This window comes from Albidovulum marisflavi, assembly GCF_025751435.1.
Classification (GTDB): Bacteria; Pseudomonadota; Alphaproteobacteria; order Rhodobacterales; family Rhodobacteraceae; genus Albidovulum; species Albidovulum marisflavi.
Window position 1 is genome coordinate 338,403 of record NZ_JAOWKY010000002.1, and the last position, 54,475, is coordinate 392,877.

58 protein-coding genes (2 of these 58 only partly in view) are annotated in these 54,475 nt (G+C 63.9%); 35 read left to right on the forward strand and 23 right to left on the reverse strand.

Going from position 1 to position 54,475, the window contains the following annotated elements:
- The 4 genes in view from OEW28_RS10490 to OEW28_RS10505 are tightly spaced (at most 8 nt apart) and all read left to right on the forward strand, a layout consistent with a single transcriptional unit that may run on beyond the window.
- Positions 1-440: the final stretch of a monovalent cation/H+ antiporter subunit D gene (locus tag OEW28_RS10490; protein ID WP_263734709.1), read on the forward strand. It extends 1,105 nt beyond the left edge of the window; the window shows 440 of its 1,545 coding nt (coding positions 1,106-1,545); the start codon falls outside the window, past its left edge; the stop codon is at positions 438-440.
- Position 441: 1 nt separating this feature from the next.
- A complete protein-coding gene (locus OEW28_RS10495; protein ID WP_263734710.1) occupies positions 442-933 on the forward strand; it encodes a Na+/H+ antiporter subunit E in 492 nt (163 codons plus the stop codon).
- Positions 930-1,199 carry a K+/H+ antiporter subunit F gene (locus tag OEW28_RS10500; protein WP_263734711.1) on the forward strand — a complete coding sequence of 90 codons (270 nt, stop codon included), beginning with the start codon at positions 930-932 and terminating at the stop codon, positions 1,197-1,199. The genes OEW28_RS10495 and OEW28_RS10500 overlap by 4 nt, the downstream gene beginning before the upstream one ends.
- 8 nt (positions 1,200-1,207) lie before the next feature.
- Complete coding sequence (locus OEW28_RS10505; RefSeq protein WP_263734712.1) at positions 1,208-1,609, forward strand: Na+/H+ antiporter subunit G; 402 nt, start codon at positions 1,208-1,210, stop codon at positions 1,607-1,609.
- A 164-nt stretch (positions 1,610-1,773) separates the two neighbouring features.
- Here the strand turns inward: OEW28_RS10505 and OEW28_RS10510 are convergent, their stop codons facing one another.
- The 10 genes from OEW28_RS10510 to OEW28_RS10555 all read right to left on the reverse strand — a co-directional run bounded on the left by OEW28_RS10510 (position 1,774) and on the right by OEW28_RS10555 (position 11,433).
- A complete protein-coding gene (locus tag OEW28_RS10510) occupies positions 1,774-3,147 on the reverse strand; it encodes an aspartate aminotransferase family protein (protein ID WP_263734713.1) in 1,374 nt (457 codons plus the stop codon).
- Between the two features lie 14 nt (positions 3,148-3,161).
- Positions 3,162-4,637, reverse strand: a complete 1,476-nt coding sequence (locus tag OEW28_RS10515; RefSeq protein WP_263734714.1) for an NAD-dependent succinate-semialdehyde dehydrogenase — start codon at positions 4,635-4,637, stop codon at positions 3,162-3,164.
- A 115-nt stretch (positions 4,638-4,752) separates the two neighbouring features.
- Complete coding sequence (locus tag OEW28_RS10520; RefSeq protein ID WP_263734715.1) at positions 4,753-5,232, reverse strand: Lrp/AsnC family transcriptional regulator; 480 nt, start codon at positions 5,230-5,232, stop codon at positions 4,753-4,755.
- Between the two features lie 3 nt (positions 5,233-5,235).
- A complete protein-coding gene (locus OEW28_RS10525) occupies positions 5,236-6,381 on the reverse strand; it encodes a M24 family metallopeptidase (protein WP_263734716.1) in 1,146 nt (381 codons plus the stop codon).
- Positions 6,382-6,384: 3 nt separating this feature from the next.
- Entirely contained in the window at positions 6,385-7,371 is a 987-nt protein-coding gene (locus tag OEW28_RS10530; RefSeq protein ID WP_263734717.1) for a cyclodeaminase, read from the reverse strand.
- Positions 7,361-8,365 (reverse strand): hydroxyectoine utilization dehydratase EutB, encoded by a 1,005-nt coding sequence (eutB, locus tag OEW28_RS10535; protein ID WP_263734718.1) that lies wholly within the window; start codon positions 8,363-8,365, stop codon positions 7,361-7,363. The genes OEW28_RS10530 and eutB overlap by 11 nt, the downstream gene beginning before the upstream one ends.
- Positions 8,366-9,181 (reverse strand): ectoine/hydroxyectoine ABC transporter ATP-binding protein EhuA, encoded by an 816-nt coding sequence (gene ehuA, locus OEW28_RS10540; protein ID WP_318527526.1) that lies wholly within the window; start codon positions 9,179-9,181, stop codon positions 8,366-8,368. It abuts the gene before it with no gap.
- Positions 9,181-9,846 (reverse strand): ectoine/hydroxyectoine ABC transporter permease subunit EhuD, encoded by a 666-nt coding sequence (gene ehuD, locus OEW28_RS10545; protein ID WP_263734719.1) that lies wholly within the window; start codon positions 9,844-9,846, stop codon positions 9,181-9,183. The genes ehuA and ehuD overlap by 1 nt, the downstream gene beginning before the upstream one ends.
- A gap of 3 nt (positions 9,847-9,849) precedes the next feature.
- The gene (gene ehuC / locus OEW28_RS10550) at positions 9,850-10,515 is read right to left on the reverse strand and encodes an ectoine/hydroxyectoine ABC transporter permease subunit EhuC (protein ID WP_263734720.1); all 666 of its coding nucleotides are present in this window, start codon (positions 10,513-10,515) and stop codon (positions 9,850-9,852) included.
- Positions 10,516-10,587: 72 nt separating this feature from the next.
- Positions 10,588-11,433 carry a transporter substrate-binding domain-containing protein gene (locus OEW28_RS10555; protein WP_263734721.1) on the reverse strand — a complete coding sequence of 282 codons (846 nt, stop codon included), beginning with the start codon at positions 11,431-11,433 and terminating at the stop codon, positions 10,588-10,590.
- A 193-nt stretch (positions 11,434-11,626) separates the two neighbouring features.
- On the opposite strand from OEW28_RS10555, the gene OEW28_RS10560 reads away from it, so the two are divergent.
- From OEW28_RS10560 to OEW28_RS10575, 4 genes are all read left to right on the forward strand, one after another.
- Complete coding sequence (locus OEW28_RS10560) at positions 11,627-12,811, forward strand: M24 family metallopeptidase (protein ID WP_263734722.1); 1,185 nt, start codon at positions 11,627-11,629, stop codon at positions 12,809-12,811.
- 5 nt (positions 12,812-12,816) lie between these two features.
- Complete coding sequence (gene argE / locus OEW28_RS10565) at positions 12,817-13,977, forward strand: acetylornithine deacetylase (protein ID WP_263734723.1); 1,161 nt, start codon at positions 12,817-12,819, stop codon at positions 13,975-13,977.
- 7 nt (positions 13,978-13,984) lie between these two features.
- Positions 13,985-14,884: a DMT family transporter gene (locus tag OEW28_RS10570; protein ID WP_263734724.1), complete on the forward strand. Its 900-nt coding sequence runs from the start codon at positions 13,985-13,987 to the stop codon at positions 14,882-14,884.
- Between the two features lie 66 nt (positions 14,885-14,950).
- On the forward strand, positions 14,951-15,583 hold the full coding sequence (locus tag OEW28_RS10575; RefSeq protein ID WP_263734725.1) for a GntR family transcriptional regulator: 633 nt from the start codon (positions 14,951-14,953) through the stop codon (positions 15,581-15,583).
- Positions 15,584-15,636: 53 nt separating this feature from the next.
- On the opposite strand, the gene OEW28_RS10580 is transcribed toward OEW28_RS10575, so the two are convergent.
- Positions 15,637-16,332 (reverse strand): helix-turn-helix domain-containing protein, encoded by a 696-nt coding sequence (locus OEW28_RS10580; RefSeq protein ID WP_263734726.1) that lies wholly within the window; start codon positions 16,330-16,332, stop codon positions 15,637-15,639.
- Positions 16,333-16,585: 253 nt separating this feature from the next.
- Here OEW28_RS10580 and OEW28_RS10585 point away from each other — a divergent pair, with 253 nt between their 5' ends.
- Genes OEW28_RS10585 through OEW28_RS10620 form a run of 8 tightly spaced genes read left to right on the forward strand, consistent with a single transcriptional unit; the run spans position 16,586 to position 27,921 of the window.
- Positions 16,586-19,312, forward strand: coding sequence for a nitrate/nitrite transporter (locus OEW28_RS10585; RefSeq protein WP_318527527.1), 2,727 nt, complete (start codon positions 16,586-16,588; stop codon positions 19,310-19,312).
- A 17-nt stretch (positions 19,313-19,329) separates the two neighbouring features.
- On the forward strand, positions 19,330-23,073 hold the full coding sequence (locus tag OEW28_RS10590; protein ID WP_263734727.1) for a nitrate reductase subunit alpha: 3,744 nt from the start codon (positions 19,330-19,332) through the stop codon (positions 23,071-23,073).
- Positions 23,070-24,590 (forward strand): nitrate reductase subunit beta, encoded by a 1,521-nt coding sequence (narH, locus tag OEW28_RS10595; RefSeq protein WP_263734728.1) that lies wholly within the window; start codon positions 23,070-23,072, stop codon positions 24,588-24,590. The genes OEW28_RS10590 and narH overlap by 4 nt, the downstream gene beginning before the upstream one ends.
- Positions 24,587-25,288 (forward strand): nitrate reductase molybdenum cofactor assembly chaperone, encoded by a 702-nt coding sequence (narJ, locus tag OEW28_RS10600; RefSeq protein ID WP_263734729.1) that lies wholly within the window; start codon positions 24,587-24,589, stop codon positions 25,286-25,288. The genes narH and narJ overlap by 4 nt, the downstream gene beginning before the upstream one ends.
- A gap of 13 nt (positions 25,289-25,301) precedes the next feature.
- The gene (narI, locus tag OEW28_RS10605; RefSeq protein ID WP_263734730.1) at positions 25,302-25,985 is read left to right on the forward strand and encodes a respiratory nitrate reductase subunit gamma; all 684 of its coding nucleotides are present in this window, start codon (positions 25,302-25,304) and stop codon (positions 25,983-25,985) included.
- 1 nt (position 25,986) lies between these two features.
- A complete protein-coding gene (locus OEW28_RS10610) occupies positions 25,987-26,778 on the forward strand; it encodes a peptidylprolyl isomerase (protein ID WP_263734731.1) in 792 nt (263 codons plus the stop codon).
- Between the two features lies 1 nt (position 26,779).
- Entirely contained in the window at positions 26,780-27,394 is a 615-nt protein-coding gene (locus OEW28_RS10615; protein ID WP_263734732.1) for a carbonic anhydrase, read from the forward strand.
- An 11-nt stretch (positions 27,395-27,405) separates the two neighbouring features.
- Entirely contained in the window at positions 27,406-27,921 is a 516-nt protein-coding gene (locus OEW28_RS10620; protein ID WP_263734733.1) for a DUF2478 domain-containing protein, read from the forward strand.
- Positions 27,922-28,015: 94 nt separating this feature from the next.
- Here OEW28_RS10620 and OEW28_RS10625 read toward each other — a convergent pair whose 3' ends face one another.
- Together OEW28_RS10625 and OEW28_RS10630 are read right to left on the reverse strand one after the other, a co-directional pair.
- A complete protein-coding gene (locus tag OEW28_RS10625) occupies positions 28,016-28,309 on the reverse strand; it encodes a DUF1330 domain-containing protein (protein ID WP_263734734.1) in 294 nt (97 codons plus the stop codon).
- Positions 28,306-28,983 (reverse strand): GntR family transcriptional regulator, encoded by a 678-nt coding sequence (locus tag OEW28_RS10630; protein ID WP_263734735.1) that lies wholly within the window; start codon positions 28,981-28,983, stop codon positions 28,306-28,308. Before OEW28_RS10630 ends, OEW28_RS10625 begins: the two co-directional genes overlap by 4 nt.
- Before the next feature lie 95 nt (positions 28,984-29,078).
- Between OEW28_RS10630 and OEW28_RS10635 the strand changes: the two genes are divergently transcribed.
- The 7 genes from OEW28_RS10635 to OEW28_RS10665 all read left to right on the forward strand — a co-directional run bounded on the left by OEW28_RS10635 (position 29,079) and on the right by OEW28_RS10665 (position 37,174).
- Positions 29,079-29,681, forward strand: coding sequence for an amino acid synthesis family protein (locus OEW28_RS10635; RefSeq protein WP_263734736.1), 603 nt, complete (start codon positions 29,079-29,081; stop codon positions 29,679-29,681).
- The gene (locus OEW28_RS10640; protein WP_318527528.1) at positions 29,656-30,447 is read left to right on the forward strand and encodes an alpha/beta fold hydrolase; all 792 of its coding nucleotides are present in this window, start codon (positions 29,656-29,658) and stop codon (positions 30,445-30,447) included. The genes OEW28_RS10635 and OEW28_RS10640 overlap by 26 nt, the downstream gene beginning before the upstream one ends.
- Entirely contained in the window at positions 30,444-31,382 is a 939-nt protein-coding gene (locus OEW28_RS10645) for a flavin reductase family protein (RefSeq protein WP_263734738.1), read from the forward strand. Before OEW28_RS10640 ends, OEW28_RS10645 begins: the two co-directional genes overlap by 4 nt.
- Positions 31,379-32,416 carry an LLM class flavin-dependent oxidoreductase gene (locus tag OEW28_RS10650; protein WP_263734739.1) on the forward strand — a complete coding sequence of 346 codons (1,038 nt, stop codon included), beginning with the start codon at positions 31,379-31,381 and terminating at the stop codon, positions 32,414-32,416. Before OEW28_RS10645 ends, OEW28_RS10650 begins: the two co-directional genes overlap by 4 nt.
- Before the next feature lie 11 nt (positions 32,417-32,427).
- Positions 32,428-33,891 (forward strand): aldehyde dehydrogenase, encoded by a 1,464-nt coding sequence (locus OEW28_RS10655; RefSeq protein WP_263734740.1) that lies wholly within the window; start codon positions 32,428-32,430, stop codon positions 33,889-33,891.
- Positions 33,892-34,180: 289 nt separating this feature from the next.
- Positions 34,181-36,472: an arginine/lysine/ornithine decarboxylase gene (locus OEW28_RS10660; RefSeq protein ID WP_263734741.1), complete on the forward strand. Its 2,292-nt coding sequence runs from the start codon at positions 34,181-34,183 to the stop codon at positions 36,470-36,472.
- A gap of 138 nt (positions 36,473-36,610) precedes the next feature.
- Positions 36,611-37,174 carry an NADPH-dependent FMN reductase gene (locus OEW28_RS10665; protein ID WP_263734742.1) on the forward strand — a complete coding sequence of 188 codons (564 nt, stop codon included), beginning with the start codon at positions 36,611-36,613 and terminating at the stop codon, positions 37,172-37,174.
- 80 nt (positions 37,175-37,254) lie between these two features.
- Here the strand turns inward: OEW28_RS10665 and OEW28_RS10670 are convergent, their stop codons facing one another.
- Both OEW28_RS10670 and OEW28_RS10675 read right to left on the reverse strand, forming a co-directional pair.
- Positions 37,255-37,527 carry a hypothetical protein gene (locus tag OEW28_RS10670; RefSeq protein ID WP_263734743.1) on the reverse strand — a complete coding sequence of 91 codons (273 nt, stop codon included), beginning with the start codon at positions 37,525-37,527 and terminating at the stop codon, positions 37,255-37,257.
- Positions 37,528-37,648: 121 nt separating this feature from the next.
- Positions 37,649-40,114 carry an NAD-dependent epimerase/dehydratase family protein gene (locus tag OEW28_RS10675; protein ID WP_263734744.1) on the reverse strand — a complete coding sequence of 822 codons (2,466 nt, stop codon included), beginning with the start codon at positions 40,112-40,114 and terminating at the stop codon, positions 37,649-37,651.
- A 140-nt stretch (positions 40,115-40,254) separates the two neighbouring features.
- Between OEW28_RS10675 and OEW28_RS10680 the strand changes: the two genes are divergently transcribed.
- A complete protein-coding gene (locus OEW28_RS10680; protein WP_263734745.1) occupies positions 40,255-40,524 on the forward strand; it encodes a hypothetical protein in 270 nt (89 codons plus the stop codon).
- A 17-nt stretch (positions 40,525-40,541) separates the two neighbouring features.
- Here the strand turns inward: OEW28_RS10680 and OEW28_RS10685 are convergent, their stop codons facing one another.
- Entirely contained in the window at positions 40,542-41,039 is a 498-nt protein-coding gene (locus tag OEW28_RS10685) for a YciE/YciF ferroxidase family protein (protein ID WP_263734746.1), read from the reverse strand.
- A 244-nt stretch (positions 41,040-41,283) separates the two neighbouring features.
- Between OEW28_RS10685 and OEW28_RS10690 the strand changes: the two genes are divergently transcribed.
- The 6 genes from OEW28_RS10690 (at position 41,284) to OEW28_RS10715 (ending at position 45,855) form a co-directional block, all read left to right on the forward strand.
- Positions 41,284-41,898, forward strand: coding sequence for a BON domain-containing protein (locus OEW28_RS10690; protein ID WP_263734747.1), 615 nt, complete (start codon positions 41,284-41,286; stop codon positions 41,896-41,898).
- 174 nt (positions 41,899-42,072) lie between these two features.
- A complete protein-coding gene (locus tag OEW28_RS10695) occupies positions 42,073-42,678 on the forward strand; it encodes a BON domain-containing protein (protein ID WP_263734748.1) in 606 nt (201 codons plus the stop codon).
- 141 nt (positions 42,679-42,819) lie between these two features.
- Positions 42,820-43,308, forward strand: a complete 489-nt coding sequence (locus OEW28_RS10700) for an MgtC/SapB family protein (RefSeq protein WP_263734749.1) — start codon at positions 42,820-42,822, stop codon at positions 43,306-43,308.
- Between the two features lie 79 nt (positions 43,309-43,387).
- The gene (locus tag OEW28_RS10705) at positions 43,388-43,561 is read left to right on the forward strand and encodes a DUF1328 domain-containing protein (RefSeq protein ID WP_263734750.1); all 174 of its coding nucleotides are present in this window, start codon (positions 43,388-43,390) and stop codon (positions 43,559-43,561) included.
- 128 nt (positions 43,562-43,689) lie between these two features.
- The gene (locus tag OEW28_RS10710; RefSeq protein ID WP_263734751.1) at positions 43,690-44,898 is read left to right on the forward strand and encodes a DUF2254 domain-containing protein; all 1,209 of its coding nucleotides are present in this window, start codon (positions 43,690-43,692) and stop codon (positions 44,896-44,898) included.
- A 123-nt stretch (positions 44,899-45,021) separates the two neighbouring features.
- Positions 45,022-45,855: a PRC-barrel domain-containing protein gene (locus tag OEW28_RS10715; RefSeq protein WP_263734752.1), complete on the forward strand. Its 834-nt coding sequence runs from the start codon at positions 45,022-45,024 to the stop codon at positions 45,853-45,855.
- An 81-nt stretch (positions 45,856-45,936) separates the two neighbouring features.
- Here OEW28_RS10715 and OEW28_RS10720 read toward each other — a convergent pair whose 3' ends face one another.
- Positions 45,937-47,415, reverse strand: coding sequence for a sensor histidine kinase (locus OEW28_RS10720; protein ID WP_263734753.1), 1,479 nt, complete (start codon positions 47,413-47,415; stop codon positions 45,937-45,939).
- Here OEW28_RS10720 and OEW28_RS10725 point away from each other — a divergent pair.
- The 3 genes from OEW28_RS10725 (at position 47,408) to OEW28_RS10735 (ending at position 48,504) form a co-directional block, all read left to right on the forward strand.
- Positions 47,408-47,668, forward strand: coding sequence for a hypothetical protein (locus OEW28_RS10725; RefSeq protein WP_263734754.1), 261 nt, complete (start codon positions 47,408-47,410; stop codon positions 47,666-47,668). The two genes, OEW28_RS10720 and OEW28_RS10725, sit on opposite strands and share 8 nt — an antisense overlap.
- A gap of 162 nt (positions 47,669-47,830) precedes the next feature.
- Positions 47,831-48,058, forward strand: coding sequence for a hypothetical protein (locus OEW28_RS10730; RefSeq protein ID WP_263734755.1), 228 nt, complete (start codon positions 47,831-47,833; stop codon positions 48,056-48,058).
- Positions 48,055-48,504: a host attachment family protein gene (locus OEW28_RS10735; protein ID WP_263734756.1), complete on the forward strand. Its 450-nt coding sequence runs from the start codon at positions 48,055-48,057 to the stop codon at positions 48,502-48,504. Before OEW28_RS10730 ends, OEW28_RS10735 begins: the two co-directional genes overlap by 4 nt.
- Positions 48,505-48,617: 113 nt before the next feature.
- On the opposite strand, the gene OEW28_RS10740 is transcribed toward OEW28_RS10735, so the two are convergent.
- The 5 genes from OEW28_RS10740 to OEW28_RS10760 form a co-directional block, all read right to left on the reverse strand.
- Positions 48,618-49,130 (reverse strand): pyridoxamine 5'-phosphate oxidase family protein, encoded by a 513-nt coding sequence (locus OEW28_RS10740; protein ID WP_263734757.1) that lies wholly within the window; start codon positions 49,128-49,130, stop codon positions 48,618-48,620.
- 10 nt (positions 49,131-49,140) lie between these two features.
- Positions 49,141-49,338, reverse strand: coding sequence for a CsbD family protein (locus OEW28_RS10745; protein WP_263734758.1), 198 nt, complete (start codon positions 49,336-49,338; stop codon positions 49,141-49,143).
- Positions 49,339-49,479: 141 nt separating this feature from the next.
- Positions 49,480-51,246 carry a sensor histidine kinase gene (locus tag OEW28_RS10750; RefSeq protein ID WP_263734759.1) on the reverse strand — a complete coding sequence of 589 codons (1,767 nt, stop codon included), beginning with the start codon at positions 51,244-51,246 and terminating at the stop codon, positions 49,480-49,482.
- Positions 51,243-51,815 carry an RNA polymerase sigma factor gene (locus OEW28_RS10755; protein ID WP_263734760.1) on the reverse strand — a complete coding sequence of 191 codons (573 nt, stop codon included), beginning with the start codon at positions 51,813-51,815 and terminating at the stop codon, positions 51,243-51,245. The genes OEW28_RS10750 and OEW28_RS10755 overlap by 4 nt, the downstream gene beginning before the upstream one ends.
- On the reverse strand, positions 51,812-51,934 hold the full coding sequence (locus tag OEW28_RS10760; protein WP_318527529.1) for a NepR family anti-sigma factor: 123 nt from the start codon (positions 51,932-51,934) through the stop codon (positions 51,812-51,814). The genes OEW28_RS10755 and OEW28_RS10760 overlap by 4 nt, the downstream gene beginning before the upstream one ends.
- A 138-nt stretch (positions 51,935-52,072) precedes the next feature.
- On the opposite strand from OEW28_RS10760, the gene OEW28_RS10765 reads away from it, so the two are divergent.
- Positions 52,073-52,885: a response regulator gene (locus tag OEW28_RS10765; protein ID WP_263734762.1), complete on the forward strand. Its 813-nt coding sequence runs from the start codon at positions 52,073-52,075 to the stop codon at positions 52,883-52,885.
- 64 nt (positions 52,886-52,949) lie between these two features.
- Here OEW28_RS10765 and OEW28_RS10770 read toward each other — a convergent pair whose 3' ends face one another.
- Positions 52,950-53,444 carry a Dps family protein gene (locus OEW28_RS10770; protein WP_263734763.1) on the reverse strand — a complete coding sequence of 165 codons (495 nt, stop codon included), beginning with the start codon at positions 53,442-53,444 and terminating at the stop codon, positions 52,950-52,952.
- Positions 53,445-53,626: 182 nt separating this feature from the next.
- On the opposite strand from OEW28_RS10770, the gene OEW28_RS10775 reads away from it, so the two are divergent.
- Positions 53,627-54,475, forward strand: the 5' portion of a protein-coding gene (locus tag OEW28_RS10775) for a DMT family transporter (RefSeq protein WP_263734764.1). Its footprint extends 99 nt past the window's final position; 849 of the gene's 948 nt are visible here — the first part of the coding sequence; the start codon lies at positions 53,627-53,629; its stop codon lies off the right edge, out of view.

The following is a 54,475-nucleotide window of genomic DNA, read 5'->3' on the forward strand; positions in this document are numbered from 1 at the left end:
ACGGGTTGTTCGCGACGCTGTTCTTTGCTGCGGCGATCGGCATGGCGGGGATGCCGCCGCTCAGCGGGTTCGTCGGAAAACTGATGGTGCTGGACGCGCTGCGCGAACCGGAAACCATCGTCTGGGCCTGGAGCGCGGTCCTGATCGCGTCGCTTCTGACCATCGTCGGGTTCGCCAGAGCCGGAAGCACGCTGTTCTGGAAATCCACGACAGTCCTGCAGGATGTGGCCGGACATCCAGATCCGCTTCCCGATCCGATCGGCGTCGGCAGGCCAGCGGGCGCTGCCGAACTGGCTCCCGTTATCGCAGCCATCGCCTTGCTTGTGCTGCTGACAGCCTTTGCCGGACAACTTGTCGGATATCTCGATGGCACGACGGCGCAGCTATTTGACAGGGACGGCTACATCATCGCGGTCCTTGGACCGGATGGGGAGACCTGACATGATCCGCCGCCTGATCCCCCACCCTCTTCTCAGCATCGTTCTGGCGCTTGTCTGGCTGGGCCTCGTCAACACCGTCACCTTGGGCAATCTGCTGCTGGGCGCTTTCCTGGGGCTCGTCGTGCCGATGTTCACGGCGCCCTATTGGCCAAACCGTCCGAAGCTGCGCCGCCCGCTGGTGGCTGCCAGATATATCCTGATCGTGCTGTGGGACATCATCGTCGCCAATGTGCAGATTGCGTGGATCATCCTGTTCAAGCGAAACGCCGATTTCCGGTCGCACTGGATCAACATCCCGCTCGAGCTTCATTCGCCCGAGGCGATCACCGTGCTGGCGGGCACCATCACCATGACTCCAGGCACCGTTTCGGCAATGCTGTCCGCAGATGGCCGGTCCATTCTTGTCCACTGCCTTCATACCGAGGATCCGGACCATGAACGCGACAGGATCAAGCAGCGCTACGAACAGCTGCTAAAGGAGGTATTCGCATGATAACCGTTGCCATGCTGACCGCGTTCGGCTGTTTCGGGCTTGGGCTGCTGTTCTGTCTCTGGCGGATCGCCATTGGGCCCGATGCATCCGACAGGATCCTTGCGCTCGACACCATGGTGATCAACGTGATCGCCTTGCTGGTGCTTTATGGAATCTGGAATGGCACCGCGGTCTATTTCGAGGCCTCGATGCTGGTCGCCATGGTCGGCTTCGTTTCCACCGTAGCCTATTGCCGCTTCGTCCTGCGCGGCGACATCATCGAGTGAGGTGCAAGATGCCCGCCCTGACCGAAGCCCTGATTTCCCTTCTCATCGTTCTTGGCGGCGTCTTCGGCCTCGTCGGTTCCTTCGGGTTGATCAAGCTGCGCGACACGATGCAGCGGCTGCATGGACCGACCAAGGCGACAACGCTCGGGATCGGCTGCGTCCTGATCGCGTCGATGCTCTACTTCATCGCGGTCAAGGGCAGCGTTTCGTTTCACGAGCTCCTGATCACGCTGTTCCTTTTCCTGACAGCGCCGATCACCGCGAATTCCATCGCCAAGACCTACATCATCCGGAACGTCGGGAAGAAGGAACTTCCGGCCACCGGGCGCAGACACGGGTGGTCGGTCTATGAAGATCCGCCTGGCGCGCCCGAAAGCCAGCCTTCGCCTGACGTCCGCGCGGAAGCCTGATCGTGTTCAAAGTGGCACCCGTCTTTCGGGTGCCAACCTGCAAGCTGGTCATAGAAGACGCAGGCGGCGCCTGTCGCTGACAGGACCGCCCTGACCATGCTATCGGCCGGACCATTCGGGCGCATCACATCACCCAAGCGTGTGACGCGCCCTTTGGGTGTGGCTTAGCCCAGCACCGTCTTCACAGCGCGGGCGGTCGCCGCGACGACCTGATCAGCCTCGGCCTTGGACAGGCAGAAGGGCGGCGCGAAGCCCAGGATGTCGCCCTGCGGCATCGCGCGGGCAATGACCTTGTCCTGCGCCAGAAGCGCCGAGGAAACCTGCGGGCCGATCTTCTTTGCGGGATCGAAGAACCTTCGGCTGTCCTTGTCCTCGACGAACTCGACGGCGCACAGCATCCCCTCGCCGCGCACATCGCCCACGTGGGGATGGTCGGAGAGCGCCTCGCTCATCTGGGCCTTGAGATAGGCCCCAACCTCGCCCGCGTTCTTCACGAGACCCAGATCGTCGATCAGCTTCAGGTTCGCAACGCCGGCCGCCGCGCCGATCGGGTGGGCCGAATAGGTCCAGCCGTGGCCGATCGCGCCATACTCGTCCGTGCCCTGTTCCAGCACCTTCCAGACCCTGTCCGAAACGATGGAGCCGGAGAGCGGAGCATAGGCCGAGGTCAGGCCCTTGGCGATGGTGATGATGTCGGCCTCGATCCCGTAATGGTCCGAGCCGAACATGGTCCCAAGACGCCCGAAACCGGTCACGACCTCGTCTACGATCAGCAGGATGTCGTGCTTCTTCAGCACTTTCTGGATGGCTTCCCAGTAGCCGGCGGGGGGCGGCACGATGCCACCCGTGCCCAGTACCGGCTCGCCGATGAAGGCCGCGATCGTGTCCGCGCCCTCGCGTTCGATCAGCGCCTCAAGCTCGGCGACGCAATGGGCGACAAACGCGGCCTCGCTTTGGGCCAGGTCCTTGCGACGGTAGTAATAGGGCGCCTCGGTGTGGATCACCTGCGCCAGCGGCAGGTCGAACTTCTTGTGGAAAAGCTCCAGCCCGGTCAGCGAGCCGGTCATCAGGCCCGACCCGTGATAGCCGCGCCAGCGCGAGATGATCTTCTTCTTCTCCGGCCGGCCAAGGATGTTGTTGTAATACCAGACGAGCTTTACGTTGGTTTCGTTCGCGTCCGACCCGCCAAGGCCGAAGTAGACCTTGGACATGTTCGCGGGCGCGCGGTCGAGGATCATCTTCGCCAGCGTGATCGAGGCCTCGGTGCCATGCCCGACATAGGCGTGGTAGTAGGCCAATTCCTTCGCCTGCGCGGCGATGGCCTCGGCGATCTCCTGCCGGCCGTAACCGACGTTTACGCAGTAGAGCCCCGCGAAGGCATCAAGCAGGCGGATGCCGTCGCGGTCCTCGATATGCACGCCCGATGCGGTGCGGATCACGCGGTTCGGGCTTTCGCCCCGCGCGTGTTGGGCAAGATGCGTGGACGGGTGAAAGAAATTCTCGCGGTCCCACTGGTCCAGTTGATCGTTCTTCAGCATTCGGTTTCTCCCTCTCACGCCCAATCGCGGCAGACGTACTTGATTTCAGTGAATTCCTCCATCCCCAGTCGCGCACCTTCGCGGCCAAGGCCGGATTGCTTGGTTCCGCCAAAGGGGATCGGCGCGCCGGTAACCTTGGTGCGGTTCACCGCGACCATGCCGAACTGAAGCGCGCGGGACAGCCGGTAGATGCGGCGCGGATCCTGGGTGTGGATATAGGCGACAAGGCCGTATTCGGTCGCATTGGCCTGGGCGATCACCGCATCCTCGGCGTCGAAGGGAAGGATCGGCGCGACCGGGCCGAAGGTTTCCTCTGACAGGATCCGGGCATCGGCGGGCACATCCACCAGCACGGTCGGCTCATAGAACAGCGGGCCAAGCGCATGACGTTTGCCTCCGCATGCCAGCTTCGCGCCCTTGGCCAGCGCGTCGGCCACATGCTCTTCCTGCTTGGCGACGGCCTTTTCGTTCATCAGGGGGCCGAGGTCGCGGTCTTCCATACCCGGCCCGATGGTCAGGGCCTTGGTGGCCTCGGTGAAGCGCTTGCAGAACTCATCATAGATCGCGCGCTCGACGTATATCCTGTTGGCGCCAAGGCAGTCCTGGCCCGAGGTTGCCCATTTCGCCTTCATGGTTTCGGCGACCGCATTGTCCAGATCCGCGTCCTTGAAGACGATCACGGGGGCGTGGCCGCCCAGCTCCATGACGAGCCGCTTCACGGTGTCGGCAGACTGGCGGTAAAGCAGCCGGCCCACTTCGGTCGATCCGGTAAAGGACAGAGCCCGCACGCGTGTGTCCCTTGTCCAGGGCTCGACGATGACGGGCGCGACGCCGGTGACGACGTTGAAGACACCGGGAGGAACCCCGGCGCGCTCTGCCAGTTCGGCCAGCGCGAGGGCCGAGAAGGGGGTTTCAGCCGAGGGATGACAGACGACCGTGCAGCCCGCAGCCATCGCCGCCGCCGCCTTGCGCGTCAGCATGGCCGAGGGGAAGTTCCATGGCGTGATCAGCGCGGCAACGCCGACCGGCTCGCGCCAAAGTTCGACCTCGGCGTCCGGAAGGTGGCTGGTGACGCCCTCGATGTTCGGTCGCTTCGCCTCCTCGGCGTAGAATTCGATGAAGGCCGCGCCGTATTCGATTTCCCCCCTTGCTTCGGACAGGGGCTTGCCTTGTTCCAGCACCATGATCCGCGCAAGGTCATCCTTGTGCGCGAGGATCAGCTCGAACCAGCGCCGAAGGATCGCGGACCGGCCTTGCGGCAGAAGGCCGGACCAGCCCGGAAACGCCAGTTGCGCGGCGTCGACGGCGCCCGCGGCCTCGGTGCCGGACAGGCTGGCGACCTCGCCGATCGCTTCGCCGGTAGCCGGGTCGGTCACGGCGATGGTGTCGCCGGTTTCCGCGGCGCACCATTTGCCACCAATATATGAAAAGCAGCGGACAAGCTTCTTGTCCTCGATCTGTGCCAGGGTCGTGGTCGCGTTATCCAACATCTGATCCTCATCGGGAGTGTCGGGGGGATCATCGCCGCTGTTCGCAGAGGGCGGGACCGAACTTTGCGCCATCGGCAGAAGATTCCTCTGCCCACGCCGCGCTTTTCAGACCGGATCACTCAAGGTCAAGAAGCACGTCGAACGGAGGGGCGCCGTAACCCTTCACCGGCTTCGTCACGATGTAGGTGAAGTAGCGCGCGAGGCCGATGCGCGCGTCCAGCATTTCGTCAATAAGTCGTTGATAGGCGTCGATGTCGCGGGTGACGATCTGAAGCAGGTAGTCGAAGCCGCCGCCAAGCGCCCAGCAGGCAACGATCTCATCATAGCGCTTCACCGCATCCTCGAAGGCGCGGAAGCTGGCCGACGTGTGGTCGGCCAATTCGGCCGCGACGAAAACCGTCACATGGGGTCCCAGCTTCTTCAGGCTGATGTCGGCGCGGTATCCCTCGATCAGTCCGGCCTTTTCCAGCTTCTTCAGCCGGTCCCAGCAGGGCGTGGGCGACAGCCCGATCCTCTCGGCCAGCGCGGCCTTGGTGATGCGCCCCTCCGTGGACAGGACCCGCAGAATCTGGATGTCGCGATCGTCGAGCTTCATCGGTCAAAGCACCGTCGGCCCCATGGGCGCGTTGGTCAGAAGCTCCGGCCCGTTCGGCCCCAGAAGCGCGCAGTTCGAGACGAAGAAATCACCGCGGCCTGTTTCGGTGAACCATGACAGAAGATGGAAGCTCATCCCCTCCTTGATCTCCAGGTCGCTGTCGTGGCGCAGGCCGGTGACCTTGTTGCCGCCCGTCCAGGAGGGGGGGAAGCCGATGCCGACCAGATAGCCGCAGTGATGGCGGCGGTAGTGCGGCAGCCCCGCATCGTCCACTACGGCCTGCCAGTCGGCATAGACGTCGCGCGCGCGCCTTCCGGGGCGCAGGCCGTTCAGGCTTGCCGCGAACGCGCGTTTCGAGATTTCGGCCATCTCGGCATCCTCGTCGCGGATGTGGCCCAGATGGATCAGACGCCCCATCGGCGCATGGTAGCGCGAAACGCAGCCTGCGAGTTCCAGCATGACCCGTCCACCGTTGATGTAAGTGCCGTCGCCCCAGGTCGTGTGTTCCTCGGCGATGCGGTGGTCGGGGCGGATGAACGGGCCGAAGCCGGGCGGGTTCGATCCAGCGCGGATCATCGCGGCAGTGCATTCGGCGGCCACGTCGGCCTCGCGCGCGCCGTCGCGGATGGCGGCGATGGCGGCAAGGGTTCCGGCGTCCGAGGCCCTGGCGGCGGCGCGCATGATCGCCTGCTCCTCGGGTGATTTCACAAGGCGCAGGGCGTCGGTCAGGTCGGTGATGTCATCCCACTGTCCCGCGCCGGTCGTCTTGGCGATCTCGCGCCCGGCGGCAAAGGAAAACCCGGAGGATGAGGTTTCGAAACCCACCCGCTTGCCGGACAGGCTGCCCAGTTCCCCGGCCAGATGGCTTGCCGGGGTCACGCTGTCGCTGTGGCCCGAAAAGCGGGCGTTGCGCACCTGGTTCTCGATCGTGACCCGCTCCATCTGGCGGGTAACCAGCACCATCTCGCCGTCTGCCGGCACGATCAGGTGATGCGGCGCGAAATAGCCCCAATGATCAAGGCCCGTCAGATAGAAGACGCTTTCGGGCGCCGAGAAGACCGCGATATCCAGGCCGCGCGCAGCCATTTCCACGCGGACGCCAGAGACGCGGCGGGCAAGTTCCTTGTCTGAGAAGGGATTCTTGAACATCTTTCATGCTCGTATGATCGTCCCCGCTTTGGCGAACCGGGCGCGGACATGGGTTGCGATCGCGGTATCCTGAACGCCGGTACCGGTCAGGTCGCAGATGGTGATGTCGTCGGACGACGTGCGGCCCGGCTTCTGGCCGGCGATGATCTCTCCCAACTCGGGGGGCGTGCCTTTGGTCCAGACGCCCGCGGCCAGCGCGGCCTCCAGTTCGCCCGAAACCTCGCACTGGCTGACCCGGTCGCAGACATAGGCGTCGGCGGCCATCAGCGCGGCTGGCTCGATCTCGTTCTTGCCGGTCTGGTCCGAGCCCATGGCGGTGATGTGCAGTCCGGGATGCAGCCAGTCGGCCCTGATCAGCGGCTCGCGGGACGGCGTCGTCGTGACGACAAGCTGGCTTTGCGCGACCAGCGCGGCGGGATCCGCGATCGCTTCGGCGTCGATGCCAAGCAAGGATGCCAGATCAGAGGCGCAGGCGCGGGCCTTGTCCATGTCGCGCCCGTGGACAAGCACGCGCGCAAAGGGACGGACCAGGTGTGCCGCCTGCATCTGAAGCCGCGCCTGGACCCCGGTGCCGATCACGCCGGCGGTCTCGACCATCATCGGGGCCAGATGGCGCGCGGCGACGGCGCCTGCGGCGGCGGTGCGAATGTCGGTCAGATACCCGTTGTCCAGGAACAGCGATTCCACCAATCCGGTCCGGGCCGAAAAAAGGATCATCAATCCGTTCAGGCTGGGCAGCCCGATCTTGGGGTTATCGAAGAAACCGGGGCTTACCTTGATCGCGAATCCGTCGAAGCCGGGGATGTAGGCCGTCTTGACGTCCACTTCTCCGTTCACCTCGTGCAGGTCCATGGACATGATCGGCGGCATCACGACACCGCCTCGGGCCAGCGCGGCAAAGGCGGCCTCGATGACGTCGACCGTGGTCAGGTCCAGGTGAACGACCTGCCGCAATTCGGCTTCGGTGACGATCTGGATGTCATGCGCCATAACGCTTTCCCTTCACGCTCAGATCGCCGATCTGCACATCTTCGCCCGCCATGATCCTGTTGAACGTAACCATGTCGAGGTTGCGCCCCGTCACGATCGTGCCGATCGGCCCGTCGGAGGCCACCTTGCCTGCCAGCACCGCCGCCAGACCCACTGACGAAGCGCCCTCGGCCACGATGCGGTCTTCGTAGTAAAGGACCTGCATCGCGTGGCGGATCTCTTCCTCCGTCACAAGCACCACGTCATCCAGATTGTCGCGGCAAAGCGGGAACGACAGCCGGTTCTCAAGCCCGATCCCCCCGCCAAGGCTGTCGGCAAGCGAGGCGTATTCGGGAACCTCAACCGGATGTCCGGCACTGATCGAGGCATGCATGGCCGCGCCCCGGTCCATCGTGATGCCGATGACCCTGATCCCGGGATTGATCGACTTGGCCGCGACAGACACGCCCGCCGCAAGCCCGCCGCCAGACAGCGGCACCAGAAGCGTCGCAAGGTCGGGCCTGGCCTCCAGCATCTCGAAACCGATGGTCCCCTGCCCCGCAATCACTTTGGGATCATCGAAGGGCGAGATTTCCACCAGCCCCTCCGCCTCGCACAGCCGCTGGCTTTCATACATCGCCTCGTCCTGCGTCGTGCCGACGATGCGCACGTCGGCACCAAGCGCGCGGATGCCGTCGACCTTGGCCTGCGGCACCAGCTTCGACATGCAGATCACAGCCTTCATGCCCCGGCGTGCCGCGGCAAAGGCGACACCGCGTCCGTGGTTCCCGGTCGAGCAGCAGGTCACCCCGCCGACCGTGTCGGGCAGGGCCATGACCGCGTTGACCGCGCCACGCAGCTTGAACGCACCGATGGGCTGCATGTTTTCGAGCTTCAGCAGGAACTCTTGTCCGGCGGCCCGAGTCATGAACGGCGAAGGGACGAAGGGTGTCGCATCGGCAACGCCCCGGATTACCCGCCTCGCTGCGAGGATATCGGCCAGTGAGAAATCCATTCAGTCTGCTTCCTTGACGGCGGAAAGGAACTGCTTGGTGCGGTCCCGCCTGGGATTTCCAAACAGATCGTCGGGGGGGCCCTGCTCTTCGATCTTGCCGCCGTAGAAGAAGCAGATCCGGTCCGAGATATCGCGCGCGAAGCCCATCTGGTGCGTGACCATCAGCATGGTCAGGTTGTGTTCGGAAACCAGTCTTCGGATGACGTTCGTCACTTCGCCGATCACCTCGGGGTCAAGCGCAGACGTGACCTCGTCGAAAAGCATGACCTTGGGGCGCATCGCAAGGGCGCGCGCGATCGCCACGCGCTGCTGCTGACCGCCCGACAGGCGCGAGGGGTGCTGGTCTTTCTTGTCGATCATGCCGACCATTTCCAGCAATTCCTCGGAGCGCTCCCGTGCTTCGCGTTTCGACAGGCCCAGGACCTGGACCGGACCCTCCATGCAGTTTTGCAGCGCCGTCATGTGCGGGAAGAGATTGAAGTGCTGAAAGCACATCCCGATGGAGGATCGCGCACGCCGCAGATACTTCGCATCCGCCGGCACCAGCACGCCATTCTTCGGCATATGGGTGAGCGGCTTGCCATCGACATAGATCACGCCGCCGTTGATCGTCTCGAGCGTCATCAGCATCCGCAGAACGGTGGTCTTGCCCGATCCCGACGGGCCGATGATGGTCACCATCTCCCCCTCGGCGACATCAAGGCTTAGATCGTCAAGCACCGTCAGCGCACCATAACGCTTTGTCACGTTCATGAACCGCACCATGGGAACGTCCGCCCCGGTCAGTTCCAGCGGATATTGCGACATGTCTTCCATCATCTCATCCCCAGTTTTCGGCGCACCCAGGCCTCGAAGGCGCGGATCAGGCCGGCCGAAGGCAGTGAGATCATCAGGAATACCACGCCGACGATCGTGTAAGGCTCAAGGTAGCGGTAGTTCTGTCCGCCGATCGCATTTGCGGCGTGCATCAGTTCAGCAACCCCGATCACCGACAGCATCGGCGTGTCCTTGACGATGCCGACCAGATAGTTGCCCATTCCCGCCACGGACGGGGGAAGGGCCTGCGGAATGATGACGCGGAAGTAGGTTTTCATTGGCGTCATGTTCAGCGCGGTGCAGGCTTCCCACTGCCCCTTGGCCACGGATTCGATCCCGCCCCGGTAAACCTCGGAAAGATATGAGGCGTAGTGAAGGCCGATGGCGATCATGCCCGCGACCCAGGGGCTGAGGTTCAGCCCATACTGGGGTCCGACGTAGTAGACGAAGAAGATCTGCAGAACCAGCGGCGTGGACCGGATGAACTCAACGACTTCCCGCACGACGAGGGTCAAGCCGCGGTAGGGCGTGCGCTGCGCGAGCGCCAGCACAAGCCCCAGCACCACCGCAATCGCGTAGCCGATGCCCGCCGCCATCAGCGTGTTGAGCGTCGCCCAGAGCATGCGGGGCATGATCTCGTATGTGAATTCCCAACTCCACTGCATCGCTCAGCCCCTCCCCAGGCGACGCGCCATGACCCGTTCGAGCCAGCGCATGAAGGGCGTGATGAGGAAGCGGGCAAAGATGTAGTAGATGATCAGGGCCGTCCCGAAGGCCTGCGCCGACAGATAGGTCGAGCCGTTGATCTGGCGCGCCTCGAACATCAGGTCCGACACGGCGATCAGCGCGACAAGCGCGGTGCCCTTGAGAAGTTCAATGATAAGGTTGCCCCAGGGCGGCAGCATCGCGACGAAGGCCTGGGGCAGGATGATCCGCCGCATCTGGGCCGCAGGCGACATGGACAGCGCGTACGAGGCCTCCCACTGGCCTTTCGGAACCGACTGGATCGCACCCCGGACAAGTTCCGCCCCATAGGCGCCAAGGTTCAGACCAACAGCGACAAAGCCTGTCGTGAACTTGTCGAACGTCAGCCCGAACAGCGGCAGGACATAAAACAGCCAGAACAGCTGCACCAGAAGCGAGGTGCCGCGAAAGAATTCGATGTAGACGACGGCGACGCCCTTGGCGATCGGGTTGGAGGACAGCTTGAGCAGCCCCATGATCAGCGCCATGACGATCGCCAGAGCCGCGGCCAGAATGAACTGCGCGGCCGTGATCAGGGCGCCATCGATATAGCGGCCGCCATATTCGGCCAGAAACTCCGGATAAGACATGGCCGCTCCGATCATTCATAAAACGTGACGGGCCCGGCGCCGGGCCCGTCGCGGCTTCAGATCAGCTGAAACTCAGCGGTTCGAGCAGACCCATTCGGTCGTCTCGTCGCCCGGCAACACCTTTTCATCGTAGCCGTATTCGGCGACGGCAGCGAGCATTTCGGGCGATCCAAGGTATTTTTCCTGGGCCTCGTTGAACGCGGCGACAAAGTCTGCGTCATCGTCACGGAACCCGATTCCGACCCAGTTCTGCGTCCAGTCCGGAAGCGCGCCGGGATCAGTCACTTCGATTTCGCCGCCCGAATTCTTGGCCAGTTCCTGGGCGGTGAAGAATGTCACCGCGCCGGCAGCAGCGCGACCGGCCTTGACGGCGGCCAGGATCTCGGTCGGTCCAGGAACCTGCATGATCTGAGCCTCGGGCACACCTTCCTTCATGGCGGCCTCGACCGTGTTGAAGCCCGCCCCGGTCACCATCGTGGCGTTCTTGGCCACGAAATCGGTGTAGGTCGAGATGCCTTCCGGGTTGCCAGCCTTCACGATGAACGCGTCGGACACCTTCGCCATGGGCTCGGAAAAGGTCACGTTCTCGCAGCGCGTGCCAAGGATGTACATTCCGCCCGTGATCATGTCGAAACGGTTTGCCTGAAGACCCGGGATCAGCCCACCCCAGTCGGTCACGACGGGCTCGATGTTGTCATGCCCCATCTGACCAAGCACGCCCAGCACATAGGCGTTGACGAAGCCAAGCGGGGCATTGTTTTCGCCGGGGTAGGCCCAGGGAACCTCGTTCGCGAAGCCAAGGCGAATGGTTTCGCCGGCGTTGATCCGGTCCATCAAGGGCCCGGCGAAGGCCGCGACCGTGGACGCCCCCAAAGCGATACCGGCGGCGATTGTTGTCATTACTAGAGATTTTCTCATGCCGTTCTCCCTGATGGATGCTCGCGACCGGAAGAGTCGAGAGCGCTTCGTTGTGCACATCATTGCCTGACCATTTCATGTGTCAAGAAATTTTCCGCGCATTAAGCGCATTATGCACGCATTTATCTTGCTCGCATTAGCGTTTGTGCATAGCGTTGTGCACAATTGCCCTGCAGCCTTAGGTGAGGAGCCAATGGGACTGGAAAACGCACCCTTCAGTGCAGCCGAGTACGCGCGTCGCATCGCGAAGACGCGCGCAGCCATGGAAAAGGCCGGCATCGACGTTCTTTTCGCGACGGATCCTTCGAATCAGGCCTGGCTGACTGGTTACGACGGCTGGTCCTTCTACGTGCACCAGGGCGTGATCCTTCCGATGGAGGGGGACCCGGTCTGGTGGGGCCGCAGCCAGGACGCCAACGGCGCCCTGCGAACCGTCTGGATGGATGACGACAAGATCATCGGCTACGACGACCGCTACATCCAGTCCACCACGAGCCACCCGATGGAGGACCTGGCCAAGCGGCTTGCCGACATGGGCTTCGCAAACGCAAGGATCGGCGTCGAGCTTGAGAACTACTACTTCTCGGCCAAGGCGTACCTCGCCCTTTCGGCAGAGATGCCCAACGCAAAGCTCGTCGATGCGACCGCGCTTGTGAACTGGCAGCGCATGGTCAAGTCGCCCGACGAAATCGCCTTCATGCGCAATGCGGCGAAGATCTCGGAAAAGATCGTCCGGCTTGGAATCGAGCTGGCCCGCCCGGGCCTGCGCAAGAACGAACTGGTGGCAGAGATCAGCCGCGCCGGCATTCTTGGCGTTGACGACGCCTGGGGCGACTACCCCGCGATCGTCCCCCTGACCCCGTCGGGGGTCGACGCGACCGCCCCGCATCTGACCTGGAACGGGGAACCCATGAAGTCCGGTGAGGCGACGTTCTTCGAGCTTTCGGGCTGTTATCGCCGCTACCACGCCCCGTTGTGCCGCACCGTGCACCTTGGCAAGCCGCCGCAGGACATGATCGACGCGGCAGAGGCGCTGACCGCCGGGCTTGAAGCCGGGCTGGACGCCGCCCGCGCCGGCAACCGGACCCGTGACGTGGCCAACGCGCTAGGCGCCGAGCTTGAAAAGATCGGCATCAAGCGATCGGGCCGCTGCGGCTATCCGATCGGTCTGTCCTACCCGCCCGACTGGGGCGAACGCACCGCATCCTTCCGCGCCACCGACGAAACCGTGCTTGAGCCCGGCATGACCTTCCACTTCATGCCCGGTCTGTGGTTGAAGGATTGGGGGCTTGAGACGACCGAGTCGATCCTGATCAAGGAAAGCGGCCCTGCAGAAACCTTCTGCGATGTCGAACGCAAGCTTTTCGTGAAGGACTGACAGACGTGCACCATCTTGACGACACCAAGGCGCTTCTTCGCCACCTGATCGCGTTTCCCACGGTTTCGACCGACAGCAATCTTGCGATGATCGAGTTCCTCGCCGATCAGCTGAGTGCAGTGGGCGCGCGGGTGGACATCCACCGGGACGCGACAGGCGCGAAGGCCAACCTTTTCGCGACACTCGGCCCCGACACGGATGGCGGCATCCTGTTGTCGGGACACTCGGACGTTGTGCCGGTGGCGGACCAGAACTGGTCCACCGATCCTTTCGAGATGGTGGAGCGTGACGGCAAGCTCTACGGCCGTGGCACATGCGACATGAAAGGGTTCATCGCCGCCGCAGTGGCGATGGCGCCCTTCTATGCGGCACGTGTCAAGGACCGGCCGATCCACTTCGCATTCACCCATGACGAGGAAACCGGCTGCATTGGCGCGCAGGCGCTTGCGCAGGTCCTGCGCGCGCAGGGCATCCGGCCCGGCATCGCGATCATTGGCGAGCCGACGTCGATGCGGATCATCGAGGGGCACAAGGGCTGCTACGAATACTCGACCCACTTCACCGGGCTCGAAGGCCACGGTTCGGGCCCCGACAGGGGCGTCAACGCGGTCGAATACGCCGTGCGCTACGTCGCGCGGCTTCTGGAACTCAAGGAACAGCTCAAGGGCCGCGCGCCTGCCAACGGCCGGTTCGAACCGCCTTGGACCACGATCAACACCGGCGCGCTGATCGGTGGCGTGGCGCACAACGTCATCCCCGGCAAGGCTCGGGTCGACTGGGAAATGCGTCCCGTCCAGAACGGCGACGCCGACTTCGTGAAATCGAACCTGCATGAGTTCTGCACCCACACGCTGATCCCCGCGATGCGTTCGGTATCCCCGGACGCCGATATCGTGACCGAGGTCATCGGTGAGGTCGATGGCCTGATCCCGGCCGACGACAACGAGGCCAAGGAGATCCTGATGGAACTGACCGGCGCCAATGGCGCCGACACCGTGGCCTTCGGAACCGAGGCAGGCATATTCCAATCGCTCGGCACCGCAGCCGTGGTCTGCGGTCCGGGATCCATAGAACAGGCGCACAAGCCGGACGAATACCTTTCGCTTGACCAGCTTGAGCAATGCCTGAACATGCTGGAACGACTGGGCGACAAGCTCGCCGCGTGAGGATGCGATGCAAACCGCCACAGGAACGGAAAGCCGGGCCAACGCGATCTTCTGGAGCGCGGCGCCGTTCATTTTCCTGATCTTCTGGTCCGGCGGTTACACCTTTGCAAAGCTCGGCCTGGCGCATATCGAGCCGATGACCATGCTGACCCTGCGCTACGGACTTGCCGCCGTGGCGCTGATGCCCTTCCTGCTGCGGCCCGCCGCCCGCTGGCCCGCGAGCCCGCGCCACTGGGTCGCGATTGCCCTGACCGGGTTCCTGATCCAGTGCGTCTACTTCGGGCTTGCCTATCTTGCGATGAAGCGCGGGATGAACGCCGGGACCACCGCGATCATCATGTCGCTACAGCCGATCCTTGTCGCGGCGCTGTCGCCGCTGCTGACCGGGAAACGCGGCGGGCGTTTTCTTTGGGCGGGCTTGCTGCTGGGGTTTGCGGGTGTCCTGCTTGTCATCGTGTCGGGCCAGACGCTTGGCCCAAGCCCCTGGGTCGCGGTCATGCTTGCCGTCAGCGCACTGGCGGGCATCACGCTGGCCACCCTGTTCGAGAAGTGGCACGGGCTGAAGACCGACCCGGCCGTCGGCGGGGTCGTCCAGTACGTCGTTGGCTTCTGTGTTCTGCTTCCGGTGGCGATGATCACCGAAACCATGGTGATTGACTGGCAGCCGGAACTTGTCGTCGCCATGACCTACCTTGTGATCGCCAACTCGATCATATCCATCGGGCTGTTCATCGCGCTGATCCAGCGTGGTGATGCCACCCGCATATCCTCGCTGCTCTATCTGGTCCCGCCGCTGGCCATGATCATCGCCTGGGCCGCATTGGGAGAGCATGTCACATCACTCGCGCTGGTGGGCTTCGGCCTGTCCGCGGCGGGTGTCTACATCGTCAACCGCCAGACCGCATGAGGTTTCAAGACATTGAATGTTGAACCGATAGACGTCACCCAAAGCGCCCGTGAACGGTTCGAGAGGATGCACCACGAGATCCGCAACAGGATCTGCCTTCTCGACTACGCTCCGGGAACTCGGCTTTCGGAAGAGGCTCTTGCAGCGGAATTCGGGACCAGCCGCACGCCGCTGCGCAGGGTCCTTGTCCGCCTCGAGGGCGAGGGCTTGGTGCAGTCGGTTCACGGGGTCGGCACGTTTGTCACCGATGTCGAGATCGAAGAGCTGGCACAGACCTACCGCTTGCGCCTGGAACTGGCGGAACTGACCGGCAAGCTTGATCCCGTCGCCCCGGACGCGGCGCTTTGGGAGCATTTCCGCGATCTTGCGGACCGTTCGCACGCGCTTGTCGCGGATCCTGATCCGCGTCGCTTTGCCCAGCTCAACGTCGACTTCTTCCTGGCGCTGCTGTGCCTGACCGCCAACGAACCGCTGCGCGAAGTGTGCGAACGTCTTTATTTCCAGACGACGCGGATCTGGCTGAAATCGGTCTTCGCCTCAACGATCGACCTGATCGACGAGGTCGATGTCTTCTGCAGAGAGGTGGACGACATCCTGCGCGCGCTGCGGATCGGCGATCTGCATGCCGCCGCGCTGATACAAAGGGCGCATATCTCGATGAGCTTCGAAAGGATGCGCAAGGGCCCCGACAAGTCGTGAAGGGCCGATGCCAACCCGGATCGCGCGGTCACGATGATCTTCGCCGCAGGCGATCAGACGCATTCGTCCATCAGGCGGCCCGGCATCGCGATCGCGCGGATACGGTCCACGTCATGGAACCTGACCGTCGCACCATCGACCATGACACCTTCGTCCTTGAGCTGCTTGAGCGCCCGCGAAAGGTTTTCGGGTGTCATACCCAGATAGGACGCGAGGATCCGCTTTTCGAACGGAAGCTCGAAGGACGACCCCTGCCCCGCCTTTTCGGCCTCGCCGATCAGGAACGCGGCGAGCCTTTCCTTGGACGATCGCAGCTTGATGTTCTTCGCATGCCGCACGACGCTGCGATAGCAGCCCGCAAGTTCCCCGACGATCGCCTGCGCGAAGGCGGCATCCTTGAGAAACGCCGCGCGAAGGTCGGCGCCCGGAACCATGGCGATGCGGGATGACGTCATGGTGCGGGCGGACATAAGGTAGGGCGCATCATTGATACAGGCCGCGAGAATGAAGGTGGATACGGGCCGCGCGACGGCCAGGGTGGTTTCCCGATTGCTCCACCTTGCGAACAGTTCGACCGCCCCGTCCGTCACGATGTGCAGGAAGTCGGCGGGCCGCCCCTCTTCGATCAGGGTGACTTGGGCCGGGAAGTTCTGATGATACGCGCCGCGCATCAGATCTGCAAAAGGCGCCTCCCCCATGTCACGAAACAGCGGCAGGGCGCGGATCTCCTGGAGGTCGGCGTCTCGCATGAATCACCGGGGCTAGGGTTTCGACTCTTGATAATTGTTAAGGCAAATGCCGACGCATGTCGACATTCAGCCATCAGAATTAACCCGATCTGGTCAACGCATTTCGCGGCGGCGCATGACTATTATCATAAGCAATTGATTTTACTTCATAAATGTTCAGTTTTTGACTTGGATCAAGAAAAACTGACGCCGCCGGTGATCATGTCGCGGCAGTCGCGCGGGGACTGACTCTGCGCATGTTACGGAGGCGACAATGCTGCAGGGAATGCACGTGTCGAAGGGCGATCAGAATCGCGCCCTCGCACTCAGCACCATTGCGTTCACGGTCTGCTTTGCAGTCTGGACGATCTTTTCCATCATCGGCGTGGCCATCAAGAAAGAGCTTGGCCTGAGCGAGTTCGAGTTCGGCCTTCTGGTAGCGACACCGATCCTGACCGGCTCGCTCACGCGGCTGATCCTTGGGGTCTGGACCGAAAAGTACGGCGGCAAGCTCGTGTTTTCGGCACAGATGATCCTGACGGGTCTGGCGACCTGGGCGCTGACCTTGGCGCACACCTACGTCATGTACCTTGTTGCCGCCCTTGGCATCGGCCTTGCCGGCGGGTCGTTCATCATCGGCGTCGCCTATGTTTCGCGCTGGTATGAGGCCGGCAAGCAGGGCACCGCGCTTGGCATCTTCGGCGCGGGCAACGTCGGAGCGGCCGTGACCAAGTTCCTGGCCCCGTTCGTGATGGTGGCCTATGGCTGGCAGGGCGTGGCGCAAGTCTGGGCGGCCGGCATCGCCATCATGGGCGTGCTGTTCTTCATCCTGGCCAAGGACGATCCGGAGCTTGTCGAACGCCGCAAGAAGGGCGTCCGCGCCCCAAGCCTTGCCGAGCAGTTCGCGCCACTGAAGAAGCTCCAGGTCTGGCGCTTTTCCCTTTACTACTTCTTCGTCTTCGGCGCCTTCGTGGCGCTGGCTCTCTGGATGCCGCACTACCTGATCGACGTCTACGGCGTCGACGTCAAGACGGCCGGCATGTCGGCTGCGGCGTTCTCGCTTTCCGCCTCTTTGTTCCGCGCCTACGGAGGGCACCTGTCGGACCGCTTCGGCGCAAGGTCGGTGATGTACTGGACCTTCCTCTTCTCGCTGGTGTTCCTGTTCATGCTCTCCTACCCGCCCACGGATTACGTTATCCAGGGCAAGGACGGCCCGATCCACTTCTCGACCGAGATGGGCCGCTGGCCGTTCGTCATCACGCTGTTCTGCCTCGGTTTCTTCATGAGCCTGGGCAAGGCGGCGGTCTACAAGCACATCCCTGTCTATTACCCGACGCACGTCGGCGCGGTGGGCGGCCTTGTCGGGATGATCGGCGGCCTTGGCGGCTTCATCCTGCCGATCATGTTCGGCGCGCTGCTTGACCTGACCGGCATCTACACCAGCTGCTTTGCGCTGCTCTTCGTGCTGGTCGCCGTGGCGCTGGCCTGGATGCACCTGTCCATCCGCGCGATGGAACGCGCTGCGCATGGCGACATGCTCGACACCCTGCCCGCTCTTCCCGAGCTGCAGGAAATTCACATACCTGGAAAGACCATAATGACACACACGCTGGACGACTGGCGCCCCGAGGACCGTGCGTTCTGGGACGAAAAGGGGCGCCGCATCGCGCGCCGGAACCTGTGGATATCGATCCCTGCCCTGCTTCTGGCCTTCTCGGTCTGGATGGTGTGGTCGATGGTCGTGGCGCGGCTTCCCGCCATCGGCTTCGATTTCACCCCCGGCCAGCTGTTCTGGCTGGCGGCGCTGCCGGGGCTCTCGGGCGCGACCCTGCGGATATTCTACAGCTTCATGGTGCCGATCTTCGGCGGCCGCCTGTGGACGACGCTATCGACGGCCTCGCTGCTGCTGCCCGCGATCGGCATCGGATACGCGGTTCAGAACCCCCAGACACCCTACCTGATCTTCATGGTGCTTGCGCTTCTGTGCGGGCTGGGCGGCGGCAACTTCGCCTCGTCGATGGCCAACATCGCCTACTTCTTCCCGAAGGCTGAAAAGGGCAACGCGCTGGCGCTGAACGCAGGGCTTGGGAACCTCGGCGTGTCGGTCATGCAGTTCCTTGTTCCGATCGTCATCACCGCGGGCGTCTTCGGCGCCATGGGCGGCGAGGCGCAGACGACCGCGGATGGCGCCGAAATGTGGATGCAGAACGCCGGCTTCGTCTGGGTGCCCTTCATCATCGTTGCGACCATCGCCGCCTGGCTGGGCATGAATGACATTGCCGAGGCCAAGGCGTCGTTCCGCGACCAGGCGATCATCTTCTCGCGCTTCCACAACTGGATCATGTGCGTTCTCTACACCGGGACCTTCGGCAGCTTCATCGGCTACTCGGCTGGCTTCCCGCTGCTGACCAAGCTGATGTTCCCCGAGGTCAACGCGCTGCAGTATGTCTTCCTCGGACCGCTTGTGGGCGCCCTTTCCCGCGCGGCAACGGGCTGGGTTTCGGACAGGTTCGGCGGTGGCCGGGTGACCTTCTGGACCTTCCTGGGCATGATCGTGGCGGTGTTCGGCGTCATCAACTTCCTGCCGGTCGGCGGCGCGGGTGGAAGCTTCACCGGCTTCTTCGCCTGCTTCATGGCGCTGTTCTTCCTGACCGGCGTTGGCAATGCTTCGACCTTCCAGATGATCCCGGCAATCATGGGCCGCGAAATCCCGCGCCTGATGCCGCACCTGGACGCGGCGGCGAGCCGCCGGCAGGCCGAACGCGAAAGCGCGGCGATCATCGCCTTCACCAGCGCGATCGCGGCCTACGGTGCCTTCTTCATCCCGAAGGCCTACGGCACCTCGATCGCGATGACAGGCGCACCCTTCCTGGCACTCTGGGGCTTCCTTGCCTTCTACGCGATCTGCCTGGTTCTCACCTGGTTCTACTACACGCGGCCGGGCGGCGTTCTTCATGACATCGAGCGTGGCCGGATGCCGGCCGCCCCGGCGCAGGCCTGAACGGAAAGGAGAGAAAGATGAGCCATCTACTCGACCGGCTGAACTTCCTGAAATCCGTCCGCAAGGATACCTTTGCGGACGGGCACGGACAGACCACGATTGAAAACCGAGACTGGGAGGACACTTACCGGAACCGCTGGCGGCACGACAAGATCGTCCGCTCCACCCATGGTGTGAACTGCACCGGGTCCTGTTCCTGGAAGATCTACGTCAAGTCCGGGATCGTGACCTGGGAAACCCAGCAGACGGACTATCCGCGCACGCGGCCCGATCTGCCCAACCACGAACCGCGCGGCTGCGCCCGCGGCGCGTCCTACAGCTGGTATCTTTACTCGGCCAACCGGGTAAAGACGCCGCTGGTGCGCGGCAGGCTCATGCGGATGTGGCGTGACCTGCGCAAGACACTGTCCCCGGTCGAGGCCTGGAAGGCGATCCAGGCCGACCCGGCCAAGCGCGCCGACTACACGCGCACCCGCGGCAAGGGCGGCTTCGTCCGCGCCGGCTGGGACGAGGTGACCGAGATCGTGGCCGCCGCCAATGCCTATACGGCCAAGACCTACGGCCCCGACCGCGTCTTCGGCTTTTCGCCGATCCCGGCGATGTCGATGGTCAGTTATGCCGCCGGGTCGCGCTACCTGAGCCTGCTGGGCGGCACCTGCATGTCATTCTACGACTGGTACTGCGACCTGCCGCCGGCCTCGCCCATGACCTGGGGCGAACAGACGGACGTGCCGGAATCGGCCGACTGGTACAACGCCGGCTTCCTGATCCTGTGGGGTTCGAACGTGCCGCAGACGCGGACGCCGGACGCCCACTTCTATACCGAGGCGCGCTACCGCGGCACCAAGTCCGCAGTCGTCAGCCCCGACTATTCCGAGGCCGCCAAGTTCTCGGACATCTGGCTGAACGCCAAGCAGGGAACCGACGCGGCGCTCGGCATGGCGATGGGCCATGTCATCCTGCGCGAATACCACCTGGACCGGCAGGCAGCCTATTTCGAGGACTACTGCCGCAAGTACACCGACATGCCCATGCTGGTGAAGCTGGAGCCGAAGGGCGACAGCTTCGTTCCGGGCAGGCAGCTTCGTGCCGCCGATTTCGACGGTGCGCTCGGACAGTCGAACAACCCGGACTGGAAGACCGTTGCCCTTGACGAAAAGACGGGCAAGATCGTCGTCCCGAACGGGTCAATCGGCTTCCGCTGGGGCGAACAGGGCAGCTGGAACCTTGAGGAAACAGCCGGTGGCAAGGACGTGACGCTCAAGATGAGCCTTGTCCTGGACACCGACCGCGACGACGTGATCGGCGTCGACTTCCCCTACTTCGGCGGCCAGGCGACCAACGGCTGGGCGAACGATGCGCGGGGCGACGTGCTGACCCGCAACGTCCCGGTGAAGAAGATCAGGCTGGCTGACGGACAGGACCACTACGTCGCCACCGTCTTCGACCTGCTTTGCGCGAACTACAGCCTCGATCGCGGGCTGGACGGCGACCATGTCACCAACGACTACGACGCCGATGTGCCCTTCACGCCCGCATGGGCGGAACGGATCACGGGCGTCAAGCGCGACCGCATAATCCAGGTCGCGCGGGAATTCGCGTCGAACGCCGAAAAGACCAACGGCAAGTCGATGATCATCATCGGCGCGGCGATGAACCACTGGTACCACATGGACATGAACTACCGCGCCGCCATCAACATGCTGGTCATGTGCGGCTGCGTGGGGCAGTCGGGCGGCGGCTGGGCGCATTATGTGGGCCAGGAAAAGCTGCGCCCGCAGACCGGCTGGACGGCCTTGGCCTTCGCGCTGGATTGGGCGCGCCCACCCCGGCACATGAACTCGACCAGCGCCTGGTACGCCCATACCGACCAGTGGCGGTACGAAACCGTGACCTCGTCCGAGATCCTGTCGCCCACCGCGCCGGATGGCGACTGGAAGGACCTGAGCCTGATCGACTACAACATCCGGGCCGAGCGTATGGGCTGGCTGCCCTCGGCACCGCAACTCCGCACCAACCCGCTTGAGGTGGGCCGCGCCGCGAAGGACGCGGGCAAGCCGATCCCGGAATACGTGGCCGAGCAACTGAAGGCCGGGACGCTGGAAATGTCGGCCGAGGACCCGGACGCACCGGAAAACTGGCCGCGCAACCTGTTCGTCTGGCGCTCGAACCTGCTCGGATCGTCGGGCAAGGGGCACGAATACTTCCTCAAGCACCTTCTGGGCACCGACCACGGCGTGCTTGGCAAGGACCTGGGAGAGGAAGGCCGGACCAAGCCCGTCGAGGCGCGCTGGCACGACAAGGCGCCCGAGGGCAAGCTCGACCTTCTGGTAACGCTCGACTTCCGGATGTCCACGACGGCGGTCTATTCCGACATCGTCCTGCCAACGGCGAGCTGGTACGAGAAGGACGACCTCAACACCTCGGACATGCACCCGTTCATCCACCCGCTTCAGGCGGCGGTCGATCCGGCCTACGAGTCGAAGACCGACTGGGAGATCTTCAAGGCGATCGCCAGGAAGTTCTCCGAAGTCGCGCCCGAAATCCTGGGCGTCGAGACCGATGTGGTGCAGCTGCCGCTGCAGCACGACAGCCCGATGGAAATCGCCCAGTCGACCGTCAAGGACTGGAAAAAGGGCGAATGCGACCTGGTCCCCGGCAAGACCGCGCCGAACTACATCGCGGTCGAACGGGATTACCCGAACCTCTACGCGCGCTTCACCTCTCTCGGCCCGCTCATGGAGAAGGTGGGCAATGGCGGCAAGGGCATCTCCTGGGACACCAAGGAGGAGGTGCATCACCTCAAGGACCTGAACGGCACGCACCACGAGGGTCCGACGCAGGGCATGGCCAAGATCGAAACCGCGATCGACGCGGCCGAGGTCATCCTGATGCTGGCGCCGGAAACCAACGGCGAGGTCGCCGTCAAGGCCTGGGAGGCGCTGTCCAAGGCGACGGGCCGCGAACACGCGCACCTGGCCGAGGTCAAGGAAGACGAAAAGATCCGCTTCCGTGACATCGCCGCGCAGCCGCGCAAGATCATCTCGTCGCCCACCTGGTCCGGCATCGAAAGCGAGGAGGTCTGCTACAACGCCGGCTGGACCAACGTCCATGAACTGATCCCGTGGCGCACCGTCTCGGGCCGCCAGCAGCTTTACCAGGACCACGAATGGATGCAGGCCTTTGGCGAGTTCTTCGTGACATGGCGCCCGCCGGTCGACCTCAAGACCATCACGGCGGCAGCGACCAGCGCCCTTGGCGCCAGCGAAAAGCACGTCGTGCTGAACTTCATCACCCCGCACCAGAAATGGGGCATCCACTCGACCTATTCCGACAACCTGCTGATGCTCACGCTGAACAGGGGCGGGCCGGTCGTCTGGATCTCCGAAAACGACGCCGCCACGGCGGGGATCGTCGACAACGACTGGGTCGAGGTCTTCAACTCCAACGGCGTTCTGACCGCGCGCGCGGTCGTCAGCCAGCGGATGAAGGACGGAACGCTCTTCATGTACCACGCACAGGAAAAGATCGTGAACACGCCGGGATCGCAGATCACCGGCAAGCGGGGGGGCATCCACAACTCCGTCACCCGCGCGGTCGTCAAACCCACGCACATGATCGGCGGCTACGCCCAGCAGTCCTACGGCTTCAACTACTACGGCACGGTCGGCGCCAACCGCGATGAACTCGTGGTCGTGCGCAAGATGGAGAAGGTCGACTGGCTCGACCGGCCGGCAGCAAGAACGGAGGCAGCGGAATGAAAGTCCGTGCACAAATCGGCATGGTGCTGAACCTGGACAAATGCATCGGGTGTCACACCTGTTCGGTCACCTGCAAGAACGTCTGGACCAGCCGCGACGGCGTCGAATACGCCTGGTTCAACAACGTCGAGACCAAGCCCGGCATCGGCTACCCGAAAGACTGGGAAAACCAGAAGCGCTGGAACGGCGGCTGGGAACGCACGGCATCGGGCGGCCTTCGCCCGAAGCAGGGCGGCAAGTGGCGGATCCTGGCGAACATCTTCGCCAACCCCGACCTACCCGAGATCGACGATTTCTACGAACCGTTCGACTTCGACTACGACCACCTGAAGTCGGCACCCGAGATGGAAGCCTTCCCGACCGCGCGCCCGCGCTCCAAGGTCTCGGGCGAGCGGATGGAGAAGATCGAATGGGGCCCCAACTGGGAAGAGATCCTGGGTGGAGAATTCGCAAAGCGGTCCAAGGACTACAACTTCGAGGGCATCCAGAAGGACATCTACGGGCAGTATGAAAATACGTTCATGATGTACCTGCCGCGGCTTTGCGAACACTGCCTGAACCCGGCCTGCGCCGCATCCTGCCCCTCGGGCGCGATCTACAAGCGCGAAGAGGACGGCGTCGTGCTGATCGACCAGGAAAAATGCCGGGGCTGGCGGATGTGCGTCTCGGGCTGTCCCTACAAGAAGATCTACTACAACTGGTCGACGGGTAAGTCCGAGAAGTGCACGCTGTGCTATCCACGCCTGGAATCCGGCATGCCGACGGTCTGTTCGGAAACCTGCGTGGGCCGGATCCGTTATATCGGCGTGATGCTGTACGACGCCGACAAGATCGCGGATGCGGCGTCAGTCGCGGACGAGAAGGAGCTGTATGACGCCCAGCTTGGCGTGTTCCTGGACCCGAACGATCCCAAGGTGATCGAGGCCGCCCGTTCCGAGGGTGTGCCCGAGGACTGGATCGAAAGCGCCCGGAAGTCGCCGATCTGGAAGATGGCGATGGACTGGAAGATCGCCTTCCCGCTGCACCCGGAATACCGGACGCTGCCGATGGTGTGGTACATCCCGCCACTGTCACCGATCCAGAACGCCGCCGCCGCGGGCCAGATCGCGAGCCAGGACGACATGCCGGACGTGAAATCGCTCCGCATTCCGGTGCGTTACCTTGCCAACATGCTGACGGCAGGGGACGAGGCGCCGATCATATCCGCGCTGGAACGGATGCTGGCGATGCGTTCGTACATGCGGTCCAAGACCGTGGACGGGGTCGTCAACCTGGGCGTCGCCAACCGTGTCGGCCTCACGCCCCACCAGATCGACGAGATGTACCGGATCATGGCCATCGCCAACTACGAGGACCGTTTCGTCATCCCGACGACGCACCGCGAGGTGGTCGAGGACGCCTACGACCTGCGCGGCGGCTGCGGCTTCACCGATGGCAACGGCTGCTCGACAGGATCGACCGGCGGCAAGCTTTTCGGCAGCCGCAAGTTCGTCACACCCACGGAGGGCTGGAAATGAAGACCTTCAAGGCGCTGTCGGCGCTGCTGTCCTACCCTTCGAAGGACCTCAAGTCTGCGATCCCCGCGATCCGCGAGGTTCTGAACGCCGAGGGCCTGCTGAGCCGCGGCCAGCGCACCGCGCTGGAGCCGCTGCTGACGGACCTGGAATCCGCCGACATCTATGATCTGCAGGAGCGCTACGTGCTCCTGTTCGACCGCTCGCGGACGCTCTCGCTCAACCTGTTCGAGCATATCCACGGCGAAAGCCGGGATCGCGGCGGCGCGATGGTCGACCTGCTGGAAACCTACCGGGCGGGCGGCTTCGACCTGACGGGGCCGGAGCTTCCGGATCACCTGCCGGTCTTGCTGGAATACCTCTCGACCCGGCCCCTCGCCGAGGCGCGGGGCCTTCTCGCCGACGCCGGGCACATCATCGCGGCGGTGGCCGAACGGCTGACACGGCGCGACACGCCCTATGCGGCGGTCCTGGACACGCTGGCGCGTCTTGCCGGAGCCGGGTCCGACAGCCCCGAGGCCGAGGCGCTATTGTCCGAGGCCGACGACGATCCCGAGGACCTCGAGGCGCTGGACGCGATCTACGAGGAGGCGCAGGTGACCTTCGCCCCGGATCCCAACGCGGGATGCCCGATCTCGCGCGACATCCTCGCGCGGATGGACGTCCCAAGGAACCCGGCCACGGCCGGAGCGCCCCAGTGAAGGAGGGCTAACGATGCACCAGTTCATCTTCGGTATTTACCCATACATCGCCTTGTCGGTGCTGCTTCTGGGATCGATCGCGCGCTATGAACGCGACCCGTTCACATGGAAGTCGTCGTCCTCTCAGCTTCTGCGCCGCAGGCAGCTTGTCATCGGCTCTGTCCTTTTTCATGTGGGCGTGCTGGTGATCTTCTTCGGCCACCTGGTTGGCCTCCTGACGCCCATCCAGGTCTTCGACGCGCTTGGCATCAGCCACGGCGCGAAGCAGCTTCTGGCGGTCGTCGCGGGTGGCATCGCGGGGGTCATGGCCCTGACAGGGGGAACGATGCTTCTGCACCGTCGGTTGAAGGATCCGCGCGTCAGGGCGACGTCCAGCTTTGCCGACACGGGTATCCTGGCGCTTCTCTTGATCCAGCTCGTGCTTGGCATGTTGACGATCTTCGTCTCGCTCCAGCACCTGGACGGGCACGAGATGACCAAGTTCATGGCTTGGGCTTCGGGGATCTTCACCTTCGATGGCAACGCGGCCAGCTACGTTCGGGATGCCAACATCCTGTTCAAGCTGCACATCTTCCTTGGTCTGACCATCTTCCTGCTGTTCCCGTTCACGCGGCTGGTGCACATGCTTTCGGCGCCGGTCCGCTACCTGTGGCGGCCCGGCTACCAGATCGTCCGTACGAAGAAGCGCGGGGCCTGAGATGGGACCGCTTCTGACCGACATCACGGTGAACGGCGAGGTCATCCCCGCCGCCGCCATCGCCGCCGAGGCACAGATGCACGCCGCGCCCAAGGGCAAGCCGGGTCTTGCCTGGCGGGCGGCGGGACGGGCGCTCGCGGTCCGCGCCTTGCTCTTGCAAGAGGCTCGTCGGCGCGGGCTTGCACCTTTGCCGGTCACCGATGGCGGCCTGGCAGAGACAGAAGACGAAGCGTTGGTGCGTCAGCTTCTGGACTTGGCTGTGAAGCCCAATGCCGCGGACGAAGCCAAGGCACGCGCCGCCTACGATGCCGATCCGGCCCGTTGGCGCGCGCCCACGCTTTACGAGGCTGCGCACATCTTGTTTCCCTGCCGGCCCGACGATACCGAGGGCCGGGCACAGGCACGCGCCAGGGCCGAAGCGGCGCTGGCAGAACTTGCTCGCGCCCCCCGCAACTTCGACACGCTGGCACGCGACCTGTCCGCCTGCGCATCCCGCGATGCCGGCGGACGCCTGGGCCAGATCGCCACCGGAGACACCGTGCCCGAGTTCGAGGACGCGCTGAACGCCCTGGCGGAGGGCGAGATCGCCGCAACCCCGATCGCGACGCGCTATGGGTATCACATCATCCGCCTTGATGCCCGCGCCGAAGGGGCGATCCTGCCCTACGAAACGGTGGCCCCGCGCATCCGCGAAATGCTGGCGAAGGCGGCCTGGGCCACGGCCGCCCGTGAATTCGTCGCAGCGCTTGCGGCCCGGGCCGCTGTCAGCGGCATCGACCTGAAGGCTGCATGAGATGGGCCAGGTTCTGCAGGCGCTGCTGGACAGGAACCGGGATTGGTCGGCGCAGATCCGCGCGGCGTCGCCGGACTATTTCGACGGCCTGGCCGAACAACAGGCGCCGGAGTTCCTCTGGATCGGCTGTTCCGACAGCCGCGTTCCCGCGAACGTCATCTCGGGCCTCGCCCCGGGTGAGGTCTTCGTCCACCGGAACGTGGCGAATGTCGTGCACTCGTCCGACATGAACCTGCTGTCGGTGCTTGAATTTGCGGTGGACGCGCTTGGAATTCGCCAGATCATCGTCTGCGGGCACTACGGTTGCGGAGGCGTGCGCGCCGCGACCGAAGAGGACCTTCCGCACGGCCTGGCAGATCACTGGCTTGAACCGATCCGCCGACTTGCCAAGCGCCATGCGCGGGAACTGTCCGAGATCGCGGACATCGAACAGCGCCGCGACCGTCTTGCCGAGTTCAACGTCCTTGAAAGCGTCGCCCGTGTCGCCGAGACGCCGATCCTGCGCCGGGCCTGGAGCAAGGGCGACTATCCCCTGATCCACGGCCTGATCTACGGCATCCGGGACGGGGTCCTTCGAAGCCTCGACTGCACCATAAGCGGCGCCGACAGGCGCTGAAAGGAACAGACATGCGACTTGCCTACGTCACTTCCCTTGAGCGCGGCGTGACCGACAGGGTCCTGGCCGAAGCGGCCAATGAACTGATGAAGCGCGGGCTTCGCCCGGCCGGGGTCGTCCAGACGAACATCCTGCGGCCCCAGCGGTTTCACTGCGACATGGACCTTGTGCTGCTGCCCGACGGGCCGACGATCAACATCACGCAAGACCTTGGCGCGAACGCGCGCGGCTGCCGACTGGATCCCGGCGCGCTGGAACAGGCCGTCGCGCAAGTTTCTGCACGGCTTCAGGGCGGCGAGGCGGACGTGCTGATCCTGAACAAGTTCGGCAAGCACGAAGCCGAGGGACGCGGCTTCCGCGAACCCATCGCAAACGCCCTCGAGGCCGGTCTTCCCGTGATCCTCGGCGTGAACGGCCTCAATCTGGATGCCTTTCTGGAATTCAGCGCGGGATGTGCCGAAAGGCTGGACTGCACCGCGTCGGCGCTGGTCGGCTGGGTGGAAAACGAACTGGCGCTTGCGGCCTGAACGACGCGTTCGGGTTGGCGGTCGAGGCTTGATCCGGCCAGCCGAGGCTCCCGCAGATCGGCACCGCTGCGGGCGGTCCCTGCCCCACCCTGCCTCAGGGCTCGGGCAGCCCTTCGACGATCGTCAGGTGAACGATGGCCGCACCTTCGCGGTGCCGGCACGCGTCCTGATAGGCTTCCGAGGCATAGCAGGCTTTCGCGGCCGCCAAGGACGCGAACCGGATCACGACGTGGCGCTGAAGGTCGGGACCTTCAAGCACCTCGGCCTCTCCGCCGCGCGCAAGGAAGGTTGCCCCGTGTTGCGCAAGCGCGGCTGCGGCACGCTGCTGATAGCCTTTGTAGGCCTCGGCGTCCGTCACGGTGACATGGGCGATCCAGTAGGCGCTCATTCTTGGCTCTCCAGGCTTTGCCGCGCGATCTCGGCCGCGTCGCGCAAATGGTCGCTGACCGCCGCCGCCGCGGCCTCGGGTTGGCCTGCGCAGATCGCATCGCAGATCCGGGCCATGTGTGCGGGGCCCGACACGCGCCGGTTGCTGCTGGCAAGCGTCAGCGCGCGCAGTCGCGAAATCCGGCCGTTCAGCCGCTGGACGATCTCCCACGCGATGGTGTGGCCCGCCGCAGTGAAGATGACCTCGTAATACGCCGTCGTCGCGGTGTAGAGCTCAAGCGGGCCGCCATGGGCGAAGGCACGGTTGAGTTCCTCAAGCGCCGCCCTGAGCCGATTTGCTATGTCCTGATCGCAGACGCGCGCGCAGGCGGCGGCGGCGTCGGCCTCAAGCAGCCGGCGTATGTCGTAGATCTGGCGCGCGCCCTGCCAATCCAGCAGCGCGACGACAGGCCCCGACCTTGGCTGCGTTTCGACCAGCCCTTCCGCCTCAAGATACCGGATCGCCTCGCGCACGATGGAGCGTGAAACCCCCAGAAGGTCGCAAAGACTGCGCTCCACCAGCCGCTCTCCGCCGGAAAAGCGCCCGGTGATTATGGCCTGGCGCAGCCGATCGACGGCAAGCGACCGCAGGGTCGTCGCAGGGTAGTCGATCCGCATGTCATCGGCGTTTTCCATGCGCGAATCCTATGGATTGGCGGCGGCGAACGCAACTGAATATTGACAGACTATATTCTGGTATACCAACATACAAGTGAAAAAAGGAGCGACTGATGCCCGCAGAGATTCGCAAGACACTCACACTTGTGGAAACGACATTGATCGAGGGAGGGCGTGCCGCGCCGCGACCGCTGAAGCTGATCGCGGCAGTTGCCGTCCTTCGCAACCCCTGGGCGGGTCGAGGGTTTGTCGAGGACCTGAAACCCGAGATCCATGCCGTCGCACCGGACCTGGGCGCGCTTCTGACGGGCATGGTGCTTGAGGCCGCCGGCGGCGCCGACGCGGTCGAGGGCTACGGCAAGGCCGCCGTCGTGGGCCTGGACGGAGAACTGGAACACGCCAACGCACTGATCCACACCCTGCGGTTCGGCAATCATTACCGGCAGGCCGTCGGCGCCAAGACCTACCTGGCCTTCACCAGTGTCCGCGGCCCCGCGAACTGCTCTGTCATGATCCCCCTGATGGACAAGCACGACGAAGGCCGGCGGTCCCATTACCAGACGGTGCACTTCTCGGTCCCCGACGCGCCCGCGGCGGATGAGCTGATCGTGGCGCTTGGGGCTTCGACGGGTGGGCGGCCGCACCACCGCATTGGCGACCGCTACCAGGATCTGAGGGACCTTGGACATGATGTCTCGAACCCTGCGGCTGTCTGACGGGCTGTGCGCAAACGTGGTCGAGGCGGGTTCGGGCGAGCCCGTCCTGCTGATCCACGGCGTCGGCATGTGTGCCGGGGCCTGGGAGCCTCAGACGGCGGCGCTGAGCGCAGATTACCGCGTGCTGGCGGTCGACATGCCGGGTCATGGCGGCAGTGACCCGCTTCCCGGCGCGCCGCTCCTGCCGGACTATGTTGACTGGGCGGCGCGTGTGGTCGATGCGCTTGACCTTGGCCCGGTGTCGGTCGCGGGGCACTCGATGGGCGCGTTGATCGCGGCGGGACTGGCTGCAGAGCGGCCCGACCTTGTGCGGCGCGCAGCACTTCTGAACGGGGTCTATCGCCGCGCCCCCGAAGCGAAGGCTGCGGTTCTGGCGCGCGCGTCAGAGATCGGCGCAGGCCATGGCGGCATAGAGGCCCCCCTGGCCCGATGGTTCGGCCCGGAGCAGTCCGAAATACGCGACAAGGTTGCAGGCTGGCTGCGTAACGTTTCGCGATCGGGCTACGCTGCCGCCTACCGCGCCTTCGCCGAGGGCGATGAGGTCTACGCGGCGCGTCTGGGTTTGATCCGCTGCCCGCTTCTGGTGATGACCGCGGACGAAGACGCCAATTCGACACCCGAGATGACCAGGGCCATGGCCGCGCTTGCCCCCTTGGGGCGGGCCGTCGTCGTGCCGGGGCATCGGCACATGCTGAACCTGACCGCACCTGATATCGTCACCGCCGAACTGCGCCGCTGGCTATCCACCGAGGAGACTGCCCCATGACGACGCCCGACACGCTCTCTGTGGACCCTCGCGCGCTGCGCGACGCGTTCGGCTGCTTCATGACGGGCGTTACGGTCGTGACCACCCTGGACCCTTCCGGCAAGCCGCTTGGCTTCACCGCGAACTCGTTTTCATCGGTCTCCATGGATCCGCCGCTCCTTTTGGTTTCAATCGCGAACAGTTCATCGAACCTGGGCAGTTTCGCGCAGGGGAAGGGGTTTGCGGTCAACATCCTGTCAGAGTGGCAGAAGGACATCTCCACAACCTTCGCCAAGCGGTCCGACGATCGTTTCGCATCGGTCTACTGGCGTCACGGCCCCGTGGGATCGCCGCTGATCGCCGAGGTTTCCGCCTGGTTCGACTGCACGCTTGAGCAGGCGGTGCCCGCCGGTGATCACACCATCCTGATCGGACGCATCGGCGCGTTCGAGTCGACCTCTCATCCCGGCCTGGGGTATTCCCGCGGGGCCTATGTCACGCCCGCAGCCACCGCTGTCGAACTGCCCGCGGGTCCCGACGTCGTCATCTCGGCGATCCTCGAGGCCGAAGGACAGGTCCTTCTGGTCGACGATGGCCGGGGCGGGCTGTGCGTGCCGACGGCGCGCGTGGGGCGCGAGGGCATGCAGGCCGCGCTGGCCAAGCTGATCGAAAGCATCGGCATCCACGCCGAAGCCGGATCGATCTATGCCGTCTACGAGGACGCCAAGCTGGGCACGCAACACATCGCGCTGCGCTGCCCGGCCGAGGCGGCCAAACCGGCAAAGGGCGCCTTTGTGGAACTGTCGCGATCGGGCGTGGCCGACGTGACGGATCCGGCGCTGCGCGTGATGCTGGAACGTCTGGCCGACGAATCCCGTCTTGGCAACTACGGCGTCTATTTCGGCACATACGATCAAGGGCGTATCCAACGCATCGCAGAGGAAAAGAGCAAATGAAATTCTCGCTTTTCATTCACATGGAGCGCGTCTCGGCCGAAGATGACGAGAAGCGGCTTTACGACGAGATGATCGAGCTTTGCCGCATCGCCGACGAGGGCGGCATGCACGCCATCTGGACGGGCGAGCATCATGGGATGAACTTCACCATCGCGCCGAACCCGCTGCTGAACCTTGTCGACCTCGCGCGGAGAACGAAGAACGTGCGCCTTGGCACCGGAACGGTGATCGCACCGTTCTGGCATCCGATCCGCCTCGCGGGCGAGGCCGCGATGGCCGACATCATCATGGACGGGCGGCTCGACCTGGGCATCGCCCGCGGCGCCTACAGTTTCGAGTATGAGCGCATCATGCCGGGGCTGGACGCCTGGAACGCGGGCGGCCGGATGCGAGAGCTGATCCCGGCCGTCAAGGCGCTTTGGCAGGGAGACTACAGCCACGACGGACAGTACTGGCAGTTCCCGAAAACGACATCGTCGCCGAAGCCCCTGCAACAGCCGGGCCCGCCGATCTGGGTCGCCGCGCGCGATCCGAACAGCCATGAGTTTGCTGTCGCCAACGGTTGCAACGTGCAGGTCACGCCGCTGCACCTGGGCGACGAAGAGGTCGTCAGCCTGATGGAGCGCTTCAACGCGGCCTGCGCCGCCCACCCCGAGGTGCCGCGCCCCAAGATCATGGTACTGCGCCACACCTATGTGGCCGACAGCGAGGCCGACGCGGAACTGGCCGCCGAAGAGATCAACCGCTTCTACTGCTATTTCGGCGCGTGGTTCAAAAACGATCGGCCCATATCGCAGGGCCTGATCCAGCAACTGACCGAAGACGAGATCGCGGCACACCCCTTCTATTCCGCCGCCGCGATGCGCAGGAACCAGATCATCGGCGAAGCCCCCGAAGTGATCGAGCGGATAAGGTCCTATGAGGCCCTTGGCTATGACGAGTTCAGCATGTGGCTGGACAGCGGCATGAGCTTCGAGCGAAAAAAGGCGTCGCTCGAAAGGCTGATCCGCGACGTCATGCCTGCTTTCGCCTGACGGGGGAAAAGATGGACCGCTTCCAGCACTACATCGACGGCGCGTTCGAGGACGGCGAAGGCACCTTTGCCAGTATCGACCCGGCCAGCGGCGCCCCTTGGGCGCAGATGCCACTTGCCTCGCCCGCCGACGTGAACCGTGCGGTGGAGGCGGCCCATCGCGCGTTCGGTTCGGCCGAATGGGCGGGGATGACCGCCATGGCGCGCGGCAAACTGCTGTTCCGCCTCGCGGAACTGGTCCGTGCGGCAGCCCCCAGGCTCGCAGCGCTCGAAACGCGCGATACCGGCAAGATCATCCGCGAAACCTCTGCCCAGATCGCCTATGTGGCGGACTACTACCAGTATTATGCGGGGCTTGCCGACAAGATCGAGGGCGCGCATCTGCCGATCGACAAGCCCGACATGGAGGTCTGGCTTCGGCGCGAGCCCGTCGGCGTGGTGGCGGCGATCGTTCCCTGGAACAGCCAGCTGTTCCTGTCAGCCGTGAAGCTTGGCCCGGCACTTGCGGCCGGCTGCACGGTCGTGCTGAAAGCGTCCGAGGACGGCCCTGCGCCGCTGCTGGAATTCGCGCGACTGGTTCACGAGGCGGGATTTCCCGCGGGCGTGGTCAACATCCTGACGGGTGGGCCGGAGGCCGGTCACACGCTGAGCACCCATCCGAAAGTCGCGCATATCGCCTTTACCGGCGGGCCTGAAACGGCGCGCCACATCGTGCGCGCCTCGGCCGAAAACCTCGCCCGGACCTCGCTCGAGCTTGGAGGCAAGTCGCCCTTCATCGTCTTTGACGATGCCGACCTTGACAGCGCCGCGAACGCGCAGGTCTCGGGCATCTTCGCCGCCACCGGGCAAAGCTGCGTCGCCGGATCGCGGCTTCTGGTGCAGTCGGGTATCAAGCACGACTTCCTTGCGCGCTTGACGGCCAAGGCCGAGGCCATCGCGATCGGGGCGCCGGAACGCATGGAAACCGAGGTCGGGCCGCTTTGCACGATGCGCCAGCGCGACCGGATCGCCCTGCTGATCGAAAGATCCGTGGCCGCCGGCGCAAGGGTGGTCACGGGCGGCAAGGTTCCCGACGGGCCGGGGTTCTACTTTCCGCCGACGATCCTTGATTGTTCCGATGCCCCCGACGCCCCCGCCCTGCGGGAAGAGTTCTTCGGGCCTGTCCTGTCGGTCGTGTCGTTCGAAGATGAGGCCGAAGCCCTGTCGATGGCCAACGACACGCAATTCGGCCTGGCCTCCGGCGTCTTCACGCGCAGCCTGACCCGCGCGCATCGGATGATCCGCGGCATCCGCGCGGGCGTCGTCTGGGTGAACACCTACCGCGCCGTCTCGCCCATCGCGCCGTTCGGCGGACACGGGCTGTCAGGGCACGGCCGAGAGGGCGGGCTTGCCGCCGCGCTTGATTACACGACCATCAAGACGGTGTGGCTGCGCACGTCGGATGACCCGATCCCCGACCCGTTCGTCATGCGCTGAAGCAGCCTGCCAAAGGGCTGGCCATACCGTATCGGCGTCACGGCGCAGACATGACGAATGCGCCGCCGGGATCGCTTGCCCGAACGGTTTCTGATCGGTCAGCCCCTGGGCAAGGGCACCCTACCCCGGCGACGCCGGCAGCGCGTTTCTGGCCGATCCGTTCCGCTCGGTGTAACCTTGCCGAAGCCGACCCAGGGCGATGGCACAGCGCGCTTGCGGGTCTTGACGTCACCGACAGGGGCGGAAAGAAGGGGTCCAATGCCCGGACCGCGCCCCTGAGGAGAGGATTATGAAGTTCCGTTTCCCAATCGTTATCATCGACGAGGATTTTCGATCCGAGAACACCTCGGGGCTCAGCATCCGCGCCTTGGCGGAAGTCATCGAAAGCGAAGGCTTCGAGGTCCTGGGCGCGACCAGCTACGGCGACCTGTCGCAGTTCGCGCAGCAGCAAAGCCGAGCCGCCGCCTTCGTGCTTTCGATCGATGACGAAGAGTTCAGCCCGGGCCCGGACGTGGACCCGGTGATCGTGAACCTTCGCAACTTCATCGCCGAGGTGCGTCGCAAGAACGAGGACGTGCCGATCTATGTGTACGGCGAAACCAAGACCTCGCGCCACCTGCCAAACGACATCCTGCGCGAACTGCACGGCTTCATCCACATGTTCGAGGATACGCCGGAATTCGTCGCCAAGCACATCATCCGCGAGGCGAAGGGCTACCTCGAAAGCATCCAGCCGCCGTTCTTCAAGGCGCTTCTGGATTATGCCGAGGACGGGTCGTATTCGTGGCACTGCCCGGGCCACTCCGGCGGCGTGGCGTTCCTGAAAAGCCCGATCGGGCAGATGTATCACCAGTTCTACGGCGAAAACATGCTGCGGGCCGACGTCTGCAATGCGGTCGAGGAACTGGGGCAGCTCCTGGATCACAACGGCGCCATCGGCGCATCGGAGCGCAACGCCGCGCGGATATTCAACGCCGATCATTGCTTCTTCGTCACAAATGGCACTTCGACCTCGAACAAGATGGTCTGGCACCACACCGTCGCGCCGGGCGATGTCGTGATCGTCGACCGCAACTGCCACAAGTCGATCCTGCATTCGATCATCATGACAGGTGCGGTGCCTGTCTTCCTGCGGCCCACCCGGAACCATTGGGGCATCATCGGCCCCATCCCGCGCTCGGAGTTCGAGCCGGACTCGATCCGCGCGAAGATCCGCGCCAATCCTCTTTTGCAAGACACCGATCCCGACAGCGTGAAGCCGCGCATCATGACGCTGACCCAGTCGACCTATGACGGGGTGCTTTACAACACCGAAGAGATCAAGCGGCTGCTCGACGGATATGTCGACAACCTGCACTTCGACGAGGCCTGGCTGCCCCACGCGGCGTTCCATCCCTTCTACGGGACCTATCACGCGATGGGCCGCAAGAGGGGCCGCACGAAGCATTCGGTCACCTACGCCACCCAGTCGGTTCACAAGCTGCTGGCCGGAATCAGCCAGGCCAGCCATGTGCTGGTGCAGGATTCGCAGGGCACGAAGCTGGATCGGCACCTGTTCAATGAATCCTACCTGATGCACACATCGACCAGCCCGCAATATTCGATCATCGCCAGCTGCGACGTCGCGGCAGCGATGATGGAACCGCCGGGCGGAACGGCGCTGGTCGAGGAAAGCATCCTCGAAGCGCTCGATTTCAGGCGCGCGATGCGCAAGGTCGACGACGAGTTCGGCCCCGACGACTGGTGGTTCCAGGTCTGGGGTCCGCAGGAACTGGAAGATGAGGGCATCGGCCGCAACAAGGACTGGGTGCTGCGCCGGACCGACGAGGATGGCGTGCAACTCGCCGACGGCGAAGACAGCTGGCACGGCTTTGGCGACATGGCGCCGGGGTTCAACATGCTGGACCCGATCAAGGCCACGATCGTCACGCCGGGGCTCGACATCGACGGTCGCTTCGACGAGACGGGCATCCCGGCTTCGATCGTCTCGAAATACCTGACGGAACACGGCGTCGTCGTCGAAAAGACCGGGCTCTACAGCTTCTTCATCATGTTCACGATCGGCATCACCAAGGGCCGGTGGAACACGCTTCTTGCGGCGCTTCAGCAGTTCAAGGACGACTACGACCGAAATCAGCCCTTGTGGCGCGTGATGCCCGAATTCTGCGCCAAGCAGCCGCGCTATGAAAAGATGGGGCTGAAGGATTTGTGCCAGCACGTCCACACGCTTTACGCGAAGTACGACGTCGCGCGGTTGTCGACAGAGATCTACCTGGGCGACCACCGGCCCGCGATGACCCCTTCCGAAGCGTTTTCCCACATCGCGCGGCGCAAGACCGAAAGGGTGGCGATCGACGATCTGGAAGGCCGGATCACGACCAGCCTGGTCACACCCTACCCGCCCGGCATTCCGCTGCTGATCCCGGGCGAGGTCTTCAACGCCAAGATCGTCGACTACCTGCGCTTCAACCGCGAATTCGCGCGTGAATGCCCGGGGTTCGAAACCGACATCCACGGCCTGGTGCAGGAAATCGGGGAAAACGGACAGCCGCAACACTTTGCCGATTGCGTCGCCGAGTAAGCAAGGAAAGACAGGCAGGGGCCGTCCAATCCCCTGCCCCGGAAGGGGCGGTTTGGATGCGCGCGGGAACTCCGGCCCCGCCTGATCCGTTCAGAAAGGGAACAGACACAATCCAAGGTTAAGGGCATGGAAGAACGAATGACGCGTATCCTGGGCATATCCGGCAGCCTCAGGGAACTGTCCTTCAACGCCGGGCTACTTCGCGCCGCGGTCGCGCTGGCGCCCGCGGGCGTGGTGCTGGATGCGCGGTCGATCAAGGGCGTCCCGCTTTACAACGCCGACGACGAGGAACGCGACGGCGTGCCAGCGACCGTCGCGCAGTTGAAAGAGGCCTTGAAGGCCGCGGACGGGCTCTTGCTCGTGACGCCGGAGTACAACAACGGCGTGCCAGGCGTCTTCAAGAATGCCATCGACTGGATGAGCCGGCCGCCGGGCGGCTTGGACATCTTCAGAGGCAAGCCCGTCGCGATGATCGGCGCCTCGTCGGGCGGTTTCGGAACGATCCTTTCGCAGGCGCACTGGTTGCCGGTTCTGCGGACCCTGCGGATGCGCCCGTGGTTCGAGGGTCGCCTGATGGTTTCGCGCGCCGAAAAGCTGTGCGATGCGGACAGCAACCTGACCGATGAGGCAACGCGCGAGAAGCTCGCTGACTTCCTGGAAGGGTTCGTCGAGTTCGTTCGGCACGAGACGCCCGAATCCTGATCTGCCCGAATCCTGATCTGCCCGAATCCTGATCTGCCCGAATCCTGATCTACCCGAATCCTGATCTGGTTACGCTTGGCTCAAAGCGTGTCATCCGCTTCCGTCTTGTCTGAGATCTGACGGTGCAGGATCCGCTTGATCTCGGTGACAAGATGTTCCCGGTCCGGATCGGGATCTTCGTTCTGCTCGTTCGTCAGACGGGTGAGCACCTGTTTTAGCCAAGCCTTGCGCCGTTCGGCCGAATAGCCTTCGTCGGCCAGCACATCCAGAAGCTCGTTGCGAGAGATCCGGTCTCCTTCCTCGGGCGCGCGCAGCGCCGGGGGGGAATTTGGGGGCGATTTGAGTTTGGACATTGCGTTCTCCTTTCCGCGACATCTTTTCGGCACGAAACACGATCCAGGCGCCTTGCAGGCCAGGCGCGCCGGGGTAGCGACCGATGGGCCCGCAAAGGGGAACCTGGCCCCCTTTGACCCTCTACCTTATGAACCTGTCCCACGTCCCGAAGCTGCCGTGGACCGGCCCGCGCCGAACGCTCAGCCCGATCAGCGCGAGGCCGCAAAGGACCGAGAAGGCAAGTCCCGTCATCGATGCGCCGGCGACAAGCGGCGCGAACAGAAGCACGATTCCCATGAGCATGTTCAGGAACCTGGCAAGCCGCACGACCGGGGCAAGCGCTGCAACCGAAACCGTCACGACCAAGGCGCCGACGATGTGGTTTGTCGCGGCGACCCCGCCCGCATCCCAGCCAAGACCGATCGGCGAAAGCATCAGCATCACGCCGATCGCCATTGAGACGAGCAGGGTCCAAGAGAAGGTCAGCCCCCCCGTCAGCATGTCGGCAAGGATCGCGCGCGGCGAGCGCTCGAAGTCCTCCTTGGTCGCGTCGTCGTCGCCTTCGTCGGTATCGCCGGAGAAGAAGACGCGCAGCCAAGGTTGGCCCACCTTGTGCCGGCGACGAAGGAACTGGTAGGTCGCGGCCAGTTCGTCGAGCGAGTAGGGAATCTGCCAGACCATCGCGAGCGCCGCCAACAGCGCCAGGGTCGAATAGGTTCCGATGACGATCGGCTGGATCACGATGAAGAAGATCGACACCGCGCCAAGCGGCACGATCAGCAGTCCGAACAGGACGACAAGCCAAGGCATGGTCCGCCAGCGCCGGGCCGACCCTACTGCGCCGACCAGGATCTCAAGGGCGTAGGTCAAGCCGCCAAGACCGGCATCGGGCACCGGCCAGCTTCTGGACACGTCCGAGGTGATGATCTGCTCGGTACCGTTTCTGTCGGGCAGCGTGCCTGCAAAGAATGGCTCCCACACGGCATCGATGGTGCCAAGCTGGTAGGCCGCGAGATAGCGAGACACCAGAAGGCCCACGAGGGCCAGCATGATCACAGGCAGTCTCTGGAACCAGTCGGATGGCGAATAATGCCACCCTTTGGGGATCGTGGGCCCGGTTTGTGCGGCAACGGGCGCGACGCCGGGCGGCGGCGGCAGGCACAGGGCGAAGGCACAGGCCAGCATCCCCACCAGCGTGCCGTTCAGGTAGCCGGCGCCGCTTGGCGTCCAGAACACGAGCGGCGCGAACATGATCCAGCAGGCGATGGTTGCGGTGGCGAACCGAGCCCAGACAAGCCGCCAGGACAGCGACAGAAGCCCAAGGACAAATAGCGCCAGACCCGATATCAGGTTGCTGACCGCCAGCCCCCCACCATAGCCAAGAAGCGGCCCCGCGGTCATCATCCAGACGCCAAGCCCGGCATTGGTCCAGGCGCCCCAGATATTGTCACGATGAAGCCTGCGGTATTCGACCTCGTGGCGCGCCCTCAGCGCTTCGGCATCGTCGACGCGCGCATCGGCCGCCTCAAGCCAGGGCGGCGGCGTGATGCCGTTGTCGCGATACCAGGCAAGCGGATCGGACTTCAACGCCTTGACCAGCTTCGGCAGGTGGCTTTCGATCCGGTGGCGTGGCACCCAGTCCAGAAGCCTTTCGGCCTTCGATATGTCCAGCGCGTAGTGATCGCTTGCCATGTCGATCATGAAGGGCCGGATGAAAGGCTTTTCGCCCTGGTCCAGCGCGTCGGGCACGATCGGCTCGGCCCGCGCCTCAAGCGCCGCGCCAAGCCTCGCGACCGGCGCGGGCAGGACCACCGTCCGCCAACCCGCCTCGCCGTGGATCAGCGTGCCGATACGGTCCTGAAGCACGCCGTAGCCTAGCGTATCCGGCTCTCCTCCAAGGATCACTTCGCCGCCATCCAGGTCACCTCGCCGGTCGACGACCCTTCGGAAAAGGTCCAGCATGTCGTCGATGTGGATCAAGGACTGACCGGCTTTCAGGTCGCCCGAGAAAACATGGCTCTTGAAGTCGCGCTCGTAGATGCGTGCGATCTGGTGCGACAGGGTCGGAACCGCGGTCCGGTCGTCGTAAAGCCCCGCGAGGTGAAGAAAGACGGTATTCATGCCCTTCGCCTTCTGGCGGATCACCTCCTCGGTTCGTGCCTTGGATTTCGGATAGGCCCAGCCGGGCGCAAGGGGCGTGTCTTCATTGATCCGTTCCCCCGGCGCGCCCGGAGCGTGGACCAGCATCGTGCCAGAGTAGACGAACTGCTCGACATTGGCCTGCTTGAGCGCGGCCAGCAGATTGCTTGTGCCCTGAACATTCACCGCATCGTATTGGGGGCGTTCTTCGCCGCTGAAATCGAAATAGGCGGCAAGGTGTATAACCGAAGCGATGTCGCGTCCGACGTCATCGACGACGGCGGCAATCGCCTGATCCGACGAGCCGGGTTCGGTAAGATCGCAACCGAACATGTCCTTGCCCTTGGCAGAGCCTGGAAGGTCAAGGCCGATGACCCTGTAGGCGTCGGACAGGCGCCGGGTCAGCCGCCTGCCTATTCGCCCCGCCGCACCCGTGATGAGGACGACAGGCTTGTGGTCTTTCTTCATCGCCGATCCAGTCCTTGAGCGAACCTGTCTTTGCGAGGGGTCAACGCGGAAACGGCCAAATCGTTTCAACAGTGGCGGCGCAACGCGGAACAAGGCCCGCGGCTTGGACGTTCCGACGCCAGTGACCTTGGGGGATTGCCATGACCATCAGCGAAGTTGATGCCGAAAGACTTGAAGCCCGACTTGACGCACATCGCGAAGTGCTTGCCCTGCTTGTCGCCTATGCCGGCGACGGATCGAAGGAACTTACGGAGCGGCTCAGCCGACGCGATGCGACGCCCGCGCATCATGCCGAGGATCCCGGCGCGGTGCCCGATCGGGCCTTCGCGATCGAGGCTGCGTTCGAGCAGGAACTGCACATGATCGCAAAACAGATCGCGCGGATCCGCGAAGCGTCGGGCAAAGGGTAAGCTAGGGAAAGCGGCGATCAGGCCCTGCGGTTAAGACGCTCCTCTGACGCCTTGGTAAACATCTCGGCCTCCATCTGCTCTTCGTCCAGCGTCTGTTCAAGCAGGTCAACGCAGTCTTCGCGGGCAAGTTCCTTGGCCCAGGCAAGCAGCGTGGAATAGCGCGCGATCTCGTAGGATTTGGCGGTCTTCATCACAGCGACCAGCGCCGCGTCGCGCAGGTCGTCCTCCGCCTCGTCGGGAACGACCCGCTGCATTTCGCCGACGATTTCGTCCATCGCCGCGCAGGTGCCCTGCGAGGGCGTTTCACCAATCATTTCGTAGATGCGTTGGAGCCGTTCGATCTGCCCCTTCACTTCCTGCAACTGCGTTCGAAGCCCCTGCTCCAGAGGGCCGGCGGACGCCCGTTCGGCCAACTGCGGCAAGGCTTCGGCAAGCCTGTGCTCGGCATGATAGATGGAGTTCAGCCAATGCAGGAACAGGCCCTCCATTGTCGCTTTCTCAGCCGCAGCAGCCATCCGGTTTTCCTTTCAGTGGTTTTCGTGCGCTGACCGCTTCGCCCGGCGCGGGCACACTCGGGACGGAAGCGTCGCCACTTGTGCAACGCAAAGGCAAAGCCTTGAGTTCCGGTGCGCAGGGCCCGCTGGTTCACCTTGTGCCGGGGCCAGGGGCGGCAGGCGGGCAAGGAACCAGCCGTGACCTGCGCGGTTTGTCCAATGTCAGCAAAGCACATCCACGACGGCAACCGGAAGGGAGCATCCGATGACAAGATACCGAACCGATCCTCTTTACGACATTGAAGCCTCCCGCCACCGCCATCGCAATGAGCGCGCCTTCGACCGGGAGCGTGAGATGCGCGGTTCCTGGAAGGAGCCGCCTTTTGAGCGCGAACCCACGATCGACGAGATGCGCATGTCGCGGGAGCCGTGGCCATATTCACCCTACGCCACCGCGCCGGTGCCCGGCACGCCGGGCTGGCACCCTCCGCATCTGGAGGGATACTACTCGGATGACCATGACCCGTCGGTCCCGGAATGGAATTGGCGCGAGCGGGACCTTCGCGACCGGATATCGGACGAAATCGCGACGTGGTTCGGCGACCCGGATGCCGCGCGCCGGCGCAAGGCGGATTATACCGGCGTGGGCCCCAGAAACTATCAGCGCCCCGACAGCAGGATCAATGATGACCTGCATGATCGCCTGACCGACGACCCGATCGTCGATGCATCCGAGATCACGGTGAAGGTGCTGGACGGCGAAGTGACCCTTGACGGCGAAGTCGACACCCTGCCCGAGAAACGCCGCGCCGAGGACTGCGCGGACCACGTCAGGGGCGTCGGCCACGTGCAGAACAACCTGCGCGTGCGCAACCGATGACCCCTGCCGCTGGCAGAGATCCAGACAGCCGATGGTCGGAGGCCGCATAGGCCGCCGAGGGTCGCCGCAGCCGCAATGGCGCCCGACGGAAACGGCCCGGCTCGGGGAACTTCGCGCGCTGTCCAGTCGTTTTGGATCTGCAATCCGATCGGGATCGCAGAAGGGAGGGCGACCATGGCCCAGGACAGAAAACGCGGGCGCGAGGGCGCCGGCACCCGCCCCGAAGACCGCGACCCGGCCCGCTGGAGGCAGGAAGCCCTTCGCCAGCAGACCATACGGCACCAGATGGAGTCCCGCGGCGTTTGGGGCAGCACGTCCCATCCCCGCGCGCCGGAAACCCACGGAAATCGGCAGGCCGATCAGCCCCTGTATCGGATGGCTGGCGACTTCGCGGGGCCGTTCTACGGCGCGCCCTACAGCGATGAGGAAACCGGCGCTTCCAGCGGTTTCCGTCAACGCAGACCACGCGGTCGGCTTCAATCGGGTTGGAAGACCTTGGGCGGCGACCTGGAGCAGGAAGATCACACCGGCAAGGGTCCAAGGGGATATGTGCGATCGGACGATCGGATCCGCGAGGATGTGAACGAAAACCTGACAGCGGATCCTGATCTTGACGCGACGGATGTCGCGGTATCGGTCGCCGAGGGCGAAGTGACGCTGGAAGGCGAGGTCGACTCGAAATTCGCCAAGCGCTGCGCCGAGGATTGTGCGGACTCGGTCGCCGGCGTGCGTCACGTGCAGAACAACCTGCGCGCGAGGTTGTCGACACCCCGCGGCTGACGCGGGTCGCATCGAGCTGCCGCAATCCGAAGGGGCCGAAAAGCAGGCCCCGCGCCGCCGACGCGGCATGAAGCCCGGACCACAGGCTCACCTGCTGTCCGCACGGGGGGCCTTGCCGCGAAGCTGAGAGGTGCAAGAACCATGCAAGGCTTTCTTGATGCGGCCATGGCCGAGTTTCTGGGAACGCCCCACGTCCCCTTGTCGATCATGCTGCCCCGCATCATCGGCAGCGTCATCCTGACGGGACTGATCGGATTCGAGCGCGAGACGCGCGACCGCCCCGCGGGGCTCAGGACACATATGCTGGTGGGCCTTGCGGCCGCCTGTTACTGCATCACCGCGCTGGACCTGATCGCCCGTGGCTACGAAGCCGACGTGAGCCTGGATCCGCTTCGGCTTGTCAACGCGGTGACGGGCGGCGTGGCGTTCCTGGCAGCCGGACTCATTGTGTTTGCGCGCGGCGAGATTCGCGGCCTCACGACGGGGGCGAGCCTGTGGCTGGCCGCGTCCGTCGGGCTAGCGGTAGGACTGGGTCAATGGATCCTGGCGCTGTCCGTGACGGCGCTGAGCCTGTTCATCGTCCGCGTTCTTGGCGCGGCAGAGGCGAGGATGAAATCGAAAGGCGACTGAGGGGGAACCCTCTTTGGCACTCGCGCGTTCAGGAGGTCGAAGATTTGACTTTGTAGCAGACCACAAAGGAGACATACTCATGCTTGGATGGGCTATCGCATTTCTCGTTATCGCATTGATCGCCGCGGCACTCGGCTTCGGGGGTATCGCTGGCGCCTCGGCCGGCATCGCGAAGATCCTGTTCGTGATCTTCCTGGTGCTTTTCATAGCCGCGATGATTGTCCGCGCCCTTCGTGGCCGGCCACCGATGTAAGGCAGGCGTCATCAGGCGCGACACTGCGCTCGCGCCTTGGAACGCACTGGGCGAGAGGATGGCGGCGTGCGCAGATCGGTTGAACCGGGCCCCGGAAGATGAGGTGGTCAAGCCCTTTTTCCGCTCTGATGACGGTACCCGCGACCATTGCGTTGGCCATAGCGGCCACCGCGTTGCCGGCATCACTGATCGATCATCTCGTTGGCGAAACGGGTTGGTCCGGCCGCCTGGGCCACGATGAGGCGCGACAGATCTTTGTCGTCGTGGCGACCGCCGCCATGACTGCGCTGTCGCTGACCTATTCGTTGACGCTCGTGGTCTTCACGCTTGCGGCCTCTTCCATCGGGCCGCGCCTTCTCAAGCGCTTCACGACCGAGCGCGTGAACCAGGTTACGGCCGGACTTCTGGGCGGCACCTTCATCTACGCGCTCGTCGCGCTTGCACTGACCGGCTATCATCCACCGCGTGCATCGGCGATCGGCGCCGTCATTCTGGCTGTCGCCTCGGTCGTCCAGCTGATCTGGTTCGTGCGCAACGTCGCGCAATCGGTGTCCGTCGACGACGAGATCGCCGCGATCACAGGCCGGCTGACAGAGGACATGATGCGATTGCAGAAGCATCGCGTCTCTGACGTGGAACTGCCGCCTGACACCGCCTTCTGGCCCGCTGCCGCCGCCACTGATGCGGGCTACGTGGCGGGCTTCGACCGCCAAGCGCTGTGCGCCCTGGCAGCGCGCGCCGATGTTGTCCTCCGGACCGAACTGATGGCCGGCGAATTCGTCCTTGCGGGAAGAAATATTCTAAGCGTCTGCGGCCCCATGGAAGACCACGAACTGGCCGAGCTGAGGGGCCTGGTGCAGATCGAGGCGGCAAGATCAGATTCGAGAACAGTCCATTTCTCGATCAATCTTCTTGTCGAGGTCGCGCTCAGAGCCCTGTCGCCGGGTGTCAACGATACGTTCACCGCCATTGCCGTCACGGACAAGCTGTCGGGCGCGATGGCCGATCTGGCGGGTCTGGAAGCCGGCCCCGAAGTGATCTTCGACAAGTCCGGCAAGCCGCGCGTGGTGGTCCTGGGGTCGGAACTGCCGGTTCTCGTCGACCAGGCCTTTCGGCCGCTGCGGGTCGCGGCAGCGGAAAACGTGCTGATGTCACGGGGGCTTGCCCGCGCCTTCACGCGGCTTTACGAGGCCGGCGGGCCGACCATCCAGCAGACCATCCTGACCCATTCCAGGCTATTGCTGGAAGAATTGCGCAAGTCCCGCCTTCCCGCGCCGGACGTCGATGCCATCGAGCAGCTTCTTCCCACGTGGCGCGACGGCCAGCGGTCGGACTGACGCCCGCTTCGCCCTTCTCTGCCCCTTGATTCCGCTTCCCTCGGCGGAACCCCGACCGGGGTGAGCGGGTTTCCTTGTTGCATACCCACCCACAAGGATTCCGATCCGAAGGAGGTCAACGAGATGAAGAAGCTGCTTATCACAACCGTGATCCTGGCCGCGACGGGTTACCCGGCGCTGGCGCAGGAAAACACCGACATGTTCCGGGCCGAGGCCGATCCGATGGCCTTCAATGCCTCGGACTTCATCGGCATGAGAGTCTACCGGGTCGACGATCCGGCAGAGACAACCACTTACATGGGCATCCAGGATGGCTGGGATGACATCGGCGAAATCGAGGACATCGTCATCAGCCGCGACGGATCGGTCGACGCGGTGCTGGTCGACATCGGCGGATTTCTTGGCATGGGCGAAAATCGCGTCGCGTTGTCGATGGATGCGATCCGTTTCGCCTCTGACACCGCCACCGCAGACGATGACTCGGACTTCTTCCTGGTCCTGAACGTACCCCGCGAGACGCTTCAACAGGCACCGACCTATACCGAGTCGCGCATGATGGAGCAGGCCGAAGCAATGCCCGAGCCGACCGGAATGGCGACGGATACGGCCGCGTCCGGCGATCAGACCATGAGCGACGACCGGCTGATGCCGACCGTGCGCGAAGGCTTTGTCGCCCTTGAAGCAGAAGACCTGACGGCGGAACGCCTGACGGGCGCGCCCGCCTACGACACCGAGGATAAGTGGGTCGGCGAAGTGTCCGAAATCCTTCTGTCCGATGAAGGTCGGGTCAGGTCGGTCATCGTCGACGTCGGCGGCTTCCTTGGCATCGGCGAAAAGCCGGTCGAGCTCCAGCTGAGCAGCGTCGACATTCTGCGTTCCGACGATGGCAGCGAGGTGCGCGTGTACATCGCGCTGACCAAGGAACAGATGGAGGCGATCCCGAAATACGAAGGCTGACCCGGCCACACCGACAACATGAAGAAGGCCCACCCGTCTGGGGTGGGCCTTTGACCGAAAGCTACTGCCCCGGAATAGACGTCAACCCTTGCCCGGTTCTTCCGAAGCCTCGAGCGCGATCGAAAAGTCGACGTTCACGCAGTGGCCCTGGCCGGCTTCGTGCGTGATGGTTCCGCCGATCTGGCCAACGAAGGCCCGGACAAGCTGCAAGCCGAGGTTTTCCGTGTTGGTGTCGGGGTTCACTCCGGGGCCGTCGTCACGGATCCTAAGGCGAAGCCGGCCTTGCCCCATGCGCGAAAGGCTGACCTCCAGATGGCTGCCGCGGCCGTCGCCAAGCGCATGTTTGAAGGCGTTCGACACGATTTCGTTCGTCAGCATCCCCAACTGCATCGCCCGGTCTCCCGACAGGTCCACGTCGGCAATGTCGACATGCACATCGACATCTTGCGAATAGGACTTTGCGACGTTCCGGACCAGGCGCGTCAGGTACGGTCGGGCGGCGATCGAACTCTGCGAGCCGGTTGAGTACATGTCCTCATGCACCGCGACCATCGCCGAGATGCGACCAAGCAGGTCGGCCTCGGCCTCGGGCGGCAAACGCTCAAGCCGGATCAGCGACATGACCGTCTGAAGGTTGTTCTTCACCCGGTGGACGATTTCGGCCATCAGCGCGTCCGCCCTCTCGTTCGCCTGAACCAGGGCGCGCTCTCTTCTTTCATCGCGCGCCCGAAGGCCGAACAGGCCCACAAGCGCCGCGCTCAGGCCGATGATGAGCGGCGCGGCAAAGATCAGCGCGATCTCCAGGTCGCGACCGAACTCGCGATAGACGGTTCCCCGGCTCACCCCGACGACCGCTATCACCGGCCATTCTTCCATCTTGCGGTAGCCAAGGATCAGATCTCCCTGCGCGTCCGCGCCGTCTGGGTCCCGATCGGCATCGGCTCCCTGCACCAGACGCAGGCGAATGGCGGTGTCGAAATCATCCGCGCCTTCGGCGACGGGCCACCGGGCAATGATTGACCCATCGAGTCGGGTCAGCGCCAGACCGGATGGCGGCCCAAGATCAAGGCTTTCGGCAATGTCGGCCAAGGTGCTGACCGGCACCGCGATCGTCGTCGCGCCGGCGAACCGCCCGCCGTCGTCGATGCGGCGTGCCAGAACAAAGACCTCTTCGCCCGACACGCGCTCGGTGATCGAAGAAGATATGGAAAGCGCGCTTCCGCCCTGTACGCCTTGAAAATAGCTGCGGTCGCTGACGTCGATCTGGCCGGCATCACGGAAGCTGGAACGGACAAGACGGCCGAAGGCATCGTAGAGAGCATACTGGAAGCCATCAGGAAGCCCGCCCACCTCTTCGCTCAGAGTGACGTCGGGCACCGGGCCCTGACTGCGGGAATCGACAGCGGTTTCGATCCTTTGCAGCGCCTGGACGCCCGCGTGGAACATCCAGGAAAACTGCGAGGCCGCCGCCGCCGCCGTCCTTTCAACCCGGGCCTCGGTTGCGCTGCGCGAGGATTGCAGATGCAGATAGCCGACAAGGCCTACCAGAACGATGATCATGGACAGCAGCAAGCCGACGCCAATCCGAATGACGCGATTCGTGCGATGCAAGATCGCTTCTGCCCCGACACTGTCCAGCATCTCTGGCAACCCGAACGCCCCCCACACCTGCAAAACTTATCAATACGATAACCGTTTCATCATAGGTACAGCGATCTGCGCCACCACGAAACCCGGGGTCATCGCCCGACTGGGCGAATGCTCAGTTTCCCGCTCAATGGCGCCGGGCGCCCGCGATATTGCCGACCGGTGACCGATCGAAAGGCGAATCAGCCTGATAGAAAACCGCGATCATCTGAGTATACACCCAAGGCCCGGCCGGAAGGCAGGAACAACTGGGCGTCTGCCGCGTTTCCAAAAGGACGCCGACACCAATGCGGCGCGTCCAGTTCACCACCGTGGAAAAGGAGCGACCATGAGCAATCCGGACAAAACTCCTTCACGCAAGGGCAAGGAAGACAACCGAGACACGACAAGCCTGCCGGGCGCCAAGGGCTCGATTTCCGGGCAGGGCCGCGAAGGCGGTCGCTACGCCCGCGACATCGGCTCGCGCGATGAGTTGAAGCGCGCGACGGAACGGCCGGCGGGCACGACCCGGATCCGCAAGAGCGACAAGACCGGCGGAAGCCAGGAGGAATCATGACGGGACTGAAGACAGGAACCTGGGTGCTGGTCGCCGACGGACAGAAGGCGTTGTTCCTGGAAAACGTGGGCGACGAACAGGCGATGCACCTGAAAGTCGTGCGCAAGGAAAAGCAGGACAATCCCGCGACGTCCGAACAGGGCACGGACCGTCCTGGCCGCATGAACGACGGCCCCTCGGTCCACCGTTCGGCGCTGTCGGATGCCGACTGGCACCAGCTGCAGAAGGAGCGCTTCGCGCAGGACCTGGCGGACTTGCTCTATGAAAGGGCGCACGCCAATCGCTTTGACACCATCGTGCTGGTCGCGGCGCCGGAAATCCTTGGCGCGCTGCGTTCCAATCTCCACAAGGCGGTTCGCGATCGCGTGATCGGCGAGATCGCGAAGACCCTGACGCCGCAGCCTCTGGACGAGATCGAAAGGCGCCTGAGCGCCGAGTTGGGGTGACGCCCGCCCTGGGCGACTTGAACCTGGGCGATTTGAACCGGCACGCGCGCATATGAAAGGGGCAGCATCCGCTGCCCCTTAAAATTCGTGCGCGAACGTCAGGCTGTCCGCGATCACCCGGTCGCGTCGAAGCGCAGAACCAGGTGCTCGCCAACGTCCGGAGTATGCTCGGCATCTATGTTCGCGCGCGCGACCTCGAGCCCGAAGATGAACGTATTCTGGGTCGCAGTCCAGACGGCCGCCTCTTGCAAGGCGAGCCTGAGCAGCGACACGTCCGGGTCGTCCCGCCCCCCCTTGAACCATGCAGCCGTTGGGGCCGACCACAGCTCATCCAGCTTCTTGCGGTCATCGCTTTGTTCCAATGTGCCTGTCAGGCAGGCATAGAACTCTCCGTTCGGCGTCACCACGCAGTGATGCGCGCGCGTGCCCTGCCCGATGTCGCGGACAAGATCCGTCTGCGCGGACGAGATGAACCAGACCTCGGCCTTGTCCCTGTCCGCGAAATGGACCATCGGCTGCAAGGCATGTTCCGATCCGACGATGCCAAGCATGCCGGTCCGTTGATCCTCCATGACGTCGAACAGGGTGGCACGGGGATCGTCGCGCACCTTCTCTCTCAGGGTCATGTCAATTACCTCAAAGCGAGCGCGACCATTCGTCGACTTCGCGCTCGACCTCGTCACGGGCGCGCCCGTAGCGTTCCTGGATGAGCCCCACGATTTCTTCGCGGCTACCTTCGATGCGCTGCCAGTCGTCGTCGGTTATGTCGCCCCATTTCTCCCTGGCCTTGCCTTTCAGCTGCTTCCAGTTCCCTTTGATCGTGTCCCAGTTCATGCTTCCTCCTTTCGAACGGACCACCCGTTCTTCAGGGTTAAGAACGCGGTTCTCCACGCTCTGGTTCCAACGGATCGCGGAGGAATGGCGCAAGATCGCGAAATCGGAAACGTCCGGCCGCGAACCCTTGCGTGCAAAGGATCAGGCAAGTCTGGTCGGATAGCCGGAGACCGGCAGCGCATCTTCCTCGTGCGGGGGCTTGATCGCGAAACGGATCGTTACGCCGTAGCGCGACCCCTCCATTCCGCGCTGCAACTCGCCGTTCAGCTGGCGTCCGAAGGCCGAGACCAGCTGTTCCCCCAGCCCCCCTTTCCCGCGGGCGTCATCCGCCACGCGCTTGTCCTTGGCCACGTCGTTGAAGATCTTCAGAATGCCTTCGTCGTCGCGGCCCTTCTTGAAACTGAGGTCGATGCGCCGGGCACCGCCTGATGAAACCGCGGCATGACGCATGGCGTTGTTCAGCGCCTCTGTCGCGAGAAGCGCCAATGGCACGATCTGGTCCGCCGTCATGCGGATCGGATCAAGATCCGTCCGGACATCATAGGCATGACCCAGCTCATCCACGCGCCGCGCCAGATGGTTCGCGATGTCCGCAAGGACCTCGTCCGCGGGGACCTCGCGCAGGCCCGAGGCCCTGAACAGTTCGTCATGGATGCTGGCGAGACTCAGCACCCGGTCCTGCACCACCCTCAGTTCGTCGCGAAGTTCGACAGAGGACACGCGGCGAAGCTGCATGTTCATGAACGAGGCGATCAGCTGCAGGTTGTTCTTCACCCGGTGGTGCACCTCTCGCAAAAGCACGTCCCGCTCACGGACCATGTTTTCAAGCTCGGCCTCGTCGTGAATGACGTTGTCCATCATGCGATCGAAGGAGGCGGCGATCTCGCGCAGTTCGGTCGGGGCACGCTCAATCGCGACTTTGCCGACGACCCTCGAGCCGCTGGCGAAGTCGCGGATCGCGTTCCTCAGTGTGCTGATGTTGCGGATCACCAGGCGATCCACGGCAAGCAGCGCGACGATCAGGCTGGCAAACCACATCAGCGCGGGCACCAGCACGGGGATCGATGAGATCCATGGATTGCCCGTCGCATCCGCCGATGCCCTAAGCGAGCCAAGTGCGTAGACCTCGTTCGGGATAAGTGGAATGACCGAATAGATGCGCCTGTTTCCGCCGTTGTCGGTGGCGGCAAAGGACATGGGACTTGCGCTTACCAGCGCCGCAAGAGGCCGGTCGGACGGCAGCACCTCGTCGAGGTTCGTGCTGTCCGGTGGACCCATCAGAATGTTGCCGTCGCTTGAGAATATCGTGAGCGCGACGGCCCCTTCATCGCCATTGCCGCCGCGGATGGACGTGAAGGGTATCGATACGGCGACAAATCCGGCGTAGGCGCCGGTCGCGTCAATAACCGGCGCCGTGAGGGAAAGGACAGGTTCGTCGGACAAGCGCGGCGACCGGTTCAAGACGATCTGTGGCGTCCTTGTGTCGACAATCCGATCGAACAGAGGGTCTTGGCTGACGTCCATCGGTTCCGAGTGGGAGGAACAGCGGATCACGCCGCTGCTTGGCACGAAACCCGCGAAGGCGAAATGCGTCTTGGTGTGGATGACGGAACGCATCAGGTCCGAGCATGTGGCGGCGTCATCGGCAAGATGATGTCGGACCGCAAGCGCAAGCGTCGCCGCGATCCCGGCGGCCTCCTGTATGATCCGCCGTTCCTCGGCGGCGGCGCGCGTGGTTTCGCCCAGAAGCGCCGCCTCGGATCTTGCCTGTGCCTCCTGCACCAGTGCAATGGATCTGACGGCCGAGACCAGCGCGAGCGGCAGCAGAACGACGGCCAGCAGGAATGCGATCTGGAAACCCAGTCTGTTCGCCCACCGCGGGCCGCTCAGCCCCGCGCGGGCATTCATGCCACCTGAACCTTTGATCGTCCCATGACGGCCATCATCGCATCGTCGCTGCCCGACATCGGGTCTTCGCCCTCCTTGAGGTCAAGCAATTCGCAAAGCCGCGCGCGCGCCCTGTTGGTCCGGCTTTTCACGGTGCCGATCGCGACCCCGATCGTCGAGGCCGCCTCCTCATAGGAAAACCCCAACGCGCCGACCAGGATCAGGACTTCCCGATGTTCGGGCGTCAGCTGATTGAACGCTGCGGCGAAGTCCGAAAATGCAAGATGCGCGTCATGCGCCGGGCGATGGTAAAGTCGGGCGGTGTGAACCCCGTCCGGATCGGAAACCTCGCGCTTGCGCTTGCGGCGTTCCGAAAAGAAGGTGTTGCGCAGGATCGTGAACAGCCAGGCCCTCATGTTCGTGCCCGGTTCGAACTTGTCGATATTGGTCCAGGCCTTGACGATCGTGTCCTGCACGAGGTCGTCGGCCGCCGCCACGTTGCGCGTCAGACTGATCGCGAACGCGCGCATGGCCGACAGATGCTCGGGCAACTCGTCGCGCGGATCGAGATGTGCGGGATCGTCACTCATTTCTGGCCTTCCGCCTTGCGTCGAAGCTCCTCCAGCAGCAGCTTGAACCGTTCGGGAATTTCCTCTTCCAGCGCTTCCTGATAGACTCGTCTCAGGTTCTGATCGATCAGAGCCTTCACGTTGGGACCGCACTGATTTGGCCTGCCCTCATCATGGGCCATCGCTCAACACTCTCTTTTGCATTTCGGCATTCCTATACGGAACCTAACGCCAAGTTCCGAGTTGGGTTCCCTAGAAAATCGGTACGGGAGCAAAAAATGTCCACGAAAGACCAAGTTTCAAAAACCGAAGGCATCGCGGCAGGCGTTCCGTATCTTCGCCGCTACGCGCGCGCGCTGACCGGCAGCCAGCCGACCGGCGACCGCTACGCCGCTGCGGCGCTTGAGGCCATTCTGGCCGATGAGCAGATTGACATCGACGACGGCCATACCCCGAAAGTCATGCTGTTTCGCGCCTTTCACCTTGTCTGGTCTAGCGCCGGATCGCCCGTGGGTGCGCCCGACACCGCCCTTGCCGCGCGGGCGCAGTACAACATGTCCAAGCTGACGCCGCATTCCCGTGAAGCGCTGCTTCTGCACGCGATCGAAGGGTTCGACTTCGAGGAGATCGGACAAATACTCGACCTGACTGGCGACGAGGCGCGCGAAAGCGTCGACATCGCGCGGCGCGAGCTTGACACGGCGGTCCGGGGCAAGGTCATGATCATCGAGGACGAGGCGATCATCGCTTTGGACATTGCGGCGATCGTCGAAGAAATCGGGCACACGGTGACGGGAATCGCGCGAACCCATGAAGAAGCGCTGCGCCTTGCCGCGCGCGCGAAACCGAACCTGATCCTTGCGGACATCAAGCTTGCGGACAATTCCTCGGGCATCGATGCGGTCAACGACATACTGGGCCATTTCGACAGGCTGCCGGTGATCTTCATCACGGCCTTTCCGGAACGGTTGCTCACGGGCGACAGGCCAGAACCCGCCTTCCTGATCACCAAGCCCTTTACCGAGGAGCAGGTTCGGTCGGCCGTCAGCCAAGCGATGTTCTTCGCCTCGACCGAGACGCTTGCCGCCTGAGACGGCGCAAGGCGCTGCGAACCGCCGCCTTGACGCTGGCGGCGTTCGCCACGCCGGCGCGCGCCTATTTCGCAATCGCCCGAAGCATCCAGGCAGCGGTTTCATGGAATGCCGACCTTTGCGTCAGAAGATCGGCCGTCACCGGATCGTTGTGTTCGTCCGACAGCGCGATCGCATCATGCATCCGCCTTGCGACCTGCTCGTGGTCGCGGGCAAGTTCCTCGACCATGACCTCGGCCGAGGGAAGCTCATCGCAGTCCTTCACCACAGAGAAATCCAGGATGTCCTTCATCCGGGCCGGGGCAAGCTGCCCCAGGGCGCGGGCGCGCTCGGCTATCTCGTCGGCCGCGTCGAACAAGTTCTTGTACTGATCTTCGGTAAGGTTATGGATCCCGTAGAAAAGCGGACCTTCCACGTTCCAGTGGTAGGCATGGGTCTTGAACACCAGCCGGTAGGTATCCGCGAGCGCACCGTTCAGCGCCTGGGAAATCGCCTTGGCATTGCGAACTCCGGTTTCAACTTTTTCCGGGCCCGGAACCACGTCCATTGCGTCGGTCATATCGTCTCCTTTCTTCCGCGACCGCGTGGCGCCGCGGCGCGGAATGCGTCTTGGGGCGGGCATAACAGCCCACCTGGGTCCGAACGCACTGCGGCTGTCGAAGGTTCCGGGGACCGGGCCGCGATTTTCGGGGCGCCGAACGGGATCGGAACCTCCGGCTGGCGCGATACGTTGGGGGCAGCATGAAACGGCAAGATCCCGACGAAAGGTCGAAAGACGCGCGCACGACGGGCGATCGCGGCACCGCGCTTTCGGTGCGCGCGCGCCTTGCCCTGGGGATGATCATCTTCGGCTCTGCGACCCCGGTCAGCAAGATCGTCGCCGCCGCCGCCCCGGTCTTCGTCGGGGCCTTGTTTCGCGTCGCGCTTGGCGCACTGGTGCTCGCGCCCTTCGCGATCCGCAAGCGCAAGGCAATGACAGAGCTTGCTGGCGGGGACTGGTTCCGGATCGCCCTGATTTCACTCTTCGGGATGTTCGGCTTCACGGCTGCCATGCTTTACGGGATGCAGATGGTTTCCGGCGTCGTCGGCGCCGCGGTCATGTCGACCACGCCGGCCGTCACCGGGCTTGCCGCCATGATCTTCCTCAGGGAAAGCCCGACGTGGCGCAAGTTTGCGGCACTGGTGCTGGCGGTGGTGGGCGTGCTGATCCTCCACCTTGGCCGCACCGGAGAGCAGGGCGCGGGCGGCAACGCGCTTCTTGGCATCGCGCTGGTCTTCACCGCGGTCTGCTGCGAGGCTATCTATACGCTGCTCGGCAAACGGATGTCGGAGCGCAGCGACCCGATCCTCGTGGCATGGCTGGCCGCCATCCTGTCCATCCCGATTTTTCTGCCGTTTGCAGTGTGGCAATGGGATGGGCCGCAGTTCGGACTTCAAGGGTGGCTGGCGATCCTGTGGTATGGGGCGGGCACGCTCGCCCTGGGAAGCTGGCTTTGGTATTCGGGCATCGCCCGGGCCGAAGGGTCGATCGCGGCAGGTTTCATGGGTCTGATGCCAGTCTCGGCCCTGGTTCTCTCCTATGTGCTTCTG

Bases quoted from the DNA above. Each gene is read 5' to 3' on its own strand.
- OEW28_RS10625 (WP_263734734.1), bottom strand. From the start codon at position 28,309: ATGAGCGCCTACTGGATCGCCCATGTCACCGTGACGGACGCCGAGGCC.
- narJ (WP_263734729.1), top strand. From the start codon at position 24,587: ATGAAGACCTTCAAGGCGCTGTCGGCGCTGCTGTCCTACCCTTCGAAG.
- OEW28_RS10685 (WP_263734746.1), bottom strand. From the start codon at position 41,039: ATGGCTGCTGCGGCTGAGAAAGCGACAATGGAGGGCCTGTTCCTGCAT.
- OEW28_RS10740 (WP_263734757.1), bottom strand. From the start codon at position 49,130: ATGACCCTGAGAGAGAAGGTGCGCGACGATCCCCGTGCCACCCTGTTC.
- OEW28_RS10660 (WP_263734741.1), top strand. From the start codon at position 34,181: ATGAAGTTCCGTTTCCCAATCGTTATCATCGACGAGGATTTTCGATCC.
- OEW28_RS10495 (WP_263734710.1), top strand. From the start codon at position 442: ATGATCCGCCGCCTGATCCCCCACCCTCTTCTCAGCATCGTTCTGGCG.
- OEW28_RS10505 (WP_263734712.1), top strand. From the start codon at position 1,208: ATGCCCGCCCTGACCGAAGCCCTGATTTCCCTTCTCATCGTTCTTGGC.
- OEW28_RS10615 (WP_263734732.1), top strand. From the start codon at position 26,780: ATGGGCCAGGTTCTGCAGGCGCTGCTGGACAGGAACCGGGATTGGTCG.
- OEW28_RS10620 (WP_263734733.1), top strand. From the start codon at position 27,406: ATGCGACTTGCCTACGTCACTTCCCTTGAGCGCGGCGTGACCGACAGG.
- OEW28_RS10570 (WP_263734724.1), top strand. From the start codon at position 13,985: ATGCAAACCGCCACAGGAACGGAAAGCCGGGCCAACGCGATCTTCTGG.
- OEW28_RS10530 (WP_263734717.1), bottom strand. From the start codon at position 7,371: ATGGCGCATGACATCCAGATCGTCACCGAAGCCGAATTGCGGCAGGTC.
- OEW28_RS10735 (WP_263734756.1), top strand. From the start codon at position 48,055: ATGACGGGACTGAAGACAGGAACCTGGGTGCTGGTCGCCGACGGACAG.
- OEW28_RS10665 (WP_263734742.1), top strand. From the start codon at position 36,611: ATGACGCGTATCCTGGGCATATCCGGCAGCCTCAGGGAACTGTCCTTC.
- ehuC (WP_263734720.1), bottom strand. From the start codon at position 10,515: ATGTCTTATCCGGAGTTTCTGGCCGAATATGGCGGCCGCTATATCGAT.
- OEW28_RS10755 (WP_263734760.1), bottom strand. From the start codon at position 51,815: ATGAGTGACGATCCCGCACATCTCGATCCGCGCGACGAGTTGCCCGAG.
- OEW28_RS10715 (WP_263734752.1), top strand. From the start codon at position 45,022: ATGAAGAAGCTGCTTATCACAACCGTGATCCTGGCCGCGACGGGTTAC.
- OEW28_RS10695 (WP_263734748.1), top strand. From the start codon at position 42,073: ATGGCCCAGGACAGAAAACGCGGGCGCGAGGGCGCCGGCACCCGCCCC.
- OEW28_RS10745 (WP_263734758.1), bottom strand. From the start codon at position 49,338: ATGAACTGGGACACGATCAAAGGGAACTGGAAGCAGCTGAAAGGCAAG.
- OEW28_RS10680 (WP_263734745.1), top strand. From the start codon at position 40,255: ATGACCATCAGCGAAGTTGATGCCGAAAGACTTGAAGCCCGACTTGAC.
- OEW28_RS10655 (WP_263734740.1), top strand. From the start codon at position 32,428: ATGGACCGCTTCCAGCACTACATCGACGGCGCGTTCGAGGACGGCGAA.
- narH (WP_263734728.1), top strand. From the start codon at position 23,070: ATGAAAGTCCGTGCACAAATCGGCATGGTGCTGAACCTGGACAAATGC.
- OEW28_RS10725 (WP_263734754.1), top strand. From the start codon at position 47,408: ATGATCATGGACAGCAGCAAGCCGACGCCAATCCGAATGACGCGATTC.
- OEW28_RS10515 (WP_263734714.1), bottom strand. From the start codon at position 4,637: ATGTTGGATAACGCGACCACGACCCTGGCACAGATCGAGGACAAGAAG.
- OEW28_RS10580 (WP_263734726.1), bottom strand. From the start codon at position 16,332: ATGCGAGACGCCGACCTCCAGGAGATCCGCGCCCTGCCGCTGTTTCGT.
- OEW28_RS10630 (WP_263734735.1), bottom strand. From the start codon at position 28,983: ATGGAAAACGCCGATGACATGCGGATCGACTACCCTGCGACGACCCTG.
- OEW28_RS10690 (WP_263734747.1), top strand. From the start codon at position 41,284: ATGACAAGATACCGAACCGATCCTCTTTACGACATTGAAGCCTCCCGC.
- ehuD (WP_263734719.1), bottom strand. From the start codon at position 9,846: ATGCAGTGGAGTTGGGAATTCACATACGAGATCATGCCCCGCATGCTC.
- OEW28_RS10525 (WP_263734716.1), bottom strand. From the start codon at position 6,381: ATGTTCAAGAATCCCTTCTCAGACAAGGAACTTGCCCGCCGCGTCTCT.
- OEW28_RS10635 (WP_263734736.1), top strand. From the start codon at position 29,079: ATGCCCGCAGAGATTCGCAAGACACTCACACTTGTGGAAACGACATTG.
- OEW28_RS10670 (WP_263734743.1), bottom strand. From the start codon at position 37,527: ATGTCCAAACTCAAATCGCCCCCAAATTCCCCCCCGGCGCTGCGCGCG.
- OEW28_RS10610 (WP_263734731.1), top strand. From the start codon at position 25,987: ATGGGACCGCTTCTGACCGACATCACGGTGAACGGCGAGGTCATCCCC.
- OEW28_RS10510 (WP_263734713.1), bottom strand. From the start codon at position 3,147: ATGCTGAAGAACGATCAACTGGACCAGTGGGACCGCGAGAATTTCTTT.
- OEW28_RS10675 (WP_263734744.1), bottom strand. From the start codon at position 40,114: ATGAAGAAAGACCACAAGCCTGTCGTCCTCATCACGGGTGCGGCGGGG.
- OEW28_RS10705 (WP_263734750.1), top strand. From the start codon at position 43,388: ATGCTTGGATGGGCTATCGCATTTCTCGTTATCGCATTGATCGCCGCG.
- ehuA (WP_318527526.1), bottom strand. From the start codon at position 9,181: ATGGAAGACATGTCGCAATATCCGCTGGAACTGACCGGGGCGGACGTT.
- OEW28_RS10770 (WP_263734763.1), bottom strand. From the start codon at position 53,444: ATGACCGACGCAATGGACGTGGTTCCGGGCCCGGAAAAAGTTGAAACC.
- OEW28_RS10765 (WP_263734762.1), top strand. From the start codon at position 52,073: ATGTCCACGAAAGACCAAGTTTCAAAAACCGAAGGCATCGCGGCAGGC.
- narI (WP_263734730.1), top strand. From the start codon at position 25,302: ATGCACCAGTTCATCTTCGGTATTTACCCATACATCGCCTTGTCGGTG.
- OEW28_RS10575 (WP_263734725.1), top strand. From the start codon at position 14,951: ATGCACCACGAGATCCGCAACAGGATCTGCCTTCTCGACTACGCTCCG.
- OEW28_RS10710 (WP_263734751.1), top strand. From the start codon at position 43,690: ATGACGGTACCCGCGACCATTGCGTTGGCCATAGCGGCCACCGCGTTG.
- OEW28_RS10650 (WP_263734739.1), top strand. From the start codon at position 31,379: ATGAAATTCTCGCTTTTCATTCACATGGAGCGCGTCTCGGCCGAAGAT.
- OEW28_RS10555 (WP_263734721.1), bottom strand. From the start codon at position 11,433: ATGAGAAAATCTCTAGTAATGACAACAATCGCCGCCGGTATCGCTTTG.
- OEW28_RS10730 (WP_263734755.1), top strand. From the start codon at position 47,831: ATGAGCAATCCGGACAAAACTCCTTCACGCAAGGGCAAGGAAGACAAC.
- eutB (WP_263734718.1), bottom strand. From the start codon at position 8,365: ATGGATTTCTCACTGGCCGATATCCTCGCAGCGAGGCGGGTAATCCGG.
- OEW28_RS10500 (WP_263734711.1), top strand. From the start codon at position 930: ATGATAACCGTTGCCATGCTGACCGCGTTCGGCTGTTTCGGGCTTGGG.
- OEW28_RS10700 (WP_263734749.1), top strand. From the start codon at position 42,820: ATGCAAGGCTTTCTTGATGCGGCCATGGCCGAGTTTCTGGGAACGCCC.
- OEW28_RS10590 (WP_263734727.1), top strand. From the start codon at position 19,330: ATGAGCCATCTACTCGACCGGCTGAACTTCCTGAAATCCGTCCGCAAG.
- OEW28_RS10750 (WP_263734759.1), bottom strand. From the start codon at position 51,246: ATGAATGCCCGCGCGGGGCTGAGCGGCCCGCGGTGGGCGAACAGACTG.
- OEW28_RS10585 (WP_318527527.1), top strand. From the start codon at position 16,586: ATGCTGCAGGGAATGCACGTGTCGAAGGGCGATCAGAATCGCGCCCTC.
- OEW28_RS10560 (WP_263734722.1), top strand. From the start codon at position 11,627: ATGGGACTGGAAAACGCACCCTTCAGTGCAGCCGAGTACGCGCGTCGC.
- OEW28_RS10645 (WP_263734738.1), top strand. From the start codon at position 30,444: ATGACGACGCCCGACACGCTCTCTGTGGACCCTCGCGCGCTGCGCGAC.
- OEW28_RS10520 (WP_263734715.1), bottom strand. From the start codon at position 5,232: ATGAAGCTCGACGATCGCGACATCCAGATTCTGCGGGTCCTGTCCACG.
- OEW28_RS10720 (WP_263734753.1), bottom strand. From the start codon at position 47,415: ATGATCATCGTTCTGGTAGGCCTTGTCGGCTATCTGCATCTGCAATCC.
- OEW28_RS10640 (WP_318527528.1), top strand. From the start codon at position 29,656: ATGTCTCGAACCCTGCGGCTGTCTGACGGGCTGTGCGCAAACGTGGTC.